Consider the following 56,252-nt stretch of genomic DNA (forward strand, 5'->3'; position numbering starts at 1 on the left):
TCTTCTCAGGCAACACGCAGGGCGTACCCTGGCAATGGCCCTTGCGCAGGCCCACGCGCTGAAACTCAGGCAACACGCAGGGCGTACCCTGGGCGGGCGATTGTGTGTATGGTTGTCTGGGGCGTTCCTGGCAGTCAGCCGGGCCAGGACGTTGTGCGGGGTAAAAAAGGGAGGAGGCCCAAGCGCCATAAAAAGATGAGCCGCCATGCCCACAGGGCAAACAAGCCTGCGGTCAGGGTACGGCCCCCGCCTCTTCTTGCCCCTGGCTCTGCTGTCTGTTTCCCTGAGCCGCGGCGCGTCAGCGCCGGGCCAGCAGGGCCATGAATTCCTGATTGCCCTTGGGGCCCTTGACGGCGGCGGGCAGCACGCCCCGGCAGTCCAGGCCCAGCTGGACGTCGGCAAACGTGAGAATTTTGTCCACGGCGCGCTGCCGGGCTGCCGGGTCGCGCACCACGCCCTTGACCGTCTCGCCGGGGCCCAGCTCAAACTGCGGCTTGATGAGCACGGCGGCCAGGCCGCCGGGTTTGAGCCAGGTCAGGCAAGGGGGCAGCACCAGGGTAAGGGAAATGAAAGAGACGTCCGCCACCGCCAGGTCCACAGTTTCAGGGATAAGGGAAGGCGGCGCGTGGCGCAGATTTACGCCCTCCAGGCTGACAACGCGGGGATCGGCGCGCAGCTTCTCGTGCAGCTGGTTCTTGCCCACGTCCACGGCATAAACCCGCGCGGCCCCGTGCTGCAGCAGGCAATCCGTAAAGCCGCCCGTGGAGGCCCCGGCGTCCAGGCAAACCATGCCGGTCACGTCCAGGCGGAAATGCTCCAGGATGGTCAGAAGTTTGTAGGCCCCACGGCTCACATAGCGTTCCGGCTCCAGCAGGGCGAAGGCCGTATCCGCGGGGTAAGGATGACCGGGCTTGGGCACCAGCAGGGGCGGCGCGCCCGGAGGCCCGCCGGCCAGGGCCACGCGGCCAGCCATGATCAGGCGGCGGGCTTGCTCCCGGCTTTCGGCCAGGCCCTGTTCGTAAGCCAGTTGGTCGGCGCGTTGGCGCAAGGTCTTGGGCATGGCGGCTGTATAGCGCCTTCGGGCGCGGCTGGCAATGTGCGGCACATTCTCCTTGCCAAGCCGCGCATGAGAGGCTATATATTTTTCCCTTGTGCGAGGCATGGCCTCGCAGGGCCACAACGCGCGGGCGTCCGGCCGGACTGCGCGCCGGATTATGCCGCGTTTATAAGGAAAGAATCATGAAAGAAAACATCCATCCCAAAGTGTACAAAGCCACCATCACCTGCGCCTGCGGGCATGAGGAGCAGGTGCTTTCCACCAAGGGCGAGCAGGTGCATGTGGAAGTCTGCTCCCACTGCCACCCCTTTTTCACCGGCAAGCAGCGCTTCCTGGATACTGCCGGCCGTATTGACCGCTTCCGTAAGAAGTACGCCAAGTTTGAGCAAAAGTAAGCGCATGCGGGGGCCTGGGCCGCGCCCCAACGGCGGCGCGCGCTCCCCGGAGTGCGGCGGGCGTGACGGGCGCGGCGGGATTGACCGGCGCGCCCGATTGCTGCGTCTGGCCGCAGCGGCGCTGCAGCTGGCCGCCGGCTGCCCCGTGGTGGGCGGCCAGGCGGTCATGGAAGGCGTTATGATGCGCAATGGTGCGGTGTACGGCCTGGCCGTGCGCCGCGCCGACGGCGTTATCTGCGCCCGCCGTTACCCCTGGTTCAGCCTGACTGAGGCCACCTGGCTCCGAAAGCCCTTTGTGCGCGGGTTTCCCGTGCTGGTGGAAACCCTGGTCAATGGGGTCAAGGCCCTCAACCGTTCGGTGGAGGCGGCCGCCCAGGGCGAGGGGGAGGAGCTTTCGGGCTGGCAGCTCACGCTGACGCTTGCGGCCGCTCTGCTCATGGCTGTGGGGTTGTTTGTACTGGCCCCGCACCTGCTTTCCGTGGGCATGCTCTGGCTGGGGCTGGGCGGCGATGTGGAAGGGCTCTCCTTCCATGTCTGGGACGGCTTTTTCAAGTGTTGCATTTTTGTGGCCTATATCCGGGCCATTGCCTGCGTGCCGGACATCCGGCGGGTGTTCCAGTACCACGGGGCCGAGCACAAGACTATCCACGCCTTTGAGGCCGGAGGGGACGTGGACGCCGCCGCAGCCGCCGGCATGAGCCGCCTGCACCCGCGCTGCGGCACCACGTTTCTGCTGTTTGTGATCTGCCTTTCCATCGTGCTGCACGCGGTGCTGGTGCCCTTGCTGCTGCACGTCTACACGCCGCAGAACGAGGCGGCTAAGCACGCTGTGACCATCGCCTTCAAGCTGCTGCTTATGGCGCCCATCAGCGCCTTGGCCTACGAGCTTATCCGCTACGCGGCCCGGCTGCGCCAGGGCTTTTGGGCCACGCTGCTGCGCGCGCCCGGCCTGGCCTTGCAGCGCCTGACCACCGACGAGCCGGATGCGGGGCAGCTGGAAGTGGCCGTGGTGGCCCTGCGCGAGGCCCTGGACCCGGAGGAGGGGCTGCGCGTGCGCGCTGTGCCCTACGCCACGGAATGACTATATCGGAGTTCCCATGTTTGCCAAGCTGGAAGGTCTGGAAAAAAAATATCTGGAGTTGGAGCACAGCCTGGCTCAGCCCGAGGTGTTCAACGATCAGGCGCACTACCGCAAGCTGGCCAAGGCCCATGCGGACCTGCGGCCCGTGGTGGAGCTTTTCCGCCAGTACCGCTCCCTTTCTCAGGAGCTGGAAGAGAATAAGCAGCTGCTCCACGACGACGATGCGGACATCCACCAGTTGGCCCTGGAAGAGGTCCACCGGCTGGAAGCCGCCCTGCCGGAGATTGAGCATAAGCTCAAGGTGCAGCTGCTGCCCACCGACCCCCTGGACGAAAAGAACACCATTCTGGAAATCCGCGCCGGCACCGGCGGGGAAGAGGCCGCCCTGTTTGCGGCGGATCTCCTTCGCATGTATTCCCGCTACGCCGAGCTCAAGGGCTGGAAGGTGGAAATCATGAGCGAATCCCCTTCCGAATCGGGCGGCTATAAGGAAATTATCTGCCTTATCACCGGTAGTAAGGTGTACAGCCGGCTCAAGTTTGAGGCCGGGGCCCACCGGGTGCAGCGGGTGCCCGCCACCGAGGCCCAGGGCCGCATCCACACCTCGGCGGCCACGGTGGCCGTCATGCCCGAAGCTGAAGAGGTGGATGTGGAAATCAAACCCGACGACCTGCGCATTGATATCTACCGCGCATCGGGCGCGGGCGGCCAGCACGTCAACAAGACGGAATCGGCCGTGCGCATCACCCACATCCCCACGGGCACCGTGGTCACCTGCCAGGACGAACGCTCCCAGCACAAGAATAAGGCCCGCGCCATGAAGGTGCTGGCCTCGCGCATCCTGGCCGCGGAGCGCGCCCGCCAGAGCTCGGAGCTTTCCGCCGACCGCAAGGCGCAGGTGGGCAGCGGCGACCGCTCGGAGCGCATCCGCACCTACAATTTCCCCCAGGGCCGCTGCACGGACCACCGCATCAACCTGACCCTCTATTCCCTGGACCGGATCATGGAAGGCGAGCTGGATCCCCTGGTGGAGGCCCTGGTCACCGCCGCCCAGGCCGACGCGCTCAAGGCCCAGGCCTCGGAATAGGCTTGGGGCTGCGGCAACGTTTTGGGGGCCGCCGCGTCTTCCATTGAGGAGGGCGCGGCGGCCTTTTTTGTTGCCGGGTGCCTTGTCACGGCAGGTTTCCGCGTCGGGGCGGGCCATGCTGCGGGGCGTGTGGCCGCGGCATCTTTGGCGGCCGCTACGAAGTGTGCAAAAAATTCTGGACGCTACCGCGTGCGACGCAGGTTTGCTCCGCCTTGCCAGATGCGGCGCAGGGGCGTAGGGTAGGGCCGTTTCTCAGGGCGGGGTGCAAGTCCCCACCGGCGGTGATGCGGCGGGCCTCGGCCTGGCCGTCAGCCCGCGAGCGCCCGTGACCGGGGTCAGCAGATTCGGTGCGAATCCGAAGCCGACGGTAACAGTCCGGATGGAAGAGAACGGCCTTTCGCCGCCGCGCACGGCGTGCAGGGGATTTTCCCTCTGCGGCTTTGCGGCGGCCCCGTCCACGCCCTGATGCACCCTCTCCCGGCGGTTTGCCGGCATACGGAGAACGGTTATGCATCAGTCCCCTTTGACTCTGGATTCTTTCGGCAATGCTGAGGAGCGGCTCGCCCGCGCCCTGGCCTCCCTGCGCGCCGGCGGCGGCGTGCTGGTGGTGGATGACGCGGACCGGGAAAATGAGGGCGACCTCATTTTTTCGGCCCGGCAGATCAGCGTGCCGCAGATGGCCATGCTCATCCGCCATTGCAGCGGCATCGTCTGCCTGCCCCTCACGGCGGAGCACGCCCGGCGGCTGGATTTGCCGCTCATGACCGCCCACAACACCAACACGCAGCAGACGGCCTTCACCGTCAGCATTGAGGCGGCGCAGGGGGTGACCACGGGCGTTTCCGCTGCGGACAGGGCCGCCACCGTGCGGGCTGCGTCCGCGCCCGGGGCCCGGCCGGAAGACCTGCGGCGGCCAGGGCATGTCTTTCCCCTGCTGGCGCGCCCCGGCGGCGTGCTGGAGCGCCGCGGCCACACCGAGGCCACCGTGGACCTCATGCGCCTGGCCGGGCTGGAGCCCTGCGGCGTGCTCTGCGAGCTGACCAACGACGACGGCAGCATGGCCCGGCTGCCCCAGGTGGCGGCCTTTGCCCAGGCCCACGGCATGCCCTTGTGCAGCGTGGAGGACATCGTGGCCTGGCGTTCCGCCGGGCGCGACCATCAGGCCGTGGCCGTATAGCTTCACACCCCTGGCGGCGGCCGGAAGCGTCGTCCGGCCGCCGCCAGGGGGCCTTTGCCGTGCCGATTCCACTGCAATCCTTTCGCCTGTGCGCAGGGCGCGAGGCCTGACGCCGCCGCACGGCGCGGCTTCCGTCTCCGTGGAACGCCTTCCCCCATCCTGACGTTTTCCCCTCCTTGGGCTCGCCCCGCTGCGGCCGCCCGGCCGCGCTCTGCGGGGCACGGGCCCGCCGCATGATCCCGATTTTCGCTTTTTTATGTGGGAAGAGGATAAATACAAAAATTTGAACAATTTTATATAATATATTCACATAGATATATATTGATTTTGAAAAGTATTTTCAATTTTATTGACACGCATCCTGCCCTGTGCCAAGATGCCTTCATTCACAAACCCCAGTGGAGGCACGGTATGGAAGAGCACGGCACGCCGGATTCCCCGGTTACGCACCGCTTTAGCCACGACAATCTGCACATCAGCCTTCAGGATCCCTTTGGGCCGTCCCAGGCGGATGCCGTTATCGCCTTGCTGTACGGCAATCAGCATGCTTGCAAACGCATTTTTATTGACGTGCGCCGGGTTTCCCGGCCGCACCCTACCGCTGTGGACGCCCTGAAAAATTCGTTGCTCCTGGGCGGATTGAGTACGGAGCAGATCATCTTTAAGGGCAAGACGGGGTTTGACCTGGCCGTCAACGGCAACCGGGTGCTCATTGAGGAGAAGCGCAGCCATGTGTGCAAAGGCAATTGCGCCAACTGCAAGTGCGGCGGCCATAAGCATGCCCACGCGCAGGCCAGGGAGCATTGAGCGCGGCGCAGCGCCTTTACGTTTGGTAACAAAAAAATATAAAAGTTGTTACGCAACCCCCGCGGCTGTTGGGGCGGTTTATCCGTAGCGGCCGCGAAAACCCATACCGGAGGAGCATTCATATGCACAGGAAAGAAAGGAACGTACTGCAACGCTTTAAAAAAGCCTGCATGGTGACCATGCTGGCCGCGGGCCTGCTGGTGGGCGCGGCCGGAGGGGCCAAGGCCATCGACTTCAAGGCTCAGGGCGAATGGCTGGTGGGCTTTGGCGTCGCCAACACCAGCCTGACCAAGAATACCACGGCTTCCGGCGCCTCCAAAACCAAGAGCAACACCAACGACGATTTCGGCGCTTCGCAGCGGGTGCGCCTGCAGTTGGACGCCGTGGCCTCCGAGGCGCTCTCTGGCACGGTCTTCTTTGAAATCGGCGATCAGACCTGGGGCAAAGCCGCAGAGGGCGGCGCGCTGGGCGCGGATGGCAAGATGGTGAAGGTGAAGAACGCCTACATCGACTGGCTGATCCCCAATACCGACGCCCGGGTGCGCATGGGCCTGCAGGCCACGGCCGTGCCCAACGCCGCCGGCGGCTCGGCCATTATGGACTGCGATTCCGCCGCCCTGGTGGTCAACTACAAGTTCAACGACAACGTGGGCCTCACGGCCATGTGGTCCCGCCCGGTCAACGACAACTTCAACGGCGATTTTGTCAGGAAGGGCGAAAACAATACGGAACGGAACAATTACCTGGATAACCTTGATCTCTTCATGCTCTCCGTGCCCCTGAGCTTTGACGGCGTGGAGGTGACCCCTTGGGCCATGTACGGCATGCGCGGCAAGAACGCCCTGCGCGGCCTGGCCGCTATGGATAAAGAAGAACCCTGGGAAACCAGCGACGGCAGCCTGGGCCTGACTCTGCCCGGCCTGACCCCCGGCTTCAACTATGCTAACAGCAATCCGCTGAATTCCTCCACCACCGGCAAGCAGTACGGCTCGCTGTTCTGGGCCGGTCTGCCCGTGGCCATCACCGCCTTTGATCCGCTGAACATCGAATTTGACGTCAACTACGGCTATGCCGAAGCCATGGGCCGCTACGACGTGCTGAAGCGCGGCACGGATATTGTGCGCGGCAGCACCGAGCGTCAGGGCTGGCTGGCCAAGGCCCTGGTGGAATACAAGATGGATTGGGCCACCCCCGGCATCTTCGGCTGGTACGCCAGCGGCGACGACGGCAATGTGAAGAACGGCTCCGAGCGCATGCCTTCCATCGCGGGCGCGGGCAACTTCACCTCCTTCGTGGGCGACGGCAACCTGGCTTGGGGCGCGGGCCCCGGCAATACCTGCGACTGGAGCATGAGCTACGCTGGCACCTGGGGCATCGGCGGGCAGCTGGCCGACATGAGCTTTGTGGAAAACCTCAAGCACACCTTCCGCGTGGCCTACTGGGGCGGCACCAACGCCCCCTCCATGGTCAAATATATGGAAAGCGCCTACGCCTGGCAGGAAGGTTTCGGCGGCGACGGCCCCTACCTGACCACCAACGACGGTCTGCTGGAATTCAACCTGGTCAACCAGTGGCAGATCTACGAAAACCTGGAAGCCAACCTGGAACTGGGGTATGTGGTCAACATGATCGACAGGGACACCTGGAAAAAGGACGGCTACAACGGCGGCCAGGGCAACGGCTCCTTCTCTAAGGAAGACGCCTGGAAGGCCCAGTTGGTCTTTGCCTACACCTTCTGATCCCGCATAAAGCCCACACCGCGCGCGTTCCCTTCCCGCGCGCTTACAACCGCCGCTTCTTCGGAAGCGGCGGTTTTTTGCACCACCCTGCCAGGGCATGTGGAAGAGGTCACCCACCTCTGCGCCAGCACCTCCACCAACTTGGAGGAATCGGTCCGGGCCGTGCAGCAGCTGGCGGAAATGGCCGGCAACCTCCACAATATCGTGCAGCAGCTCAAGCCGTAGCCCGTCTCCGGCGGAGCACAAAAAAGGGGGCCTTTCGGCCCCCTTTGTCATGCCGCGCGGGCCCCTCAGGCCAGGGGGCGCAGCGAAGTGGCGTAGATGCGGGCCACGCGCTCTCTGGAGGCCTTGACGGGCGCTACGGAAAGCAGCAGCCCCAGCGAGGGGGTTTGTTCCACCAGATCGCAGAAGCGGGGCACGTCCGCTTCCTGCACGCCTATGTCCTCCAGCTTCTGGGGCACGCCCACTTCGGCGAGCCAAGCTTCCACCGCGCGGGCGGCCTCGCGGGCCTCGGCGGGCACGCCTTTGAGGTTGGGGGCCAGCGGCTGCAGAATGTGGGCCAGCAGGCCGGGCCGGGCCGGATAGCACTCCTGGATTACGGCGGGCAGCAGCACGGCCAGGCCCAGGCCGTGGGCCAGCTGCGGGCAGACGGCGCTCAGCGGGTGTTCCAGCGCGTGGGTGAAGTGCAGAAGCCCGTTGTCAAAGGCCACGCCCGCCTGCAGGGCGGCAAAGCACAGCTCATAGCGCGCCCTGAGGTTGGCCGGATCTGCCAGGGCCTTGGGCAGCCAGGCATGGACCAGGCGGATGGTTTCCCGCGCCAGAAGGACGGCCAGGGGGTTTGAAACCGTGCTGGTGGCCGCCTCTATCACATGGTTGACGGCGTCGATGGAGACATAGCGGGTCTGGTCCGGGGCCAGGGCCGCCATGAGGGCCGGATCGTCAATGGCGTAGCGCGGATAGATGCAGTCATAGGCAATGGCGGGCTTATAGTTGAGCTTGGTTACCGTGGCCACGGCAAAGCGGTTGACCTCACTGCCCGTGCCGTGGGTCAGGTTAACGGCGACAATGGGCAGGGCCTTTTCAGGCGTAAAGCGGAAACAGTAAAGCTCCTCGGCGGTTTTATCCGGATAGGCCAGCATGATGGCGGCGCTCTTGGCGCAGTCTATGGGGCTGCCGCCGCCGATGGCCAGCACGGCCCCCACGCCCCGGGCGCGGCCCAGGGCCGCGGCCTCGTCCACGCTGTCGGTCGTGGGGTTGGGCGTCACCTTGTTGTACAGGGCCAGCGTCATGCCTTGGCGGGCGGCGGCCGCCTCCAGCTTGTCCCAGGCCCCCGTGGCCTTATAGGCGTGCCCGCCCGTGACGCAGAGCAACGCGCTGACGCCCTCCCGGCGGAGTTGAGCCAGGATGTCGTCCAGCTTGTCAATGGCCCCCACGCCCAGATATGCCGTCGTCTTGACGCGCAGCTCCCGTACCGCATTATAGTCGCAGGCTTCGTCCCACATGGTTGCCTCCTTTCGGGCATTGGCGCACCGGATGTGCCGCACCGCGCGGCTTGAGTATCCGATGAATTGATATTTTTTTCACAAGTAAAAAATACGCCTGCCGTAAAGGAGAGTAAAGGGGCGCGGTGGCGGCAAATGCGGCCGGAAGGGATGCTTTTTCTAAAAAATAAATTAAATTCAATAGATTGCTGTATAAATCAATTTGTTAAAAAAATTACAAGCCGACGCAGTGCAGAACTGCGCCGGGCGGCCTGGCGGCATTGCAGGCTTGTGCCCTGCCTTGAGCGCCGCGCGAGCAAGCGCCGTACGGCTTGCAGGCAAGGCCACAGTGCGCGGTTCTGCACTGCGCCTTTGAGGATGGGACTTCCCAAGGCTGCGGGCACTGGAAGTGGGCGGCAGGCCGTAAGGCCCGATATGCAGCGGACAGCAGGGGCGCAGGGCGCGCCGCTCAGCGGCGGGAGCCCAGAATGCCGCCCATGAGGCCGCGCAGGATTTTTCTGCCGATTTCCCGCCCGATGGTGGTGGAGATGGTGCGGGCCATGCGCAGGGAAAGATCGCTCACCACGTCGCCCAGGTCGGGGTTTTCTTTGGCCTCGCGCCGGGCCCGGCGTTCCGCTTCGCGCTGTTGTTTTTCGTCTTCCCTGGCCTGGCGGGCCGTTTCCTTGGCTTCCTGCGCCTGCTTTGCGGTTGCGTCCCGCTGCCGGAAGTGGGCTTCCAGCCGTTCGTAGGCCGATTCCCGATCCAGGGGGGCGTCGTAGCGCCCGGCCAGGCGCGAAGCCCGCAGCACGGCTTCCCGTTCCGCATCCGTAACAGGGCCAACCCGGCTTTCCGGCGGCAGGATGAGGGCTCGTTCCGTCACGCCGGGTTTGCCCTTGGCGTCCAGAAACGAGACCAGGGCTTCGCCCGTGCCCAGCTGGGGGATGACCGTTTCGGGGTCCAGGGCCGGGTTTTCCCGGAAGCTCCGGGCCGCGGCGCGCAAGACCTTCTGTTCCTGCGGGGTATAGGCGCGCAGGGCGTGCTGCACCCGGTTGCCCAGCTGGGCCAGCACTTCGCCCGGCACGTCCAGGGGGTTCTGGGTGCTGCAGTATACGCCCACGCCTTTGGAGCGGATGAGCCGCACCACCTGCGCCATCTTGTCCAGCAGCGCCTGGGGGGCGTCGTCAAACAGCAGGTGGGCTTCGTCAAACAGCAGAACCAGGCGCGGCCGTTCCGTATCGCCCACTTCGGGCAGTTGCTCAAAGAGCTCCGAAAGCAGCCAGAGCAGCACGGCGGCGTAGAGGCGCGGCCGCTGCATGAGTTCCCGCGCGTCCAGAATGTGGATTGTGCCGCGCCCCTGCAGATCCTGGAGCAGCAAATCTTCCAGGCGCAGGGAGGGCTCGCCGAAGAATTTGTCCCCGCCTTCCTCTTCCAGACGCAGCAGGCCGCGCTGGATGGCCCCGATGCTGGCCGCGCTCACGTTGCCGTAAACGTTGCGGAAGGAGGCGGCGTTTTCGCCCGCGTAGGCCACCATGCTGCGGAGGTCTTTGAAGTCCAGGAGCAGCAGGCCCTGGTCGTCGGCCATGCGGAAGATCAGGTGCAGGATGTCGGTCTGCACGGCGTTGCAGTCCAGCAGGCGGCTCAGCAACAGGGGGCCCATGGCGCTCACCGTGGCGCGCAGGGGGTGGCCGCGCTGCCCGGTCACATCCCAGAAGCAGACGGGGTAGGCCTGGTTGACGTAGCCTTTGTCCCGCAGGTGCAGATCCGCCACGCGCGCGGCAATGCCGCCCTTGGGCTGCCCGGCCTGGCTCAGGCCGCCCAGGTCGCCCTTGACGTCGGTCATGAACACGGGCGTGCCCAGAAGGCTGAAATTTTCGGCCAGGGTCTGGAGAGTGACGGTTTTGCCCGTGCCCGTGGCCCCGGTCACCAGGCCATGGCGGTTGCCCATGGCCGGCGTAAGGCAGATTTCCCGCCCCGCAGCCAGGGCCAGACACATTTTTTTGTCGCTGGTCAGCATGCCGTCCTCCCGTCAAGGCATAGGGTTGACGCCTTGTTGTAGCGGGAAAACGGCGCAAAGACAAAGGGGGCTTTGCGCCTGCGGCGTTGGGCTGGCCAGCCCGCTTACTGGGTTGCCCTGCAGATGGGCGGCTTATTTTTTATTTCGCCTGGGCCGTCTTCCAGCGTGGCGCTGCGCGGCCGCATCCCCTTATGCCGCGCGCACTTGCGGGGAAAGACAGACCCGAAGGGAGCTGCAGCATAACCTCGTTGCCTGCACCATATCCTCCATAGGGGAAAGACGCGCCCGAACGGCAGCGCATGCCAAGTATACGCAGGCATTGTCCGGGGTACGCCCGGCGCGTTTCCTGAGAGGCGAAAAGTTTTTCCGCTATTCCTCAGGCCGCATGACAACCTTGATGTCTGCGGGGCGGCCGAAGTAGGGCCAGGTGGTGACCAGCACGTCTACGCCCGTGGCGGCGCAGGCCGCGGCGTTTTCGCCGTTAATGCCGCCGGCGGCCAGGATGGTCGCGGCCGGGGCGGCGGCCCGCAGGGCGCGCACGGTTTCTTCCAGCGCGGGCAGCGGGAATTTTTCGCACTGGATCACGTCCGCGCCCGCCTGGGCCAGGAGCAGGGCTTCTGCGGGGCTGTCCACCTCCACGGCGATTTTGCGTTCCGGCGCTTGCCTGCGCAGTTCCTCCCAGCTGGCGGCCAGAGCCGCAATGCTGTTGTCCGCCAGAAAAGCCCGGTGCTGGGCAAAGATGAGGATGGAATCGGAGAGCCCCTGGCGGTGCACCGTGGCCCCGCCGCAGCAGGCGGCCTCCAGGCTGATGCGCTTGGCGCCGGGGAAATTTTTGCGGGTCACAGCCACCTGCACGCGCGGGTTGGCGGTTCGGGCGCGTTCCACCATCAGGGCAGTGCGCCCGGCAATGCCGCTCATATATTCCATCAGGGTCTGGCAGACCTTCCAGCAGCGGTGCAGGTCCGCTGCGGGGCCCCGGGCCGTGAGCACCACGTCCCCGCCGTGCGGGCGAGCGCCGTTGGCGGCTGCAGCCGTCACCGCAAGGCCCTGGTCCCGGAGCAGCCAGGCCGCTTCGTCCGCGCCGCTGAGCACGCAGTCTTCCTTGGGGGCAAAGGTCATGACCCCGCGCTGTGCGCCCAGGCCCAGCAGGTCTACGGTCAGGTCCAGACCGGGGCAGTCGTCGTTGAGCAGGGCGCGCAGCCAATAGGGATCGGGAGGCAGATACATGAGCAACTCCTTTGCAGCATAGGTGTGGCGTAAGAGCGGAAACAGCCTCCTGAGCCTGCCGCGGCGCAACCGCGATGACCCCGCGCCTTCACGGAGCAGTGCGCCCCCGCCCTGCTCCAAGCCCGATGTTTCCACCCTGCGGCGCACGTCGCCTGATCTTGGCGGCTGCCTTCGGGCAGCGCCGTCTGTTGGCCGTGGAGCGTGACGTCCGCATGTTCTTTTCCGTCAGCCTGCGCCTCTGGCGGGGGGGAGTCAAGCGCAGGGCCGGCCTGCGCGGCGGCTGCGCGGGGGCCGGTAACGCGGCGCGGTTCAGAACGCCCGGCGCTGGCACCAGTCCATGCCCAGGTAGAGCAGCAGGCTCATGGCGGCCAGCAAGGCGCAGAGCAGACCGGCGCGCTCAAATTCGCCGCTGGAGACGGCGTTGAACACTTCCAGGGACAAGGTATTGGTGCGGCCCGCAATGTTGCCGCCCAGCATGAGGCTCATGCCCACTTCGCCCAGAGCGCGGGTCAGGCCCAGCAGCAGGCCCGCGCCCAGCCCGTGCCGGATAAGGGGCACGGTGACGCGAAAAAAACAGGAAACCGGCCCGGCCCCGCAGACCCGGGCCGCCTGGCGCAGGCGGATAAGCTCCGGGTGGGCCAGGGCCGTCTGCACAGGCTTGACTGCCAGGGGCAGGCCCGCCAGCCAGGAGGCCAGAATGATGCCCCCTTCAGAGAACACCAAGCTCACGCCCAGGGCCTTCCACAGCAGCAGGCCCCCCCACCCGTTGCGGCCCAGAAACATGAGCAGCAGAAAGCCCATGGCCATGGGGGGAAAGACCAGGGGCAGGGTCACCAGAAAATTGACTGCCCGGCGCAGCACGGGCCTGCGGCTCTGCGCCAGGCTGGCCAGGGGGATGGCCGTAAGGCCGTGCAGCAGCAGGCAGGCCGTGCAGACGCGCAGCGTCAGGCACAGGGAAAAGCGGAGATCGGGCGCGCCGAGCAGCCGCCAGGCCTCGTTCACGGGCGCGCTTCAGGCCGCAGGCCGTGCTTGCGGCAGACGGCCAGGGCTTCCGGCGTGGCCAGAAAATCCATAAAGGCGCGCACGCCGGGGGCGTCTTCCTGGCCTTGCACTACGCCGGCCACCAGCAGAAGCGGCTCGTAATCCTTGCGGATCTCCATCCAGCCGCCGATCTTTTTGCCCTGCTTGCGCACAATGGCCTCATTGACGAAACCGGCATCCAGGTCGCCCGAAACCAGGTACGAAAAAACCTGCGGCACCGTGGAGAACATGGCAACCTTATCCTTAACCGCGGGCATGAGCCCGCTGCCCTTGAGGTAAGCCACGGCGGCCCGGCCATAGATGGCGGCCTTGGCGTCCGGGTGGCCGATTTTGGCAACTTGGGCCCCGCGCAGGTCCTGCGGGCTTTGCAGGGTTATGCCTTTGCGCCAGGCCAGCACCAGCACAGCTTCCCCCAGAGGCTGGAAGCGCGCGAAGCGCACGTCTGAAGCCTTCAGGCTGAGCTTATCTGAAATGACCACCGTGGCCCCACTGCCGGCTTTGACCTGCTCCAGCATCTGGCCGATGTTGCCGCTGTACATCTCCGTGGCTTTCTGGCCGGTTTTCTGGGCGTAGAGGGCGCAGAGCTCCTGCACCATGGTCTTGTAGCCCAGTCCCGTGGTTACGGAGGGGCCGGCCACGGCGGCCAGGGGCAGGGCCAGAATCAGCGTCAGCGTCAGGGCCGCCAGCAGACGGCCGTTAAGCCACGTGCGAGGTTGCATTGTTCTCTTCTCCTGTCAGGTAAAGGGTTTCCGTGGGCAGAAGGCCCAGCTGCCGCGCTTCGGCCAGGGTGGGGGCCACCGGGCCCTGCGCCGCCAGCCGGCCCGCCCGCAACAGCAGCATGGCGGAGCCCAGCGCCAGAGCTTCCCCCGGCGCGTGGGTAACATAGAGCACGGGCAGATCCCAGTGCTCCGGAATCCGCGCCAGATAGGCGAGCAGATCTCGCTTCAGGGCCATGTCCAGCGCGGCCAGGGGTTCGTCCATAAGCAGCAGACGCGGTCGGCAGAGCAAAGCCCGGCCCACGGCCACACGCTGGCGCTCCCCGCCCGAAAGCGTGCCAGGGGCGCGGTCCAGCAGCGGGCAGATGTCCAGCAGGCGCGCCACGCTCCCCAGATCCGGCGCGCTACGCGCGTGCGCCGCGTCCGGACGTCGGTAGCGCAGGCCGAAACAGAGGTTTTCCCGCACGCTCAAATGGGGGAAAAGACGGGCATCCTGAAAAACATAGCCCAGCCCGCGGGCCTCAGGCGGCAGATTGACCCTGGCCGCCGCGTCGAAAAACACCTTGCCGTCGCAGACGATGCGCCCGGCGTCCGGCGTCTCCAGCCCGGCGATGCAGTTGATAAGGGTGCTCTTGCCCGACCCCGAAGGTCCGAACACCACACAGACTCCACCGCGCGGCACACTGAAGCGCAGGCGCAGGACAAAATTTTCGCGCGCTTTGGCGATGTCCACTTCCAGCATGTCCGGCCCCCCGTGTGCGGCGCAAAAAGTACGTTCTTGGTAAAAGTACCCAGCGTGCCGGAGGGCTACAAGGCTTACCCGATTTTTATGTAAAGCGTGCTGAAAAAGGGAGGGGAAAAGGCGATTTGTTGGGGGGGATTTGCTGGGGGAAGGAAATTTTTGAGCGCTGCTGTCTTCGTCCGTAACTAGAGCATTTCAACTTTGAGATGCCCTAATGCACGGCAGGCAGGCCGGCGTTGCGTTCAATAAGCTGCACGGTGCGGGCCATCTGGCGGCCCAGGCCGCTTTCCTTGGAGAGCTCGCGTTCCACAGCGGTAATGCCCTTGATGACTGTGGAGTGGCGGCGGTTGAACCTTTCGCCGATCTGCTCCAGGGTCAGGGTGGTGTGCTTGCGGGCCAGGTAATAGATCAGGTTGCGGCCCTGCACGCATTCCTTGCGGCGAGAGCGGGAGGCCAGCTGGTGCTCATTGAGGCCGAAACTCTGGCAGACCAGGCGGAGAATGGTGGGGAAGTCCGGCTCGGCGCTTACGCTGGCGTACTGGCTGAGCACCTCCATGGCCAGGTCCACATTGAGCCCGCAGTTGAGCAGGCGCGCTTTGAAGATCAGGCTGTTGAGGCAGGATTCCAGCTGACGCACGTCGCCGCTGAGGCGGCTGGCCAGGAGCTGGCAAACGGGGTCGGGCAGCAGCACCTGAAAGCTGCGGGCCTTGCGTTCCAGAATGTGGCGACGCATTTCCTCTGTGGGGCGGCCCATATCGGTGAGGATGCCGGAACAGAAGTGGGACACCAGCTGGCTGTCCACATGCTGGAGCTCGCGCGGGGAAAAGGACGAGGTAAAAATGACGCGGCCGCCGCGGGCCTGCAGGTTCTTGACCACGGCCAGGGCCATGTCCTGCATCTTTTCTTTGCCCTGAAAAAAGTGCACGTCTTCCATCAGGAGCACGTCCAGATCGCGAAACCGGGACTTGAAGCCCTCCACGTCGTGGGATTTGAGGGAGCAGACAAAGCGGGTGGCAAATTCCTCGGCGGTGAGGTACCCCACGCGGGCTACGTCGCCCTGGTCTGCAATGGCCCGGCCCACGGCCTGGGCCAGGTGGGTTTTGCCCAGGCCGGAAGCGGAGCTGACAAAAAGGGTCTGCACGCAGCCGCCGCGCTGGCTCATATCCTGGGCGGCGGCCACGGCCATATGGTTGGGCGGGCCCACCACAAAATCCGCAAAGGAATAGCGCCACAAAAGGGGCGCGGGCCCGGCAACGTGCAGGGGCAAGGGCAGGGGGGCCTGCTCCGCCCGGCGCAACGGCCGCGCCGCGGCCGCGCCCGCAGCCGCCGCAACGGGAGCCGCGGCGCCCTGAACAGCCTCGGAGCGGGGCTTGCCCGCGCGGGGCCGTTCTGCCGCCGTCTGCACGCGCACCTTGACGGCGGCAGGGTTCAGCCCCAGCACAGGGGCCGCGGCCTGCTGCAGGGTGGGGAGCATCTTGTGCTCCAGCCAGTGGGCCACAAAGGCGCTGGGCGCAGTAAGCTGCAGGCAGTCCCCTGCCACAACGGCCCGGAGCGGGGCAATCCAGACTTTGAAAACGCCGGAATCCAGCATTTTCTTGAGATTTTCAGAAATTTCTGCCCAATGTTCTCGCATGCCGCCTTGTAGCCCAAAGAACAGGGCGGGGGCAAAGGGGGATTAGCTGGGGTTTACGGCAGTGAGGGGTTAGGCTTTCCCCAAAGGCCAATTTACATAACATTAAAATAATACTTACTATTTTTTGTTTAGCGAGCTTGCGGGCAGGGCCCGAAAAGCCTTAAGGGGCAAGGCTTTTGCCCGTTCCTGTCGTTCTGTGCACAGATAAGCGCCAAAGATATGCACAAGAACAAATCGTTTTTTTACAAAAATACTCATGAAAACGCCATTTTTTGTCTTGCAGCCGCCAAGGCGGCAGGCCGTAAGCCTCCACGGATGTCAAGGGGAGAAAACATTTTTGCGCGAGGTTTTTTGCAGCAAACAAGTGGAAAAAACTCTTTTTTTCAGGAACGTGGCTGCGGCGGAAGCCCTGTGGCGCGCCTCGCGGGGGGGCGAAAAAGGCCTGAGGATCTTCTCCCGCAGCCGAACCCTGACCGCAGGGTCCCGCAGCGCGCCCTGCCGGCGGCGCCAGCCGTACGCCGGAATAGGGTTTTTGAAGGGTGAGGGGGACTTTTGTTCACAACAGTCCCCCTCACTCCACAAGACCGCCCCTCCCCAACGCCAAAAACGCGCGCGGTCCGGGGTCTGGCCCCGAACCGCGCGCGTTGTGATCAAGCTGGTTATGCTTTTGCCTACCCGGGGGCTAGTCGTTGTGCAAGTCCACCAGGATGGGGTTTTCTTCCAGTTCTTCCAGGAACTTGTCCGGCCGTTCCTTTTGGTCGGGCACCACAATGTCGCCGTTGACGTACTGGCGGTAGCCGGTGCCGGCCGGGATAAGGCGGCCCACGATGACGTTTTCCTTCAGGCCGCGCAAATGGTCTTCCTTGCCGCGCAGGGCGGCCTCGGTGAGCACCTTGGTGGTCTCCTGGAAGGAGGCCGCCGAGATGAAGGAGGAGGTGGTCAGCGAGGCCTGGGTGATGCCCAGCACCAGGGGCTCGGCCATGGCCGGGGTGCGGCCTTCGGCCAGGGTACGCTGGTTTTCCTGCCTGAATTCGGCCTTGTCCACCTGCTCGCCCACCAGGAAGCTGGTGCCGCCGGAATCCAGGATGGTGACCTTTTTGAGCATCTGGCGCACGATGACTTCAATGTGTTTATCGTCGATGCCCACGCCCTGGAAGCGGTAGACTTCCTGGATTTCGTCCACCAGGTAGCGGGCCAGGTATTTTTCGCCGCGGGTGCGCAGGATGTCGTGCAGCTCGGGGTAGCCCTCGGTGAGGGGGTCGCCGGCTTCTACAAAGTCGCCGTCGGCGGCGGTGATGTGCTTGCCCTTGGGCACCAGGTATTCCTTGGCCTCGCCGATTTCCGGCGTGACCAGGAGTTTGCGTTTGCCCTTGGATTCGCCCTCGTAGGTGACGGTGCCGGAGATTTCCGAAACCACGGCCATGTCCTTGGGCTTGCGCACTTCAAAGAGCTCGGCCACGCGGGGCAGGCCGCCCACGATGTCTTTGGTCTTGGAGGTTTCGCGGGGTTTGCGGGCAATGATGTCGCCGGCCTGGATGGCCTCGCCGTCCTTGACCATGATGATGGAGCCCACGGGCAGGCTGTAGACCGCGGCGGCCGCGCCGTGGCTGCGTTTTTTGACGTTGCCGTTCTCATCGCAGACGGAGATGGAGGGGCGGAAGTTGGTGGTGCGGTATTCCATGATGGTCAGGCTGGCCTGACGGGTAATGTCGTCCACCTTTTCCTGCACGGTTTTGCCGTCCACAATGTCCGTAAAGCGGATGACGCCTTCTTCTTCGCACACAAAGGGTTCGTTGAAGGGGTCCCACTCGGCCAGGGTTGTGCCCTTGGTCACTTCCTGCCCGTCGTGCACCAGCAGGCGCGCGCCATTGGGCAGGATATACTTTTCGCGTTCGCGGCCCTGGGCGTCCACGATGGTCAGCTGGCCGCTCTTGCCCAGCACCAGGTCCACGCCGTCGCGGTTGGTGACGGCGCGCACGCGGCTGAGGATGACGCGGCCGGGGTTGAGGGCCTCAAACTTGTTTTTCTCAATGGTGCTTGAGGCCGTGCCGCCGATGTGGAAGGTGCGCATGGTGAGCTGAGTGCCAGGCTCGCCGATGGACTGGGCCGCGATGATGCCCACGGTTTCGCCCGTGTTGACCAGGTGGCCGCGGGCCAGGTCGCGCCCGTAGCACAGGGCGCAGATGCCGCGCTCGGCCTGGCAGGTGAGGGGCGAGCGCACGGTGATGGAGGCGATGCCCCTGGCCTTGAGGATGTCCGCTTCTTTTTCGTTGATCAGGGTGTTTTCGGGCAGCAGGATGACGTCCGGCTGTTCGGGATCGTACACGGGGTAGAGCAGCACGCGGCCCACGGCGCGCTCCCAGACCGGGGTCTTGATGTCGCCGCCGTCCTTGAGGTGGGTGAGCTCGATGCCGTCCACCGTGCCGCAGTCGTGTTCAGAGACGATGACGTCCTGCACCACGTCCACCAGGCGGCGGGTAAGGTAGCCGGAGTTGGCCGTTTTGAGGGCCGTATCCGCCAGGCCTTTGCGCGCGCCGTGGGTGGAGGTGAAGTACTGCAGCACCGAGAGCCCCTCGCGGAAGGAGGAGGTGATGGGCGTTTCAATGATTTCGCCCGAAGGTTTGGCCATAAGGCCGCGCATGCCGGCGAGCTGGCGCATCTGGTCCTGGTTGCCGCGCGCGCCGGAGTTGGACATCATGAAGATGGGGTTGAAGCTGGAGTTTTTCTCCTGCTTGCCGGTCTTGGGGTCCGTGAGGGTATCGTAGGAGATCTCCCTGATCATCTCGGTGGAGACGTCCTGGGTGGCCTTGGTCCACACGTCCACCACCTTGTTGTACTTTTCGGTACGGGTGATGATGCCGTCGCGGTACTGGTGCTCGATATCGTCCACTTCGGCCTGGGAGGCGGCGAGAATGTCCTTTTTCTTGACCGGGATGGTCAAGTCCTTGACGCCGATGGTGACGCCCGCGCGGGTGGCGAATTCGTAGCCCAGGTCTTTGATCCTGTCGCAAAGGATGACCGTGGCCTTGATGCCGCACTGGCGGTAGGCCTCGCCCACCAGGCGGGCGATGCTCTTCTTGGTGAGCACGCAGTTGACCAGGCTGAAGGAGAGGCCGGGGGAGAGGATGTCGCTCACCAGCACGCGGCCGGGGGTGGTGTCGTAGATCTTGCCGTCGGGCATGCGCACATGGATGCGGGCGTGCAGGGAAACCTGGCCCGCGTCGTAGGCGGATTCCACTTCCCACGGGGCGCAGAAGGTCATGCCTTCGCCTTTTTCAAAGCTGCGTTCCACGGTCATATAGTAGAGGCCCAGGACAATATCCTGCGAGGGCACGATAACCGGGCCGCCGTTGGCGGGCGAGAGGATGTTGTTGGTGCTCATCATAAGCACGCGGCATTCGATCTGCGCTTCCACCGAGAGGGGGATGTGCACGGCCATCTGGTCGCCGTCAAAGTCCGCATTGTAGGCGGAGCAGACCAGGGGGTGCAGGCGGATGGCCTTGCCTTCCACCAGCAGGGGCTCAAAGGCCTGGATGCCCAGACGGTGCAGGGTAGGCGCGCGGTTGAGCAGGATGGGGTATTCCCGCACCACTTCGGAGAGGATGTCCCAGACCACCAGCTCTTCGCGCTCCACCATCTTTTTGGCGCTTTTGATGGTGGAGGCGTGGCCGCGTTTTTCCAGCTCGGAATAAATGAAGGGCTTGAACAGCTCCAGGGCCATCTTTTTGGGCAGGCCGCACTGGTGCAGCTTGAGGTAGGGGCCCACGGTGATGACCGAACGGCCGGAATAGTCCACGCGCTTGCCCAGCAGGTTCTGGCGGAAGCGGCCTTGCTTGCCCTTGATCATGTCCGAGAGGGACTTGAGGGGCCGGCCGTTGGTGCCGGCGATGGCGCGGCCGCGGCGGCCGTTGTCGAACAAGGCGTCCACGGCCTCCTGGAGCATGCGCTTTTCGTTGCGGATGATGATTTCCGGCGCGCCCAGCTCCATGAGCCGCTTCAGGCGGTTATTGCGGTTGATGACCCGGCGGTAGAGATCGTTGAGGTCGGAGGTGGCGAAGCGGCCGCCGTCCAGCGGCACCAAGGGGCGCAGCTCCGGCGGGATCACGGGGATGACCTCCATGATCATCCACTCAGGCTTATTGCCCGATTCCAGGAAGGCCTCCACGATCTTGAGGCGCTTGATGATTTTTTTCTTCTTGGTCTGGCTCTTGGTGCCTTCGCCTTCCTCGCGCAGCTCCTGGCGCAGTTTTTCCAGGTCCAGCTCTTCCAGCAGGGAGCGCACGGCCTCGGCGCCCATGCCCACGGTCATGACTTCGTCGCTGCCGTAGTGGTCGATGATCTGGAGGTACTGGTCTTCGGAGATGACCTGGCGCTTCTGCAAATTGGTCTGGCCAGGGTCCAGCACGATGTAGGAATCGAAGTAGAGCACCTTTTCCAGGTCGGCCATGGTCATGTCCAGCAGGGTGCCGATCTTGGAAGGCAGGGTCTTGAGGAACCAGATGTGGGCCACGGGCGCGGCCAGCTCAATATGGCCCATGCGCTCGCGCCGCACCTTGGAGGCGATGACCTCCACGCCGCACTTTTCGCAGACAATGCCGCGGTGCTTCATGCGCTTGTATTTGCCGCAGTTGCACTCATAGTCCTTCACGGGGCCGAAGATTTTGGCGCAGAAAAGACCGTCGCGCTCCGGCTTGAAGGTGCGGTAGTTGATGGTTTCCGGTTTTTTCACTTCGCCGTAGGACCATTCGCGGATGGCCTCGGGCGAGGCAATGGAAATCTGGATGGCTTTCAGGTTGCGGATGTTGGTCACGCTGCTTGACGTGCCGCGGGCGGTGAAAAGATCGTCCAGGCTCATTCTATGTACCTTGCTTTGGTAAAAGCTCGTTGGAATCGTTGACGCTTTGCCGGGCCGGGCCTGCACCGGGGGCCGCCGCAGGGCGGCCCCCGGCAAATGCCTTAGCCCTCGGTTTCACGCTCCTGGAAAAACTCCTGGCGTCGGGGCTTTTTTTTGCCTTCTTCCTGGTGCAGGGTCACGTTAAGGCCAAGGCTCATCAGCTCTTTGACCAGCACGTTGAAGGATTCGGGCAGGCCGGCCTCCAGGAAGTTGTCGCCCTTGACGATCTTTTCGTACATCTTCACGCGGCCGGTCACGTCGTCGGACTTGACGGTGAGGAACTCCTGCAGGAGGTACGCCGCGCCGTAGGCTTCCAGGGCCCAGACTTCCATTTCGCCCAACCGCTGGCCGCCGAACTGCGCCTTGCCGCCCAGGGGCTGCTGGGTGACCAGGGAGTAGGGGCCCGTGGAGCGGGCGTGGATTTTTTCGTCCACCAGGTGGTGCAGTTTGAGCATGTACATGACGCCCGTGGTCACCCGGTTTTTAAAGGGCACGCCCGTGCGGCCGTCGTACAGGGTGGTCTTGCCGTCGTTGGCCATGCCCGCCTTGTCCATCCAGCCCCAGATTTCCTCTTCGGTGGCGCCGTCGAAGACCGGGGTTTTGGTGACAATGCCGTTGCGCAGTTTGCGCACCGAGGCGGTAAATTCCTCGTCGTCCATGCTGTCCACCAGGGCGTTGATCTCTTCAGAGGCGAAGACGTCTTTCACCTCGTTGCGCGCCACTTGCATGGCCGCGCCGGAATCCACCAGCTCGGCCAGCTGACGGCCCAGCTCCTTGGCGCCCCAGCCCAGGTGGGTTTCCATAATCTGCCCGATGTTCATACGGGAGGGCACGCCCAGGGGGTTGAGCACAATATCCACGGGGCGGCCGTCCGCAAAGAAGGGCATGTCCTCTTCCGGCAGGATGCAGGAAACCACGCCCTTGTTGCCGTGGCGGCCGGCCATCTTGTCGCCCACGGAGAGCTTGCGCTTGATGGCGATGTGGACCTTGACCATCTTGATGACGCCGGGGGGCAGGTCGTCGCCTTCGGTGACCTTTTCGCGCTTGGAATCGTAAACGGCCTTGAGGTATTCCACCTGCTGGTCGTAGGCTTTGAGCTGCTCGGCCACCTGGTCGTTCACTTCCTTGCTCTTGAAGAGACCGGCCAGCTTTTTGACCGGAATCTGGGCCAGGGCATCCTCGGTGAGGGCCGCGCCCGCCTCCAGCAGCACTTCGCCCTTCTTTTTGCCGGGCAGGGAGGCGGCGATCTGCTTGCCCAGCACATGCGGGGTCAGCAGGGCGCGGGTGCGCTCGCCAAGGGCGCGCATGTGGTCGGCTTCCTTCTGGTCCAGCACGCCCGTGTCGTGGGTCTCAATGGCCAGGGTGCGCTCGTCCTTTTCGCCCGAGCGGCGGTTGAAGACCTTGACGTCAATGATGGTGCCTTCCACCCCCGGAGGAACCTTGAGGGAGGTGTTTTTCACGTCCCTGGCCTTTTCGCCGAAGATGGCCCGCAGGAGTTTTTCTTCCGGCGTGAGCTGGGTTTCGCCCTTGGGGGTGATTTTGCCCACCAGGATATCGTCGGGCTTGACGGCCGCGCCGATGCGGATGATGCCGCTTTCGTCCAGGTTGCGCAGCATGTCTTCGCTGACGTTGGGAATATCGCGGGTGATTTCTTCCGGCCCCAGCTTGGTGTCGCGGGCCACCACCTCAAATTCCTCAATATGGATGGAGGTGAAGACGTCCTCCTTCACCGTGCGCTCGGAAATGAGGATGGAGTCTTCATAGTTGTAGCCGCACCAGGGCATGAAGGCCACCACCAGGTTTTTGCCCAGGGCCAGCTGGCCTTCGTCGATGCCGGGGCCGTCCGCCAGGATCTGCCCCTTTCTGACCTTCTGGCCGGGGTGGCAGGTGGGCTTCTGACCGAAGCAGGAGTTCTGGTTGGACTTGTGGAACTTGAGCAGATCATAGGCGCGCACGCCGCCCTGCTTGGGGTAGAGGGCACCCTCGTAGGCCACCACAATGCGGTCGGCGTCCGCGTACTGCACCACGCCGTCGGCCGGGGCCACTACGCAGGCGCCGGAGTCTCGGGCCACGTCCACTTCCATGCCCGTGCCCACCAGGGGCTTTTCCGAGCGCAGCAGGGGCACGGCCTGGCGCTGCATGTTGGAGCCCATGAGCGCGCGGTTGGCGTCGTCGTGCTCCAGGAAGGGGATGAGCGCTGCAGAGATGGAGACCATCTGGCTGGGCGAAATGTCCATGAGGGTCACTTCTTCGCGCGGGCGCATTTCCACCTCGCCCTTGACGCGCACGGTGACAAATTCGTCCAGCAGGTTCCCCTGGGCGTCCAGCCGGGCGTTGGCCTGGGCTACTACCTGGTCGCCTTCGCGGCTGGCGTCCAGGTGCACCACCTCGTCGGTGACGCGGCTTTCGCGCACCACCCGGTAAGGGGTCTCAATGAAGCCGAAGTCGTTCACCTTGGCAAAGGTGGTCAGGGAAACAATCAGGCCGATGTTGGGGCCTTCAGGCGTTTCAATGGGGCAGATGCGGCCGTAGTGGGAGGTGTGCACGTCCCGCACTTCAAAGCCCGCGCGCTCGCGGGTCAGACCGCCGGGGCCCAGGGCCGAGAGACGCCGCTTGTGCGTCACCTCGGAGAGGGAGTTGGTCTGATCCATGAACTGCGAGAGCTGCGAAGTGCCGAAAAACTCTTTGAGCACCGCCGCCACAGGCTTGGGATTGATGAGGTCGTGCGGCATGAGCGTGGAAATTTCCTGCAGGCTCATGCGCTCCTTAATGGCGCGTTCCATGCGCACCAGGCCGATGCGGTACTGGTTTTCCACCAGCTCGCCCACCAGGCGCACGCGGCGGTTGCCCAGGTGGTCGATGTCGTCGGCCGGGCCGTGGCTGTCCTTGAGCTGCACCAGCACTTTGATGGCGGTGAGGATGTCGTTGTCCGTAAGGGTGCGGGTGTCCGCGGGCTCATTCAGGCTCAGGCGCTGGTTGAGCTTGTAGCGGCCCACGGGCGAGAGGTCGTAGTAGTCCGCATTGCGGAACAGATTGTCGAAGAAGCTGGCCGCAATTTCAGCCGTGGGCGGGGAGGAGGGGCGCAACCGACGGTAGATCTCCTCCTGCGCGCGCTGCTGGTCGGGGATGCGGTCCAGGGCCAGGGTGTCGCGGATGGAGGAGGAGGCGTCCGTGCCCTTGGTGTGCAGCACGGCCAGGCGATGGATGCCCGCCTCGCGCAGACGATCCAGCAGGCCGGGGGTGATTTCGTCCGCCGCTTCGGCCAGCACTTCGCCGGTTTCGGGATTGGCCACGTCCTCAGCCAGGAACATGCCGTCCAGGGCGTCGGGGCGCACTTCAATGGCCTCAATGCCCGCCTCGCAGATCTGCCGCCAGCCGCGCTTGGTGATGGGCTTGCCGGCGCGCACGATGACGTTGCCGTCGGGCGCGGCAATGTCGGCGTAGGCGTTGTCTTTGCGGTAGAGATCCTTGCGCACTTCCCAGAACAGGGCGTTGCTCTGCTCCAGCCGGTAGTGCTCGGTGATGTAGAAGTACTCCAGGATGTCCCGCTTGCTCATGCCCATAGCCTTGAAGAGGATGGTGGCGGGCATTTTGCGGCGGCGGTCAATGCGGACGTAGAGGATGTCCTTGTGGTCAAAGTCGAAGTCCAGCCAGGAACCGCGCATGGGGATGACCCGGCAGGAATAGAGCACCTTGCGGCTGGTGTGGGTTTTGCCGCCGTCGTGCTCAAAAATGATGCCGGGGGAGCGCTGGAGCTGGTTGACGATGACCCGCTCCGTGCCGTTAATAATGAAGGTGCCTTTCTCGGTCATGAGGGGCAGGGTACCGAAGTAGATGTCCTGCTCCTTAATGTCCCGGATGGTGCGGTTGCCCGAGGCTTCGTCCGTATCGTAGACCACCAGGCGCACCTTGATGCGCATGGGGGCCTCGTAGGTCAGGCCCTTGGAGATGCACTCGGCCTGGTCGTACTTGGGTTCGCCCACCTCATAGCTGACAAATTCCAGGCTGGCGGTCTTATTGAAGTCTTCAATGGGGAAAACGGTGCGGAACACGCCTTCCAGGCCTTCGTCGGGCCTGCGGTCCTTTTCCGGCACGCCTTCCTGGAGAAATTTCTGGTATGAATCTATCTGCAGGTTGAGCAGATGGGGAATAGGGAGGGAAACCTTGATTTTGCCGAACTGTTTGGTGAGCTGGCCCATGGGTACCTCAAGTAGGTAGGCGGTTGCGCCCCGGCGTGCGCATCTGCGCTCATGGCGACGCCGGCGGGCAAAAAACGTGCGTTTACGACACCCTGAAAGCGTAAAGGCACGGCGTGGAAGGTGATTTGCACCGGCAGAGGCGAAAAAAACCCATCCCTGTCTGCGCAACAGGGTTTGGGTTTGGGCGTTCGCCTTAAAATATGTTCCGATGCAGCGTATTGTAAAGAATCAGAAACGAAGCCTCCCGCATCGTCATTGAAAGGGGATACATAATCGAAAAAATTACGCTTGGCAAGGTTTTTTTGCAAATATTTTTTTGCGCGTCCGGCAAACAAGGCTTCAGGCGGCCGCGCCCCCGCAACAAAAAGGGCGGAGCCGCGCGGCCCCGCCCCAAAGATTCCGGTTTGCGCGGAACCTACTTGATCTCCACAGTGGCGCCGGCCTCGGTAAGCTGCTTCTTGGCTTCCTCGGCTTCGTCCTTGGAGACGGCTTCCTTGAGGGTGGAGGGGCAGCCGTCCACCTTTTCCTTGGCTTCTTTGAGGCCCAGGCTGGTAAGGGCGCGCACCACTTTGATGACCGCGATCTTGTTGGCGCCGGCTTCCTTCAGCACCACGTCGAACTCGGTCTTTTCTTCGGCGGCCTCGGCAGCGCCGGCGGCCGGAGCGGCCATAACCATGGCGGCGGCGGGGGCGGCGGCGGAAACGCCGAACTTCTCTTCCAGCTCTTTAATGAATTCGGAAAGTTCAAGCACCGTCATGTTGGAGATGAATTCAACAACTTCTTCTTTGGTAATGGCCATGACATGTCTCCTGAATAAATTGGCTTGGCTGCGTTGCGGGGGCCTTAGGCGGCCTTGCCTTTCTGCTCTTCAATGCCCTTGAGGGCGTAGAGCAGGCCGCGCAGCAGGTTGGCAAACAGCGACACAAAATTGGTGGGTACGGCGTTCATGGTGCCGAGCAGCTGACCAAGAAGCTGTTCCCTACCGGGCAGCTTGGCCAGGGCGTCAATCTGGGCGGCGTCAAGCGCCTTGCCGTCCAGGCTGGCGCAACGCAGCTCAAAGAGCTTGCTCTGCTTGGCAAAATCGCTGAGCGCCTTGGCCACCGCCACCGGGTCGTCGTACCCAAAGGCCACGCCGCAGTTATCGTGGAACTTGTCCTTGATAGCGGCGTGCGTGCCGTCGGTCAGAGCAATACGGGCCAGCGTGTTTTTGACGACGTGGTATTCGCCGCCAGCCTTGCGCAGGCTGACACGCAGGTTCGTCAGCTCTTCCACCGACATGCCCTTGAAGTCCGTGAGCACCGCAAAGGAAGCCCTCTCGGCGCGAGCCTTGATGGCCTCAATAACGGCGGCTTTTTCAGACCTGTTCACGTGATACCTCTCACGTTGGGGTTGCCAGGTGGAATGCCGAGCCAAAGAAGAAGCGTCTGGGCAGGCAGATTAAGGGGTTGCCCCCGCCTACCGTCTTCGACTCGAAATCCCGTTCCTCAGACAGTGCGTCCCGCAAGACCGCGGACAAACCGCAGGGCCGGGGGCGCTCCTGAAGGTTTAGCCTTCAAGAAATTTTTTGACCTGGGCCATGTCCACCTTGAAGCCGGGGCCCATGGTGGTGGAAACGGCCATGGAAAGCATGTAGGAGCCCTTGGCGGCCGAAGGCTTGAGACGGTTGACGGTCTCAAGCAGGGCCTTGAGGTTGCCCAGAATTTTTTCAGGCCCGAAGGAAACCTTGCCCAGGGGCGCGTGCAGCACGCCGGCTTTGTCCACTTTAAAGTCCACGCGGCCGGCCTTGAGCTCATTGACGGCCTTGGTCACGTCAAAGGTGACCGAGCCGGTCTTGGCGTTGGGCATGAGCCCGCGCGGGCCCAGCACACGGCCGATCTGACCCACAAGGGCCATAACGTCGGGCGTGGCCACGGCGGCGTCAAAGTCGAGCCAGCCTTCCTTGACCTTGGCCACCAGGTCTTCCGCGCCAACCGCGTCCGCCCCGGCCTCGCGGGCCTCGGCCTGCTTCTCGCCCTTACAGAACACGGCCACGCGCACGGTCTTGCCCAGCCCGTGGGGCAGGGTGACGGCGCCGCGCACCATCTGGTCGGAGTATTTGGGGTCGACGCCCAGGCGGATGGCCACGTCCACAGTTTCGTCAAATTTGGCGAACGCGGCGGCCAGAGACTTGCTCACAGCGTCTTCAATGCTGAAACGCTCCTGAAGGCTGACGCCTTCAAGGGCTTTGCGAAATTTTTTGCCATGGTTGGGCATGGGATAATCCTTGTCGTTTGCATCTCCTGCCGGGGCCCGACTGCACGGGGCCGGCAGTACAATTGATTCCAACGAGGGCGGGCCGCAAACTTCCGACGTTCTTCGCCGGCGCGTCCGCCGCCACAAGGCCGTTGCGCCGCGCTGCAAAGGGGAAGCGCCGGCGGCGCTCCCGGCGGCACGCGAGCTTACTTGATGTCGATGCCCATGCTGCGAGCCGTGCCCGCAATGGACTTGACCGCAGACTCAAGGCTGGCGGCGTTGAGGTCCGGCAGCTTGACCTTGGCGATCTCTTCCACCTGCGCGTGGGTCAGGCTGCCCACCTTGTTGCGGTTGGGTTCGCCGGAGCCCTTCTCAATCTTGGCGGCCTTCATGATCAGCACGGAAGCCGGGGGCGTTTTGGTGACGAACGTGAAAGAGCGGTCAGCGTACACCGTGATGACCACAGGGATGATCATGCCCTTCTGGTCCTGGGTGCGGGCGTTGAACTCTTTGCAGAAGCCCATGATGTTCAGGCCGTGCTGGCCCAGGGCCGGACCCACCGGCGGCGAGGGATTGGCCGCGCCGGCGGGAATCTGCAATTTGATTTTGGCAACTTCTTTTTTGGCCATGTGCGTAATCCTTCATCGCTGCTGTGGCGCGGGCAGGCCCGCGCGGGCAGGTCATTAAAGAGCCGGGCGCGCGCAAGGGAAGCCTTGGCGGAACACCCGGGCAAAAGGGGCCGCGTTATCCTTTGGAAACCTGCACGAAATCCAGCTCCACCGGCGTTTGCCGGCCGAAGATGGATACAGAGACGCGCAGTTTCCCCTTGTCGTAATTCACGTCTTCCACCACGCCGTTAAAGCCGCCGAAGGGCCCTTCAATAACCCGCACTTCGTCGCCCCGGTCAAAATTGAACTTGGGCCGCGGGGTTTCCTTGCGGGTTTCCATCAGGGCCAGAATGCGCTCGGCCTCGGCATCGCGCATGGGGGTAGGACGGTTTTTGCCGCCCACAAAGCCGGTCACCTTGGAAATGGACTGCACCAGGTGCCAGGAAAGGTCGGTCATGACCATGCGCACCATGACGTAGCCGGGGTAGAACTTGCGCGTGGAGGTGCGCTGCTGCCCGCCCTTGGTGGGCTCAATAACCTTTTCGGTAGGCACCACCACCTCTTCAATCAGGCCCTGGTCCTGCCCCGTGCGGCGCAACTCGTTAATGGTCTTCTGCACGCGCTGCTCGAAGCCCGAGTAGGTGTGCACAATATACCAGCGAGCTTTTTTGGAAAGCTCGGAAGTTTCGTCGATAACGGGTTCTTTCATATCGGCCTTCAGGACAGTATGGTCTTGATGAGGGAGGAGAGACCAAGGTCCACCAGCCCCAGAATGACAGCCATCACGGCAACAAAGCCCAGCACGGCCAGGGTGGCCTTGCGCGTCTCTTGCAGCGTGGGCCAGGTGACCTTGCGCAGTTCGACCTTGGAGTCCTCCACATAGCGGGCAAAGCGGGCCACGGGATTGGGACCTTTGGCCGCCTTATCGTCAACGGCTTGAGCCTGTTTTTTTGCCATGGTGCGTCCGGGGATAAAAAATGGCAGGGCAGGAGGGATTCGAACCCCCAACTTGCGGTTTTGGAGACCGCCGCTCTAGCCGTTAGAGCTACTGCCCTGCGCGCCGTCCGGGGGGCTTGCCGCCCCCCGGCGGAAGAATGTTACCTGGTTTCGCGATGCACGGTGTGCTTCTTGTCCCAGGGGCAATATTTTTTCATTTCCAGCCGCCCGGTGGTGGTCTTCTTGTTCTTCCGGGTGCTGTAGTTGCGGCGCTTGCACTCAGTGCAGGCCAGGATGATGTTAACTCGCATGGCGTTACTCGATGATTTCGGTCACGACGCCCGAACCCACAGTGCGGCCGCCTTCACGGATGGCGAAGCGCAGGCCGGCTTCCATGGCGATGGGGGCGATGAGCTCCACGATGAACTGGGAGTTATCGCCGGGCATGACCATTTCCACGCCTTCAGGCAGATCGATGACGCCGGTGATGTCCGTGGTGCGGAAGTAGAACTGCGGACGGTAGCCAGTGAAGAAGGGGGTGTGACGGCCGCCTTCTTCCTTGGAGAGCACATACACCTCAGCCTTGAACTTCTTGTGCGGCGTGATGGTCTTGGGCGCGGCAAGCACCTGGCCACGTTCCACGTCGTCACGCTTGGTGCCGCGCAGAAGCACGCCGATGTTGTCGCCGGCCTGGCCCTGGTCAAGCAGCTTGCGGAACATTTCCACGCCCGTGCAGGTGGTCTTCTGGGTGGGCTTGATGCCCACGATTTCCACTTCGTCGCCCACCTTGATGACGCCGCGCTCCACACGACCGGTCACCACGGTGCCACGGCCGGAGATGGAAAACACGTCTTCAATGGGCATCAGGAAGGGCTTGTCGATATCGCGCACGGGCTCAGGAATGAAGTCGTCGCAGGCCTGGAGCAGGTCCAGGATGCACTTGGCTTCGGGGGCGTCGGCGCTGTCGGCTTCCAGAGCCTTGAGGGCGGAGCCGCGGATGACGGGCACGTCGTCGCCGGGGAAGTCGTAGGAAGAGAGCAGCTCGCGCACTTCCATTTCCACCAGCTCCAGCAGCTCTTCGTCGTCCACCAGGTCGCACTTGTTCAGAAAGACCACCAGCTGGGGCACGCCCACCTGACGGGCAAGCAGGATGTGCTCACGGGTCTGGGGCATGGGGCCGTCGGTGGCGGCCACCACCAGGATGCCGCCGTCCATCTGGGCGGCGCCGGTGATCATGTTCTTAATGTAGTCGGCGTGGCCGGGGCAGTCCACATGCGCGTAGTGGCGCTTGTCGGTTTCATACTCCACGTGGGCCGTGGAGATGGTGATGCCGCGTTCTTTTTCTTCGGGGGCCTTGTCGATTTCGTCATACGAAACGAAGTGGCCCTCGCCCTTGAGGCCGGCGATCTTGGTGATGGCGGCGGTGAGGGTGGTCTTGCCGTGGTCGATGTGGCCGATGGTGCCGATGTTTACATGGGGCTTTTTGCGCTGAAATTTTTCCTTGCCCATTGTACGTCTCCCTGGAGAAAAAAGTTTTGCGTTTTACCTGCGTTACACTGATAAATCCGGGTTCGCGCGTGCTGTAACGCCTGCTCCTCGCGTAACGGCTGCGGCAGGGGGCAAGGCCGTGAGGGCGGCCCGCTGTCCGCATTCAGTCCCTGGACACCAGGGAACGTGCATTGGCGGACAAGATGACTGAAGGGGGGCAGGACCGGCAGGAATGGAGCGGGAAACGGGATTCGAACCCGCAACCCTCAGCTTGGAAGGCTGATGCTCTAGCCGTTGAGCTATTCCCGCACGTTACCGTAGTACCCCGACAGGCTTCCTGTCTCCTACAGCCAAGGCAGTTTTTGTAACCACCCACCTACCGTCCCTCAGGGGAAGCGGAAAAGTGGTGGTGGAGGGGGGTGGATTTGAACCACCGAAGTCTTACGACGACAGATTTACAGTCTGTTCCCTTTGGCCACTCGGGAACCCCTCCACAGAGCTTGGCAAAGACCGGCGTTCCGATCTTTGTTCTGCTTTTTGTGGAGCTGGCGATGGGACTCGAACCCGCAACCTGCTGATTACAAATCAGCTGCTCTGCCAGTTGAGCTACGCCAGCGGCAACACTGCTTCTTAGCCATTTCCCCCCTGCTTGGCAAGCAAAAAATGCATTTTGCGGCAATTTTCTGTTTGCGGCGCACCGTGCCTGGGGGCGGCCCTCCGCGACGGACGCGGAAAAACGAGCGTTACCCTATGCCCTTTTGGCCGTAAGTGCAACGGTCCAGCCCGGCCAGATCCTGGCGCGTAGCCGGGGCGGCAAAGCCCGCTTCCCGCAGCAGGGCCTGCACGCAGGGCCCCTGGGCTGCCCCGTGCTCCAGCAGCACGAAGCCGCCTGGACGCAGGGCCCGGGCCGCGGCCAGGGCAACGGCCCGCAGGTGGGCCAGGCCGTTCTCCGGCGAAAAAAGGGCCGTGTGGGGCTCAAAACGCAGTACGGTCTGCATGACCTGGGGACGCTCCGCCGCGGCCACATACGGGGGATTGCTTACCACCAGGCCGCAGCTTTCGGGCTGCAGGGGCGCGGCGAACAGGTCAGCCCGCACGGGGCGCACCCGGTCCGCGAGCCCCAGGCGCAGGGCATTGGCCTGGGCCACGGCCAGAGCCGCCGCGCTCAGGTCCAGGGCCAGGCCCCGCCACAAGGGGCGGCTGTGGGCCAGGGTCAGGCCGATGCAGCCGCAGCCCGCGCCCAGGTCCGCAAAGCGGAGCGCCGTGTGCGGGTCGGGCAGGAGCTCCAGGGCCGCGTCCACCAGCAGCTCCGTTTCCGGCCGGGGGATGAGGGTTTGGGGCGCGACCAGGAAGTCCAGGCCGTAAAATTCTTTGTGTCCAGTGATATAGGCCAGGGGTTCGCCCGTGGCCCGACGGTCCATGAGGGCGTCCAGGACGGCCAGCTCGCCGGCGGTCAGTTCCCGCTGCGCCGCTAGCACGCACTCCAGGCGGCTGAGGCCCAGGGCTGCTTCGGCCAGGGCCTGCGCGCAAAGGCGGGGGCTGTCCGCCCCCGCCTTGTGCAATCGTCGGCCCGCCAGGACCAGGTAGTCGCCCAGGCGCACTAGGCCTCAGCGCCTTCCCGCCGCCGCGCCGCCGCGGCGGCTTTGGCCTTGGGGGCGCGGGCGGCCTTGGCCCCGCCGGTTTTGGCGTCGGGCGCGCCGCCGGTTATTTTGGCGTCCTCAAAGACCAGGGGCGGCAGCTCGTCGTAGTGGTGTACGGGGTGCACGCTGATGCGCCGGAGCAGGTCCTTGGGCACGTCTTCAAGATCCTTTACGTTCTGGTAAGGGATGACCACATGCTTGAGGCCGCGGGCCACGCCCGCCAGGATTTTTTCCTTGATGCCGCCCACAGGCAGCACCCGGCCCTGGAGGGTGATTTCGCCGGTCATGCAGAGGTCGGCGCGCACGCGGCGGCCGGTGAGGGCCGAGATGAGGGCCGTGGTCAGGGTGACGCCCGCCGAGGGGCCGTCCTTGGGCGTAGCGCCCGCGGGCACGTGCACATGGATATCGTGCTTGCTTACGAAGCCGGGGTCCACGCCCAGCTCGTCGGCCCGGCTGCGGATGTAGCTCAGGGCGGCCTGGGCGCTCTCCTTCATAACGTCGCCCAGTTGCCCTGTAAGAGTGAGGCCGCCCTTGCCCTTCATGACCGTGGCCTCTACGGTAAGCACCTCGCCGCCGGCCGGGGTCCAGGCCAGGCCCAGAGCCATGCCGGGCAGGAGGGTTTTTTCCTTTTCATCCTCTATGAAGCGCGGCGCGCCCAGGATTTTTTCCACGTCCGCCGCGCCCACTTTGAAGGGGCCTTTTTCGCCTTCTGCCTTGCGGCGGGCCAGCTTGCGGCAGATGGAGGAGAGCTCGCGCTCCAGATTGCGCAGCCCGGCCTCGCGGGTGTATTCGCGCACCACTTTGACCAGGGCCGCGTCGCTCAGGTTCACGTCGCCCGCTTCCAGGCCGTTTTCCTCAATTTTTTTGGGCAGCAGGTGCTTGCGGGCGATTTCGGTCTTTTCCTGCAAGGTGTAGCCGGGCAGGGAGATGACCTCCATACGGTCGCGCAGGGCCGCCGGGATGGTATCCAGGTGGTTGGCCGTGCAGATGAACATGACCTTGGAGAGATCAAAGGGCACGTTCAGGTAGTGGTCGCTGAAGGTGTAGTTCTGTTCCGGGTCCAGCACTTCCAGCAGGGCGGAAGAGGGGTCGCCCCGGAAATCTGTGCCCAGTTTGTCCACCTCGTCCAGGACCATGACGGGATTGCGCGTGCCGGCCTGCTTGAGGGCCTGGATGATGCGTCCGGGCATGGCTCCGACGTAGGTGCGCCGGTGCCCGCGGATTTCGGCCTCGTCGTGCATGCCGCCCAGGGAGAGCCGCTGGAATTTGCGGCCCAGAGCCCGCGCGATGGAGCGCCCCAGGGAGGTTTTGCCCACGCCGGGAGGGCCCGCAAAGCAGAGGATGGGGCCTTTGGACTGCGGGTTGAGCTTGCGCACGCTCAGAAACTCCAGGATGCGGTCCTTGACCTTGTCCAGACCGCAGTGGTCCGCGTCCAGGATTTCCTTGGCGTGGGCGATGTCCAGCCGGTCGCGGGAGAGCTTCTTCCACGGCAGATCCACCAGCCAGTCCAGATAGGTGCGCACCACATTGGCCTCGGAGGAGTCGGCGTGCATGCCGGAGAGGCGGCGCAGCTGCTTGTCCGCCTCTTTGCGGACGTCCTTGGGCAGGCCGGCCTTGTTCAGGGCCTTGCGCAGGTTTTCCAGGTCTTCTTCGCCCTCTTCGTCCTTGTCGCCCAACTCATTGCGGATGGCCTTGAGCTGCTCGCGCAGGAAGTAGTCCTTCTGCGCTTTGTCCATGCCTTCGCGGGCGGAACTCTGGATGCGGGCCTGCACGGTGGCCACCTCCACCTCGCGCTGGAGCTGGGTGTTGACCAGCATGAGGCGCTCTATGGGGTCTTCCGTTTCCAGAATGCGCTGGGCCTCGGCGGTTTTGAGGCGCATGTTGGCGGCGATGAGGTCCGCCAGGCGGCCGGGGTCGTCCACGCCCTGCAGCACGGCCAGCACGTCCGGCGAGGAAAGCCCGCGCAGGGTGAGCACCTTTTCGCTCTGCTCCCGCACGGAGCGCAGCAGGGCCTCCACCGTGGCGTCGGTAACGGCCGTGCGTTCGCTCATGGTGGCGATGCGGGCTTCCAGGTAGGGCTCCACCCGGCTGAAGGCCTCCACCCTGGCGCGGCTCACGCCCTGCACCAGGATTTTGACGCGCGAGTCGGGCATTTTGAGCATGCGCATGACCTGCACCACCGTGCCCACCTGGTAGAGGTCTTCAGGCCGGGGGTCTTCGGTGCCCTCTTCCTTCTGGGCGCAGACCAGCAGGTGGCGGCCGTTCTGCAGGGCCGCGTCCACAGCGCGCACGGATTTTTCCCGCCCGATGAACAGGGGCAGGATCATATAATTAAAGATGACCACATCGCGCACGGGCAGCACGGGCAGCACGTCGGGCACGGCCTGCGCGGCCGGGCCGCCTTCGTGCTCGTGCGTCTCGGGCGCAACGGCTTCACGTTCCGGCGTCGCGTCCGCGTCGGGCGTCTGGCCGGTGGGCGTCAAAGTGGTTTTTTCGTCAAAATCGCTCATGTATAACTCCCCGACTGCAAGCGTATCCGCTGCGATTGCGTGATGCTGTAGCAGTCTCCCTCAGTGACGATAACATGGTCCAGGAACCGCAGGCCCAGGCGCGGGGCAAGCCTTTGCAGTTCTTCCGTCAGCAGTTTGTCGGCCTGCGACGGCAGGGCGTGCCCGCCGGGATGGTTGTGGACCAGGATGATGCCGCTGGCCTTGCGGGTGAGGGCCGCCTCCAGCACGTCCCGCGGGTAGAGGGGCACCTCCGCCACGCCGCCGCGCCGCAGGCGCTCCCAGGCGATGAGGCCGTTGCGCTGGTCCACCAGGGCAATCCAGCACTCTTCGTGCGGGCAGCCGGCCAGTCGGGCCTGGGCCATCCCGGCCACGGCCTCCGGCGTGGCCAGCACCTCGCGCCGCCGCACCGGGGCTGCGGCGCTGCGGGCCCGCGTTTCGCGCAGCACCTGCCAGAAGGTCAGCAGGCCCGGCCCAAAGCCGGGCACGGCCAGCAGCTCGTCCGGCCGGGCGTCCAGCGCGCCCCGGATGCTGCCGAAGCGCTGCAGCAGCTCCTTGGCCAGGGGCTTGGTATCCTTGCGGGTCAGACCATAGCCCAGCAAAAGCTCCAGCACTTCGTAATCCGCCACCGCCGTGGCCTCGCGGGCCAGCCGTTCGCGCACTCTGGCGCGGTGACCAAGATACGCGGGGGGATTGGATGCCGGCTTTGCTGTCATAACATAAGCAGTTTTGCGAGGTGTGCAAGGGGCGCGCGGCGCAAAGACGCGCTGCGTCGGGGTCTCGTGTCGGTACGGCCGTTCAGCGGGGCGCGCCCGCCGGGGCCAGCAGGCCCGTGATGCGCGCGGCCAGAAAGTCCAGGCTTTGCTCCGGGCTGCGGCGGCCGCTTTTGACCTGCCATTCGGCGTCCACAATCTCGGCTAGGGCCGCGGCCAGGGTTTCCGCGCTCAGCCGCGCGGCCAGCGCGCGTTTGGCGGCGGCCTCCTTGGGGTAGAGGCGGATGTTTTCTCCGGCCTTGAGCTGCCAGAGCTGGCGCAGCTCCCTGTCCAGCAGGGCCAGGAAGGAGAAAAGCAGGCTCGCGCCGTCCTCGTTGCGGGCCAGCTCCTGCCAGAGAGGGGCAAGGTTGCCCGCCTCCATATGGCGGATGCAGGAAAAAATATTGCAGTCCGGGCTCCAGCCGCCTGTGGGGATCTGGCTCAGATCCACCTCCGGGGGCAAGGGCGCGCCCTGGGCCGTCAGCGAGGCCCGCAGCAGGAGGATTTTTTCCAGTTCGTTTTCCACGGCCCGGGCGTCGGGCGGCACGGAAGCGCAGAGCCGCTCCAGAGCGTCCGGGGCAAAGCGCAGGCCCAGGGCCTTGCCCCGCTGCACAAGGTGGCTTTTGAGGCTGTAAGGGGTGAGGCCCTCGTGCCGCCACAGCCAGTCCTGCGCCGCGGCAAATTTCAAGCAGTGCAGCTTGGCCAGGGCGGCGGGCAGTTTGGGCTGCCCTTTTTCCCAGGGGACTTCCAGGCATAAAAACGGCCAGCACTGCTCCGAGGGGCGGGCCAGGGCGCGTGAAAGTTTTTTCCACACCGCCACGGGCCAGAGCTGGGCCTGCCGCACCACCAGCGCGCGGGAGGTTCCCAGCAGGCCGGGCAGGGTCAGCTCCTCCCAGAAGGCGGCGGGCGGTTCTTCGTCGCCCCAGTAAACGCGGCGTTCCCATTGCCCCGCGCGGGGCGGATGGGCCGCCAGCAGGCGTTCCAGCCGGGCGCGCAGCAATTGGCCGTCCGGGCAGACAAGGATGGAAAAACCGGGGCGTGGGGTGCTCATACTGCCTTCAATAGGAGGAGTGTCATACGCAAAAAAGCCGCGGCAGGGGCGTAAAAACTGTCGCCGCCGTCCCTTTGTGCGGTGCTTCGCGGCAGTATAGGGCGAAACGGCCGTATGGGGAAGGGCTCTTGCCTGGGCTTGGTCGGCCCCCGGCGGCGCTGGGCGCGTCGTTGCAGGGTCGTTTTGCCCCGCAGGTAATATAAAAGCCGCAACGACGCAGCGTTGCGGCTTTCAGGGGCCGGACACCCGGCAGCGGCTGTTACCGCTGCTTCCTTTCGGACCTGACGGGGTTGGCAGTGCTGCCGCCGCCCGGCCTGGCCCTGCTTTAGCCGGTAAGGGGCTGTCTGTCAATGCCCGGCAGCCAGGGATATCCGCGTTGTCGCCGCGTCGCTTCCGGCTGCGGGCGCGCTTTGCGGGCCGAAAAGGGCCGCGGCGTTGGTCAGCAGGCGGTCCATGGCCGCATCGTTGAGGCCGGATTTTTGTTGCAGCCGGCGACGTTCGTCCAGGGGATCGTAGAGGGGCCAGTCCGTGCCGAAAAGGATCCGCTCCGGCGGGAAGGCGGCCAGCAGGCGCCGCAGCAGAAGCGGCGTGGCAAAGGGCGAAGTGCTGGAGGTATCCAGCCAGAGGTTCTCGCGCCGCCGACTGCCCAGCACCTTGAGGGAGTGGGCCCACATGCGGTAGCCGCCGAAGTGCGCGGCAATGACGCGCAGCCCGGGAAAGGCGTCCAGAATGGCGGCCAGTTTGTAAGGGCAGGAGGGCGCGCGCTCCGGGCGCATGGCGTCGCCGATGTGGATTTCAAAAATGAAATTCTTCTGGGCCGCTTCAAAGATGGGCCGCAGGCGCGGGTCGTCCAGGCGGAAGCCCTGAAAGTCCGGATGCAGCTTAAGGCCCCGGATGCCCGCGGCCTTAAGGCGATCCAGCTCTTTTTCCCACGGCGCGTAGCCGGGGTGCAGGGTGCCGAAGGCCAGAACTCTGTCCGGATGGGCGCGCTGCAGGGCCAGGGCGTAGTTGTTGGCCGGAATGACCTGGGCCGGCGCCGTGGCCGCGCAGAGCACCACGCATTTGTCCACCCCGGCGGCGGTCTGTCGGGCCAGCAGGTGGTCGATGGTGCCGTCCCCCGCGCAGGTGAGCTTGTAGTAGGCGTTGAGGTGGTCCACGGCCTTGCGCGCTATTTTGGGGTGGAAGGCGTGGGTATGGATGTCTATGTGCACGGCTATTTGACCCCGTTGACCACGTTGATGGGCGTACCGGCCTGCCAGCGGCGGATGTTTTCCGCCGTAAGGTCGATGATGTTCTGACGGGCGCGGGTGGTGGCCCAGGCAATGTGCGGCGTGATCAGCGTATTGGGCGCGGTGAGCAGGGGGTTGTCCGCCTTGGGGGGCTCGGTGGAGAGCACGTCCGTGCCCAGGCCGCGCAGCTGGCCGCTTTTGAGGGCGGCGGCCGCGGCGGCCTCGTCCACCAGGGGGCCGCGGGCCGTGTTCAGCAGAAAGCTCCCCTTGGGCATGAGGGCCAGAGTTTTGGCGTTGATGATGTGGCGCGTGCTTTCGGTAAGGGGGCAGTGCAGGGAAACCACGTTGGCGGCGGCCAGCAGATGCTCCAGCGAAGCAAAGGCGAAGGGGCTGTAGGCGGGCGGATCCTTAGGCGTGCGACAGTAGGCCAGCACGCTCATGCCGAAGGCGTGGGCCAGCTCGCCCATGCGGCGGCCGATGGAGCCGAAGCCGATGAGGCCCATGGTCAGCCCCTCCAGACAGACGGGCGGGATTTTCCAGTAGCACCAGCTGCGGCACTTGAGCCAGTCGCCTTTTTTGACGCTTGCGGTGTGCAGGCTGGTGTGACGGCAGAGCTCCAGCAGCAGCGCCATGGCGTGCTGGGCCACGTCGCTCACGCCGTAGGCCACCACGTTGCACACGGGCACGCCGCGATCGGCCAGGGCGGCAATATCCACAGTATTATAACCCGTGGCCAGCACGCCCACCATGCGCACGTCGGGGATTTTGTCCACATCGTCGCGGCGGAGGGGCGTTTTGTTGGTCAGAAGCACGTCCGCGCCTTTGGCGCGTTCCGCCAGCTTTTCCGGCGGGGTTTCGTCATAAATGGTCACCTCGCCGAGCGAGGTGACGGGGCCCCAGTCCACGTCGCCGGGGTTGAGCACAGCGCCGTCCAGGATGGTGATTTTCATAGGTCTACCCTCGGTTTGCCTGGGCAGTGTAGCGCGGCCCTGCACGGCTCGCAACCTGAAGAAAAAAGGCGCATGCCGCGGCCGTCTGCCCGTGCGGCGCGGGGCTAGCCGCCGGGAGCGAGAAAATACTGCCAGAACAAAGAGACCAGCAGCAGGCTGAGCGAAACCACCAGAAAACGGCGCACGGCGCCGGGCCCCACCCGGATGGCCATACGGCTGCCCAGCCAGTTGCCCAGGCAGCAGGCTGCGGCCATGGGCAGCGCCAGCTTCCAGAGCACCACGCCGCTCAGGATGAAAACCAGAGCTCCGCCCAGGTTGGAGGCCAGGTTGAGCACCTTGGCCGTGGCCGAAGCCTGCATGAGGCCCATGCGCAGCACCCAGTGGAAGGCCAGGATGAGAAAACTGCCGGTGCCGGGGCCAAAGAAGCCGTCATACGCGCCCAGCAGCAGGCAGACCAAGGCAATGGGCAGCCAGAAGCGCGGGCCCTGCAAGGGCAGGGGCGGCAGGCTGCGGTCTTTTTTGGGCAGCAGGGTGGCGCAGAGGCCCACGGGCAGGAGGGCCACCAGGATTTTGCCCAGCAGGGCGGCGTCCAGCAGCAGGGTGAGGCGGGAGCCCGCCCAGGAGCCCAGCAGAGAAAAACCCAGGCCCGCCAGGGCTACGCGCCAGAGCACCAGGCGGCTGCGGGCGAAGTTGCCCAGGGCCACGCCGGTGCCCAGGCAGGCGCTGACCTTGTTGGCCCCCAGGGCCATGTGCGGGGGCACGCCGGTGAGCAGCAGCATGGGCATGGTCACCAGCCCGCCGCCGCCGGCAATGGCGTCGATAAAGCCGCCGCCCAGGGCCGCGGCCATGCCCGCCAGAAGGACGGGCAGCGTCAGTTCCCACATGGGATTACCACTTTTTAAAGATGACCCAGGCCGCCACTACAATGAGGGCGAAGCCCAGCACATGGTTCCAGCGCAGGGGTTCGTGCAGCCAGAGGACGGAAAAGGCCATGAATACGCTGAGCGAGATGACCTCCTGCACGGTTTTGAGCTCCGCTGCGGAAAAATAGCCGTAGCCGATGCGGTTGGCCGGCACCTGGAGGGTATACTCGAAGAAAGCGAGGCCCCAGCTGGTGAGGATGACCAGGGGCAGGGCCGCGCCCTTATAGCGCAGGTGCCCGTACCAGGCGAAGGTCATGAAGACGTTGGAGCAGAGCAAAAGCCCTACGGTAACAACGGGAACAGGCAGCTGCATGGCGACATCCGGAGGCTGCAATGGCGCGCGGAAGGTTGGCAGGGCGGCGCGGGGCGCGCGGCGCGTTGCCCTGCGGGGCGCGCTAACGGAACAGCTGGCTCTATAGCCGTTGGGGCGGAGCGCGTCAACGGGGAAAGGGCCTGCCGCGCAACCCCCAAAAAAAATCCCTGAAGGAACTTCAGGGATGGTGCACGGCGCGGCCCCTCCTGCGGAAGGATTTTCCGGCCCCGACGTCCACCGGGACCGGAAAATCGTATGGGGAGGGGAGGTTGTGCGGCGCAGCAGCTAGGCGGCCATGGTGTCGAACAGTTCCTTGGCGCTGGCGTTGCCTGGGTTGACGCCCAGCACGGTTTCCAGGTGCTGGCGGGCTTCGTCGCTGCGGCCCAGGTAGATAAGGCAGCCGGCCAGGGTAACGCGCACGGCTTCGGCCTCCACGCCGGTCTGCAGGGTGTCTTCCAGGTAGGGCAGGGCTTCTTCCACCCGGCCCAGCTGGTAGGCCTCGCGCACCAGGCAGTTGAGGGCCACCATGTTTTCGGCCGATTTGTGCAGGGCGCGGGCGAAATGGTCAAAGGCCTCTTCGTGCTTGCCCTGCTCCATGAGCACCAGGCCGATGCCGCAGAGGGCTTTGTCCGTTTCTTCCACGGTGGCGGCCTTCTGGTAGAGGACGAGGGCCTTGTCCAGCTCTGAGCGCTGCACGGCCACAGTGGCCAGGCCCATGTAGGGGGCGGCGCTCTGCGCGCCGCTGTTGGCGGCCTTGCGGTAGTATTCCTCGGCCTTGTCAAAATCGCCCATAAACAGGTAGCACTCGCCCAGTTCCTTGTTGATCTCGTAATCCAGCTGATTGCTCATGGTTTCCTCCCCAGCTCAGGCTGTTGTGTTCAGAACGCTCATTACGCTCATGGCGTGCTCTGGAGAATGCAGACTGCGTGCCAGAATAAAAAAATAATTGTAACTCAATGCGTTAGTTGTGAGCCCCTGCGGGAGGACGGGCCGCGTGGCGAGCAAAGGCCGCTTTGGCGCGCCAAAACCCTGGCGCGGACGGGCAAGTTTTGCCGGGGAGGGGCGGCGGGGTGCGCCCGCTGACCGGGGCGGCTCGGCTGATGTGGTCAGGCCAGGGCTTCCAGGCCGAAAAAGCGACGGGCGTTCTGGCCGCAGCGCTGCCAGAGCAGGGCCGGATCTTCGCCGCGCGCGGCGGCCAGGGCCTGGGCCGTGAAGACCGTGAAGGCCGGTTCGTTGCGCTGGCCGCGCCAGGGGTGGGGGGAGAGGTAAGGGGCGTCCGTCTCCAGCAGCAGGCGGTCGGCGGGGATCAGGGGCACGGCCTGGCGCAGCGCCTCATTGGCTTTGTAGGTGACGGGGCCGGGCACGGAAATGTGCCAGCCGTTGCGCACCAGGCGGCGGGCCAGATCCGGCCCTTTGCCGAAGCAGTGCCAGAGCAGAGGGTAGCCCGCAAAGCCGCGCGCCTCCAGCAGGGCCAGGGCTTCTTCCTCGGCGTCGCGGCAGTGGATGACCACCGGCAGGGCGCAGGCGCGGGCCAGGTCCAGTTGGTCGGCAAAGGCCTGAAACTGGATTTCGCGCGGGCAGTCCTGCCAGTGGAAGTCCAGGCCGATTTCGCCCACGGCCCGCAGGCGGGGCTCGGCGGCAAAGGCGGCGCGCATGGCCGCAAGGCAGGCCGGGGTGCAGTTTTGCCCTTCGCAGGGGTGGACGCCCAGGACAAAAAAGACCTCTGGATGGGCGTCGAACAGGCCGCGCCGGGCGGCAAAGGTTTCCGGCCCCTGAAAAATGTTGCCCACCTGGCTGAGGCCCACGGCCCTGGCGCGTTCCAGCACGGCTTCGCGGTCCTGGTCAAATTCTTCGCCGTCCAGATGGGCGTGGCTGTCCACGCCGCCGGGGGGCAGGGCCAGAGTCAGGGGATCCACACGGGTGACGGATTTTTTGGACATGGCTACCTCGCAACCGGGCTTTTTACCAACGCCCCGGCCGCAAGGCAAGGCCGCCGCCCCACGTCCTCTCGTGGCTGTGCCCCAAGGCCGCTGCCGTTTGAGGGGGCCGGGGGCGAGCGTCGTCTTCCGGGGCGTCAGGGCTGCGGTGTCGTTTCCCGCGGTTCTGTCTGCGGTTCTTTGCGGTTGCGTTTGTCGGCGTACATGCGGGCGTCGGCGCGGGTGAGGGTGGCGTGCAGGTCCGCGTCCTGGTCAGGGTCAAAGGCGGCCATGCCCCAGGCGAAGCTCAGGGGAAAGCCGGCGATGCTGACGTGCCGCGCCTTGACCTCCATGTCCAGGACGGCCTGGGCCACGCCTTCGGCGGTCATGCCGCGCAGCACGGCGACAAATTCGTCGCCGCCGATGCGGTAGGTTTGCCCTGTCCCCTGAAACTGCCGCACCAGCAGCCCGGCCAGGGTGCGGATGGCGGCGTCGCCCGCCGCGTGACCGCGCTGGTCGTTAATGGTTTTGAGCAGGTTGAGGTCGCAGTTCAGGAGGATGAGGCCTTTGGCCTCGCCCTGCGGATGCAGGCGGCGCATATCCAGCTCAAAGGCGTTGCGGTTGTTCACGCCGGTAAGCAGGTCCGTGTAGGCCAGGCGGCGATAAAGGGGTACGGCCAGCCGTCGCAGCAGCCAGGCCGTAATGGCGGCAATGCCCAGGGCGATGCAGCCCGTGGTCAGGAGGCTGTAGGAAAAGGAGCGGCGCATGCCCGTGGCGAAGCCGTCCAGATCGTATTCAATGACCAGCGCGCCGGGCGCGCCCCGGTCGCCGGGCACGGGCGCGCAGGCGGGGATGATTTTGCCCCAGGGGGTTTCCAGCACCTTGCCTTCGCGGACGGGATGGCCCTCCAGGCAGCGCTGCACCATGGGAAGAACCTCTGGCTCCAGCAATTCGCCGGGATGGCGGAAATCGTCGGCCTCGGGCGGCAGCCCGTCCACCACATAGATGACCCGGCCTTCCGCGTCGCGGCTGGCCGTGTACAGATGGCGCACGGCCGTGAGGTGGCGGGTGTTGGCGAGCATGCGGTGCGTGTTGCGGTAAAGGGGGCCGGATTCATCCGCGCGGCTGCGGATTTCGGTAAGGCTTGCGGGGGGAATGCGCGGGCGCAGCAGGCTGAAGATGGCCTCCGAGCGGTTGACCAGGGTAGCGGTCATGACCCTGGTGAGGGTGCGTTGAAAAATGTAGTGCGTGCTCAAGCCGGTGGCCAGGATGGCCGCCAGAACCACAAGCAGGATGCGGCGTTCCGTGCTGGAAAGAGAAGAGGAGGCGCTGTGCTGCATACGCGGTCCGGCAGGGCAGGTCTGAGCCGTCCTGGCGGACGGTATATTCGCATAGTCTATCGCCCAGGGGCAGGGAAGACAAGGGGGAACCGCCGTCCGCGCGTTTGGGATGGGGACGGATTCAGGCCAGGTGGCAACGCACGCGCCAGCCAGGGGCCAGGGCTTTCCACTCCGGGGGGCATTCCCGGCACAGGGGGCGGGCCTTGGGGCAGCGGGGGTGGAAAGGGCAGCCCGGAGGGGGATTGAGGGGACTTGGCAGTTCGCCTTCCAGGGGGCGGCCGCCCTTGCCGGGCATGGCCTCCGCCAGGGCGCGGCTGTAAGGGTGGGCCGCCCCCTTCAGGAGCGCGCTGGTGGGGGCTTCCTCCACCACCCGGCCTAGGTACATGACGGCCACCCGGGGGCAGAGAAAGTCCACCACGGCCAGATCGTGCGAGATGAAGAGGTAGGCGGGGCCAAAGCGTTCCCGCACGTCGCAGAGCAGGTTGAGCACCTGCGCCTGCACTGAGGCGTCCAGGGCGGAGACGGGCTCGTCGCAGACCACGACCTGCGGCTCTGTGGCCAGGGCCCTGGCCACAGCCACGCGCTGGCGTTGCCCGCCGGAAAACTGGTGCGGGTAGCGGCTGCCCGCATTTTCCAGCCCCACGGTGGCCAGCAGGGATGCGGCCCTGGCCTCCCGCTCCCTTCGGGGCACGCCCTGGGCGGCCAGAGGTTCCGCCACGGAGGCCAGCACCGTGAGCCGGGGGTTCAGGGAGGAGAAAGGGTCCTGAAACACCATCTGGATGCGCCCGGCGGCCCAGCTGGACGCGCCCGCCGGGGGCAGGGGCCGTTCCTCCAGCAGCACCTGGCCCGCCGTGGGGCGCAGCAGGCCGCAGGCCAGCCGCCCCAGCGTGGATTTGCCGCAGCCCGATTCGCCTACCAGCCCCAGGCTTTCCCCAGGGGCCAGGTTCAGGTCCACGCCGTCCACGGCCAGCAGGCTGCCCTGCGCGCCCCAGAGCCCGCGGCGGACGGCAAAGCGGCGGGTCACGCCCTCCAGGCGCAGCAGGGGGGCTTGGGCCGCGGCGGCCTTCACGCCAGCTTCTCCGCCACGCCGGCTTCGTCAAAGGTGGCCATATCGTTGAAAACGGCGGCAGCGCAGCGCAGCAGGTTGTAAGCCACGGCCCCGCCCGTGCCCTCGCCCAGGCGCATCTCCAGGCGCAGCAGGGGCGCGGGCAGCAGATCCGCCAGGCCGGCCGTCATGGCGGCGTGGCCCGGCTCGGCCGAAACGTGGGTGAGGAAGACCGCCGGGGCGGCCTCCGGCGCAATGCGCAGGGCCGCCAGGCAGGCCGCCGTGCAGATAAAGCCGTCTACCAGCACGGGCAGGCGTTCCCCTGCCGCGCCCAGCAGCAGCCCGGCCATGAGGGTCAGTTCAAAGCCGCCCAGGGCCGCCAGCGCGTCCACGGCGTCGCCTTCGCGCAGCAGGGCCGCGTTGGCCGCCAGGGCCTCGTGCAGCACGGCCGCCTTATGGCGCACCATGGCGGGGTCGGCCCCGGCCCCTGGTCCGGCCATGGCCTCCGGCGGCAGGCGGAGCAGGGCGCAGCCCAGGGCCGCGCCCGCCGTGGAATTGGCAATGCCCATTTCGCCCAGGCCCAGACAGCGGTAGCCGCGGCGGGCCAGCTCCCGCGCCAGGGCCGCGCCCTGGCGCAGGCCTTCCAGGCAGGTTTCCCGGCTCATGGCCGGGCCCCGGCTCATGTCCGCCGTGCCGTCGCCCAGGCGGCGGTCCAGCAGCATGGGGTGCGGCGCAAAGGGGCCGCCGGCGCAACCGGCGTCCACCACAAAAAGGTCCATGCCGCCGGTTTTGCACAGGGCGTTGACGGCCGCGCCGCCGCGCAGGAAATTGCGGACCATCTGGCGGGTCACGTCCTGGGGAAAGGGCGAGACCTGCCGGGCCGCCACGCCGTGGTCTCCGGCCACGGTGAGCATGACCGCCGGGGCCGCGCTCAAGGGGCGGCGGCCCTGCAAGGCGTACAGGCGGCGGGCCAGTTCTTCCAGGCGGCCCAGGCTGCCCTGGGGTTTGGTGAGGGAGTCCAGGCGGGCCTGGGCTTCGCGGGTGCGGCTTTCCAGAGTCTGTGGCTCCTCGGCGGGCAGATGCAGGCCGGGGGCGATGGCGTCAAGTGTTGTTGTCATGGGCTTTTCTGTAGCCTGTCGGCGCGGAGGGCGCAAGGGGCGACGGCCAGGGGCGGGCGGATCCGCACCGCACGGCCGGCGGCGCTCGCGCAGGGCGGCGGCCTGCGCTCTGCACAAGGCGCGGCAACGCTCCCGGCGCGGGGTTTTCGGCAACCCGGCGTGCGGGCCGGTCTGCAAAGCTGTGGGGGGAGTTCGTCGCGGCTTCCCCCTTTACGCGGGCGTGCGGCGTGCTTATGTACAAAAAGCACTCCATGCCACTCCGTTAAGGATAGAGCGACCATGTCCCGAACCTGCGCATTTCTGCCTTCCTCTCCCGCCGTCCCGGGCCGCCATGCCGCGCGCTGCCGGGGCGGCCTGCGGCTACGGCTTTTGCTGACGGCCTTGTTCTGCTTTCTGGCGGCCTGGCCCGCCGCGGCCGCGCCGGCGCCCGGCAGCCCCCGCTTCACGCCGGTGGTGCGGGTGGTGCAGGCCGTGGCCCCGGCCGTGGTCAACATCACCAGCACCCATGTGGTGGAGGGGCGGCGTTTTTCGCCTTTGGAACAGTTTTTCGGCTTTGGCATCCCCGGGCTGCCCGGTTTTGAGGAATTCGGCGGCGCGCCCCGGCGGCAGAAGCGGGTGAGCCTTGGTTCCGGCGTTATTGTGGACGGGGCCAGGGGCCTGGTGCTGACCAACGCCCACGTTATCGCCGGCGGGGACGAGATCATGGTCCACCTGCTGGACGGGCGGGAGTTTGCCGCCAAGGTGCGGGGAGCGGATTCCGATTTTGACATCGCCGTGCTGGAGCTGCGCGGCGCGCGCGATCTGCCCGCCGTGCGTCTGGGTGATTCCGACGACATCCTGCCCGGCGAAACGGTGGTGGCCATCGGCAACCCCTTTGGCTTCAACCACACGGTGACCACGGGCGTGGTTTCGGCCCTGGGGCGCACCATTCGCAGCAAAAACGGGGCCTTTACGGACCTGATCCAGACGGACGCGGCCATCAATCCCGGCAACAGCGGCGGCCCCCTGCTCAACCTGGACGGCGTGCTTATCGGCATCAACACGGCGGTAGACGCCAGGGCCGAGGGCATTGGCTTTGCCATCCCCAGCAATAAGGCCCGGCGGGTTATGGCCGATTTGCTGGGTCGGGGCCGGGTGGCCCCGCTCTGGCTGGGGCTGGATCTGCAGGATGTGGACAGCCGCGCGGCCATGGCCCTGGGGCTGCGCGAGGCCAGCGGCGTGCTGGTGACTCGCGTTTTTCCCGACACGCCCGCGGCCGGAGCGGGCCTGACGGCCGGGGACATTCTGGAGAGCGTTAACGGCGCGCCCGTGCGCGACAGGCGCGATTATGCGGATATTCTGCGCAACCAGACGGCGGGCACGCCCCTGCGGCTGCACCTGCGGCGCGACGGCGCGCCCCTTGAGCGCAGCGTGGCCCCTGCACCCTTTACCGACGCCGCGGCCCGCGAACTTATGGAACGGCGCTGGGGCTTTGACGCCGCCCAGAGCGGGCGGCAGGTGCGGGTGAGCCGGGTGCGGCAGGACGGACCGGCCGCCTTTTTGCGCCAGGGCGACGTGATTACGGCCGTGGGCGCGGCCGCCGTACACAGCCTGGAGGATCTTCTGCAGGCCTTTCGACGGGAACGTCTGGCCGGTCAGGTGCTCTTGCAGGTGGCGCGGGGGGGCAAAGGCTACTACGCGCGCCTGACGCCGTAACCGGGCCGGGCGGCCGGAATTTTTCTGTGCGGCGCGCGGCGGAACCCCCTATGGGGCCCTGCGCCCCCCATGAAAAAAGCGTGATTTTTCCACAGGGAAAAGCGTTTGAAATTTCAGAATGTTTTAGCCCCTTCATCAGCCGGGGGGATGGTCCTTCCGGCCAAAAAGCCTTGGCGCGCGCTGGGTTGCGGGCGGTCAGGGCTCGGCACTTGACAGGGTGGGGGGCTAAAGCTATCCATTGCACAAGCGGATTTTGGCCGCTGTACTACATGGGCAGAACTACTGCCAATCCGGGAGGACACCATGGGTTACAATGTGAATGTTGATGCTGAAAAGTGCGTGGGCTGTGGCGAATGTGTGGACGTTTGCCCCGTGGAAGTTTACGAGATCAAGGACGGCAAGTCCGAACCCGTGAACGCCGAAGAATGCCTGGGCTGTGAATCCTGTGTGGAAGTGTGCGAGGCCAGCGCCATCACCGTTGAGGAAAACTAGAATCCGACTGCGGTGGAATCGGCGGTCGCGCCTGTGGGCGCGCCCGTCCGCGGCACGGGGCGCAGTCCCTCGCCGATCCATTTGTTGAAGTGCCGCCCGGCGCGCGCGTCTGGCGGCATTTCCCTACTTTTGCCACAGGAACGTCATGATCCCAGATCTGAGCGCCATATTTGCCCGCTATGAGGCCCTGCGCCAGGAGGCCGACGGCCTCTTTGGCCGGGTGCGCGACCAGTACCCCCAATGCGTCGCCTGTAAAGAGGGCTGCAGCGATTGCTGTTACGCCCTGTTCGACCTCTCTCTGGTGGAGGCCATGTACGTCAACCGGGCCTTTGCGGCGCACTTTCCCCATGGCCCGGAGCGTTCGGCTGTGCTGGAGCGCGCCGCCGTGGCGGACCGCCAGGCTACGCGCCTTAAGCGCGACCTTTACCGGGCGGAAAAAGACGGCGAGGATCCCGGCCGCATCATGGAGCGCGCCGCCCACCTCAAGCTGCGCTGCCCCTTGCTGGGCGAGGATGAGCGCTGCCTGCTCTACGCGGCCCGGCCCATTACCTGCCGGGTTTACGGCGTGCCCACGGCCATCGCCGGTCAGGGGCATGTGTGCGGTTTTTCGGCCTTTGCCGCGGGCAAGGCCTATCCCACCATTCATATGGACAAAATCCAGCAAAGGCTGGAAGACCTGAGCCTGGACCTGGCCCGCGCAGTGCAGACCCGCTTTACCGAGCTGCACGAGGTTTATGTGCCCCTGTCCATGGCGCTGCTCACCCGCTACGACGAGGCCTACCTGGGCATTGGCCCGGCAAAGCCGGAGCAGGAGTGAGCGCGGCCCCGGCGCGGGCCTGACACAAGGAGTCGGCATGTTCGGCAATATTCCCGCAACGGTTTTTCGTGACGGCACGCCGCAGCGGCTTACGCCTGAAGAAGAAGCCCTTAAGCGCGAAATTTACGAAAAAATGCAGCCGCGCCGGCGCAAATTTGTGGACCGCATCGGCTACGACAACTGGGATCCTTTCCAGAAACCCAACGATCCCCTGGACCTGCGGACCGACGTGACCCGCCGGACCACCCAGCAACTGGTCAGCGAGTTTCTGCGCTATGCCTCCAGCAAGGGGACAGTGGGCAAGGACTACGCCAAAGGCGCCACGGAATGCGCCCTGGGCGTCATCAACAAGGACGACAAGTACCTGGGCATCTTTGAATTCTGCCTGTGGTACCATGATCTTCTGCAAAAAGAGGGGCACAGGCTATGAAAGCGCGTTACGACGACCTGGACGAATACATTGCGGACCTCAAGGCGGAAATCGCCCAGAATGAGCAGTGCGCCACCCACTACTACAATCTGGGACTGGCTTTGCTTACCAAGCGCGACTTCGTAGCCGCCGAGGAGGCCCTCCTCAACGCCGTGCGCAACTCGCCCCATCTGGCCGAAGCCTATGTGCAGCTGGGCGGCATTTGCCTGGAACGCGGCGACCTGGACGGCTGCCTGCGTTACAACGAAGAGGCCGCCAATTGCCGGGCCAAATTCCCCGTGCCCTGGAGCAACATCGCCTTTGTCCACCTGCAGCGCGGCGAACCGGACAAGGCCGTCACGGCGCTGAAAAAGGCCCTCAAGTGGGATCCGGATTTTGTTCAGGCCCAGAACGCCCTGGCCACCGCCTATTACATGCAGGGCGAGGTCCAGGCCGCCGAGGAGCAGTGCCGCAAAATCCTCGCAACCCACCCCGGCTTCGCCCCGGCCTGGAACAACCTGGCCCTGGCCCTCTTTGACCAGAACGACGCCCCTGCCGCCGCAGACGCCGCGCGCAAGGCTGTTGAGCTCGGTTTTGACGTGCCCCAGGGCTTCCGCGAGGAGCTGCGCGCCGCCGGGCAGGAAGTGTAGACGTAGGCGGCGGGTGCGGGAAGGGAGGCATATGGCCCTCTCCTTCAAAAAAACTTTTTTCTGCGCAGGGTGGCAAGCGTACCCTGCATGCCACTGCAAAGGCGCGGCCGGGAGGGATCCCGACCGCGCCTCTGGCATTTTTGGTGCGTGCGTCCGGCCGTGCCGCCGCCGGAGCGCCGGGGCGGGGCGTTACTCTTTTTCCATTTCGCGGCCGCGCTGGTCCGCAGCCAGGACGGCTTCCACCAGAAGGCCGGCAAGCCCTGCCTGGTCCAGAACGTTGACGCCGGCAATGGTCAGCCCCGCCGGGGAGCAGACTTCGTCGCGGAGCCGGATGAGGTGCTTGGGGCTTTTTTCGGCCATAAGGGCGGAGCCGGAAAAGAGAGCCACCACCATTTGCCGGGCCTCAGCGTGCTGCAGGCCCAGGGTGACGCCCGCCTGAACAAGCCCCTGCATCATGCCGAAGACATAGGCCGGGCCTGCGCCGATGAGGGCGGAAAAAGCGGTGAATCTGGCCTCCGGCAGGGTAACGCACAGACCCAGGCCGCCGAAGACCTGGAGCAGCAGATCCCGGACGTCGGGGCTGAGGGCGGGATCCTCAAAGCAGAAGGCGAACACGCCCTTGCCCACCAGGGCCGGCGTGTTGGGCATGCAGCGCACCACGGGGCAGCGGCCCTCCACGGCGGCGGTCAGCTTGGCCATGTTCACGCCCGCCGCTACGGAGACCAGCACCTTGTGGGGGGTGAGGGCCGGGCGCAGTTCTTCCAGCACGGCCGCCGCCTGGTACGGCTTGACGGCCAGCACGATGACGTCGGCCGCAGCGGCCACGGCCCGGGCGTCCGGCAGGGCGCGCACGCCCAGCGCTTCCAGGGGGCGCAGCTTTTCCCTGCTGCGGTTGCAGCCGCAGAGGTCATACGCCTTATGCCGGGCCAGGCCCGCCAGAATGGCCCCGCCCATATTGCCGCAACCCACACACCCCACGCTGATGCTCATGGTTTTTACTCCACAATTTCTAGTCCGTTAAAGAAATAGCCCAGCTCAAAAGCCGCGGTTTCGGGCGCGTCCGAGCCGTGCACGGCATTGGCCTCAAGGCTTTGGCCGTATTTGCTGCGCAGGGTGCCGGGCGCGGCCTTGGTCGGGTCCGTAGCGCCCATCAGGGCCCGCCAGCGGGCGATGGCGTCCTCGCCGCGCAGGGCTGCGCAGACCACCGGGCCTGAAGACATGTAGTCGGTCAGGCTGTCAAAAAAAGGCCGCTCGCGGTGCACGGCATAGAATTCGGCGGCCTGAAGTTTGGAAAGCCGCAGGCGCTTGAGGCCCACAATGCGCAGGCCCGCGGCTTCCATGGCGGCCAGGATCTCGCCGCAAAGGTTGCGGGCCACGGCGTCGGGCTTGACAATGGCAAAGGTGGTTTGTTGCATGGGTCACTCCTTGTTGGGGTGGATGGGGGGATGGGCGTAGTGCTGCCGCGCCCAGTGCCAGACAAGCCGCCGCAGGGGCACCAGGGCCACGCCGCCGGCGTCCGGCCAGGCGCGCAGGGCGGCCAGCGTTGCGCCATAGGGGTGGCCAATGGCCACGGCCCAGCCTTGCCGCCGCGCCGTACGGGCCGCCGCGTCCAGCGCCTGCAGCACGGCCCGCGTCTCCCGGCGCGTGTCCAGAAAAACGTCCCGCGCGACGGCGATCAGGCCCGCCTCCCGCGCGGCGGCGGCCAGCCGGGCCTGCGGACGGGTAACGCTGTCCAGCACCAGGTAGCCCCGGCCAGCCAGAAGGGCGCAAAGGCGGCGGCAGGCATCCGCATTGCCGGTAAAGGCCGAGCCCATGTGGTTGTTCAGGCCGATGGCCGTAGGCAGGCTCTGGAGGTCTTCTTCCAGGGTCAGGGAAAGGTGGTGGGCATCCATGTGGGTCAGCAGAGCCCCGCGCCCAGGGTCGGGCCGCCTGCCGTCCGGGCGGGGCAGGGCCTCCATAGGCAGGTGGACAAGGCTGTCCATGCGGCGCTCTTCAGCCAGGCGCGCGGTTTCCGCGGCCAGGGGCGCGTGGGGCCAGATGGCCAGGGTCACGGGAAAGGGCAGGGCCGCCAGGGCCTGGGCCGCTTCCAGGCTTTGGCCCATATCATCCATGACCACCGCCATGGCCGGCAGGGCCGGGGGCTGGGCCAGATCCATAAGGACGCCTTCGCGGCCAGGGAAATGAAAACTGTGGCTTGCCCGGCCGTTGACGCGGATTTCCAGTACGCCCGCGCGGCTCCAGACCACGTCCGGCACGCCGGCAGCGGGGGAAGCGGGCCAGGCCGTGGCCCGCACGGCCGCCAGCAACGCGAGCCCCAGACGGAGCGGCGCGCAGGGGCCGGTGACGGTGTAACGGCGTGGGGTAATGTCTTCCCGCAGGGGGAGGTCCGCCGGGGCGTCCTTGGGGGGCACAAGGGTGCGCTGCCAGCGCGCCCGCGGCAGAGCCAGGGGCAGGGTTTGCGCCACCAGGGCGTCCAGGCGGCCCATGGTGTCTGCCCTGGGCACGGTTGTGGGCAGAGGGGCAGGCCCCAGGAAGGGGGCGGCGTCCTGCGGCGGCCCCGACGGCGGCGGGGTGAAGAAAATCCAGACCAGCAGGAAGCACCCTGTCAGCCAGGCAAGCCCGCCCAGAAGCAGACGTGTGGAGGCCGCAAGGCCCGTGGCCGACAGCGCCGGGCCGAGACGATGGGCGGCCCGGCGAACGGGCTGCTGGCCGGGCCGGGCCGCCCCCCGGCAGATCCGGGCGTTGCGGGGAGCGGGGGAATCGTGCTGCCGCATGCCCTCTACCCTAGTTGCGCAGCTCCCGCATTCTGGGCAGGCCTTTGACCAGCTGCAGGCCCATGCGCAGCTGGTTGTCGCGGGCCATCTGCTCTTGCACGTCGCCCTTGCTGTCTTTGGCCTTGGCCGGTTTCTTGGCCTTGCCGTTCTCCAGGTGCCGGTTGAGGTCCTGCTCGCGCAGGAGGAAGCGGGCGTCCTTATCCTCGGCGCGGGGCTGCTCAAAGGGGATTTCCAGATCCGGCACAATGCCCTCGGCCTGGATGGAGCTGCCGTTGGGCGTGTAGTAGAGGGCCACGGTGAGCTTGAGGCCGGAGCCGTCGGCCAGGGGGATGATGTTCTGCACCGAGCCCTTGCCGAAGGAGCGTTCGCCCACGATGAGGGCGCGCTTCTGGTCGCGCAGCGCGCCGGCCACGATTTCCGAGGCCGAGGCGGAACCCGCGTTGATCAGCACCACCATTGGCACCCGCACGTCGCTGCTTTGCTTCTTTGCCGTGTAGACGCGCTCGGTATTCTCGCGGCGGCCCTTGATGGAGACGATGGTGCCCCCTTCAAGGAAAGCGTCGCTGACGTTGACGGCCTGGTCCAGCAGGCCGCCGGGATTGTTGCGCAGGTCCAGGACAATGCCTTTGAGGCCGCCCTGGGGTTTGCTTTCTTTTTCCGCGGCCTTGAGGGCCTCATGGAGCTCCTCGGTGGTGCGCTCGGAAAAGCGGGTGAGGCGCAGCCAGTAGTAGCCGTCCTCCAGTTTTTTGGATTTGACGCTGATGAGGGGGATGGCGTCGCGCACGATATGCACGGTCTGGGGAGATTTGGCGTCACTGTGCAGGATGGTGAGCTCCACTTCCGAACCTTTGGGGCCGCGGATGCGGGAGACCACTTCCTGCAAGGAAAGCTCCTGAGTGGCCTGGCCGTTGATGGAAAGGATCACGTCGCCGGACTGCAGCCCGGCGCGGAAGGCAGGGGTATCCTCAATGGGCGTGACCACGGTCACCTGGCCGTTTTCCATAGAGATTTCAATGCCCACGCCGAAAAATTCGCCGGAGGTGGTCTCCTGCATTTCTTTGTATTCATCGGCGCTCAGGAAGGTGGAGTGGGGGTCAAGCCCCTGCAGCATGCCTTTGACGGCGCCGTTGATGAGATCCGCCTGGGTGACGTCGCGTACATAATAGCGCTCCACCAGGTCGAGCACCTGGCTGAAGCGTTTGAGGGCCTCGTATTTGTTGGGGGCCTCTTTGGGCGGTTCCTTTTTGTCGGCACCCAGCGCGGGGCCGTGCAGAACGGTCAGTCCAAGGCACAACACAAGGCAGAAACGGGAAAAAACGCGCATGACCATGCTTACCCCACACGATGGGAATTTGACGCCGTGCCCCGTGGATAACGATGCGGGCGTACATCGGCGGATACTGACCCTTTTCAGCGCAAATTGCAACGGCGCGGGCACCACGGGGCCCATGCCCGCGCGGCTTTTGGACCGCCGGCTGACGCATTGCGCGCGCAAGGGCGCGGCAGCTGTCGGGATTATTGCGCAAGGCCGGTTCAGCGGACGACGTAGCGCGGGCTCATGGCCCGCAGCAGGTTGTCGAACAGGCCGTCCAGCCCGCTGACGAATACGGCCACATGCTCGGCCAGCACTACCAGCAACAGCCCGGTAAAGAAAAAGCCCACCCCGATCTTGATGGGAAAGCCGAATTCCATGATGTGGATCTGCGGCGAGGTGCGCGAAACCAGCCCCAGGGAGACCTCCACCAGAAAAAGGGCAACCATGACCGGGGCCGCAATCTGCAGCGCCAGCACAAACATCTGCCCGGCCAGATGAAGAATCTGGTCCAGCACCACAGAACCCAGCAAGAGCCCCCCCGGCGGCACCAGCTTGAACGAGGCCGCAAAGCCCCGCAGCATGTAGAGGTGCCCGTTGAGGGCCAGAAAGGTCAGGGCCGTGACCATCCAGAGAAAAAAGGCCGTGATGCCCGTCTGGTTGCCGGTAAGGGGGTCGGCGAAGTTGATCATGGTGAAGCCCATCTGGAAGCCCAGCAGCTCCCCGCCGGCCTGCACGCCCATAAACAGAAAATTGACGGCCATACCCAGCACCATGCCCAGCACCACCTCGCCCAGGAGCATGAGGACCAGGTCGAAGGGGTGCTGCGGCAGGGGGGCCTGCACCGCTAGGCCAGGCCAGATTCCCAAGGAAAGCACAATGGTTATGGCGGCCTTGACCTGCACCGGGATGTTGTTGGTGGAAAAAATGGGCAGCATGAAGACCACGATGCTCACCCGCATGATGGTGAGCAGCAGGCTGAGCATGTCCGCCGGGTTGTAGTTGAAAACATCCATGCCGTAACTTCTGCAAAAAGGCTGCCAAAAAGGGCGTCAGCCCTGGGACGGCATAAAAAAAGCCGCCCTCCCGAGGGGGGGCGGCCGTACTGCCGAAGCAGGCGCGAACTAGTGGGCGATCACGCGGAAGTCGTCGCGGCGGTTCTTGGACCACGCGGCTTCGTTGTTGCCCTGAACGGCCGGGTTTTCCTTGCCGTAGCTGATCATCTCAAGCTGGCTGGGGTTCACGCCCAGCATGACCATGTACTCGTAGGCGGCGCGGGCGCGGCGTTCGCCAAGGGCGAGGTTGTACTCCTGGGTGCCGCGTTCGTCGCAGTTGCCTTCGATGCGCACGCGGATGGAGGAGTATTTCTTGAGCAGGTCGGCCTTGGCCTTGAGCATGTCTTTGTATTCGGCTTTGATGTCGAACTTGTCAAAGTCAAAGTACACGCGGGCGTCGGTGATCTGCTGGATGGCGGCGCGCATTTCAGGGGTCATGCCGTCATCGTAGCCGGGTTCGCTGGTGGTTTTCTTCGCGCAGCCGAAACCGGCGGCAAGGGCCATGACCAGAGCGAGAATAAGAGCGTAGCGTTTCATTGTGTCCTCCTGAACAGCTCATTCTCCGAAAAATATGTTACCTTTCCTTTCTTCACACACACGAGGCCGTTTTGCCCTCGCATATAAGATGGTATCTGCAGTGAGAGTTTTGTCAAGAAGCGTGAGGCCTCTTTCGGCGCACTTTGTAAAATATTTTTTACCCGGTCGCAAAAAACCGCGCGGATCAAGGCGTTGCGGCCGGGTTTTTTCCGTCTACTTTCCGGCCCCCGGCATGCCCCAGCGCGGGAAGGAGGCGGGGCCGCCGCCCGTGGGCACGCGCTTGGCGTCGCCGCCGTGCCTGGTGGTGAGGTAAATGCCGCGGCCGCCGCCCCTGGTGGAGGCAAAGGCGATGAAGTAGCTGTCCGCGCAGAAGGAGGGCTGCTCGTCGCTGCCGGGGCCGAAGGTGATCTGCCGTTCCATGCCCGTGAGCATATCCTGCACGAAGATGCGGTGGCCGAAGTCCGTCATGCGGCTGTAGACCACCAGGGTGCCGTCGGGCGAGAGGTTGGCCTCGGTATTGTAGGTGCCGTTCATGCTCACGCGGGTGGTGCTGCCGGAGCTGAGGTCTTTGAGGAAGATCTGCGGCCCGCCCAGCCGGGAGGAGGTAAAGGCCATCTTGGTGCCGGTTTTGTCAAAAGTGGGCGACACATTGATGGAGTTGCCCTGTTCCAGCACCCGTTCCTTCTGGAAAACGTGGTTCAGCTGAAAAATGACCGGATACTTGCCGTTGGAAAGGGCCACGGCCACCTTGTTATCAGGCATGAAGGCGGGGCCGATGACCACGTTGCCGGGAAAGCGGATGCGCTGCACCTTGCCGGTGGAGCGGTCCCACACGCCCAGGGCGTGGGATTTCTGGTCAATGTGGGTAAAGACCACAAAGCGGCCGTCGGGCGACCAGGCCGGGGACATGGATTCGCCGGGCAGGTTGGTGATCTGCCGCAGATCCCGGCCCGTGGGCTTGACCAGCCAGACGTTGGCGCTGAGTTTGCCGGTCTTTTTCACAAAGGCGAGGGTGGAGCGGAAAAAGGAGCCGTTGCCCGTCAGGGCCTCCAGCAGGTCGGCGCAGAAGCGGTCGGCCACTTCCGGCAGGTCGCGGGAGGAAACCTTGGGGTACTCCTTGCCGAAGAGCCGCCCCCCCGTATTGGTTTCAAAGGCGCGGATCTGCACCGGCCT

At 65.1% G+C, this 56,252-nt stretch carries 51 protein-coding genes, 4 tRNA genes, 1 other RNA gene and 1 riboswitch (1 of these 57 cut by a window edge); of the genes, 12 read left to right on the forward strand and 44 right to left on the reverse strand.

Features of this window, described 5'->3' with window-relative positions; translation table 11 throughout:
* Nucleotides 1-298: 298 nt before the first annotated feature.
* Nucleotides 299-1,060, reverse strand: a complete 762-nt coding sequence (locus BLS55_RS00940; protein ID WP_092152537.1) for a TlyA family RNA methyltransferase — start codon at nt 1,058-1,060, stop codon at nt 299-301.
* A gap of 179 nt (nt 1,061-1,239) precedes the next feature.
* Between BLS55_RS00940 and rpmE the strand changes: the two genes are divergently transcribed.
* From rpmE to BLS55_RS12215, 7 genes are all read left to right on the forward strand, one after another.
* Nucleotides 1,240-1,452 carry a 50S ribosomal protein L31 gene (gene rpmE / locus BLS55_RS00945; protein ID WP_092152453.1) on the forward strand — a complete coding sequence of 71 codons (213 nt, stop codon included), beginning with the start codon at nt 1,240-1,242 and terminating at the stop codon, nt 1,450-1,452.
* A gap of 166 nt (nt 1,453-1,618) precedes the next feature.
* Complete coding sequence (locus tag BLS55_RS00950; RefSeq protein WP_092152538.1) at nt 1,619-2,533, forward strand: DUF1385 domain-containing protein; 915 nt, start codon at nt 1,619-1,621, stop codon at nt 2,531-2,533.
* A 16-nt stretch (nt 2,534-2,549) separates the two neighbouring features.
* Complete coding sequence (gene prfA, locus BLS55_RS00955) at nt 2,550-3,620, forward strand: peptide chain release factor 1 (protein ID WP_092152454.1); 1,071 nt, start codon at nt 2,550-2,552, stop codon at nt 3,618-3,620.
* 244 nt (nt 3,621-3,864) lie between these two features.
* A riboswitch (FMN riboswitch) is annotated at nt 3,865-4,015 on the forward strand.
* A gap of 113 nt (nt 4,016-4,128) precedes the next feature.
* Complete coding sequence (gene ribB / locus BLS55_RS00960) at nt 4,129-4,797, forward strand: 3,4-dihydroxy-2-butanone-4-phosphate synthase (protein ID WP_092152455.1); 669 nt, start codon at nt 4,129-4,131, stop codon at nt 4,795-4,797.
* A 411-nt stretch (nt 4,798-5,208) separates the two neighbouring features.
* A complete protein-coding gene (locus BLS55_RS00965; RefSeq protein WP_092152456.1) occupies nt 5,209-5,604 on the forward strand; it encodes a squalene cyclase in 396 nt (131 codons plus the stop codon).
* A 122-nt stretch (nt 5,605-5,726) separates the two neighbouring features.
* Complete coding sequence (locus tag BLS55_RS00970) at nt 5,727-7,343, forward strand: outer membrane homotrimeric porin (RefSeq protein WP_092152457.1); 1,617 nt, start codon at nt 5,727-5,729, stop codon at nt 7,341-7,343.
* 99 nt (nt 7,344-7,442) lie between these two features.
* Complete coding sequence (locus BLS55_RS12215) at nt 7,443-7,568, forward strand: hypothetical protein (protein ID WP_257243078.1); 126 nt, start codon at nt 7,443-7,445, stop codon at nt 7,566-7,568.
* 65 nt (nt 7,569-7,633) lie between these two features.
* Here BLS55_RS12215 and BLS55_RS00975 read toward each other — a convergent pair whose 3' ends face one another.
* The 36 genes from BLS55_RS00975 to cobT form a co-directional block, all read right to left on the reverse strand.
* Complete coding sequence (locus BLS55_RS00975) at nt 7,634-8,845, reverse strand: iron-containing alcohol dehydrogenase (RefSeq protein ID WP_092152458.1); 1,212 nt, start codon at nt 8,843-8,845, stop codon at nt 7,634-7,636.
* A gap of 448 nt (nt 8,846-9,293) precedes the next feature.
* Nucleotides 9,294-10,838: a helicase HerA-like domain-containing protein gene (locus BLS55_RS00980; protein WP_092152459.1), complete on the reverse strand. Its 1,545-nt coding sequence runs from the start codon at nt 10,836-10,838 to the stop codon at nt 9,294-9,296.
* A 369-nt stretch (nt 10,839-11,207) separates the two neighbouring features.
* Entirely contained in the window at nt 11,208-12,065 is an 858-nt protein-coding gene (gene modD, locus BLS55_RS00985; protein WP_092152460.1) for a ModD protein, read from the reverse strand.
* A 309-nt stretch (nt 12,066-12,374) separates the two neighbouring features.
* Nucleotides 12,375-13,067, reverse strand: coding sequence for a molybdate ABC transporter permease subunit (locus tag BLS55_RS00990; protein ID WP_257243079.1), 693 nt, complete (start codon nt 13,065-13,067; stop codon nt 12,375-12,377).
* The gene (modA, locus tag BLS55_RS00995) at nt 13,064-13,825 is read right to left on the reverse strand and encodes a molybdate ABC transporter substrate-binding protein (protein WP_092152461.1); all 762 of its coding nucleotides are present in this window, start codon (nt 13,823-13,825) and stop codon (nt 13,064-13,066) included. The genes BLS55_RS00990 and modA overlap by 4 nt, the downstream gene beginning before the upstream one ends.
* On the reverse strand, nt 13,803-14,564 hold the full coding sequence (locus tag BLS55_RS01000; RefSeq protein WP_092152462.1) for a molybdenum ABC transporter ATP-binding protein: 762 nt from the start codon (nt 14,562-14,564) through the stop codon (nt 13,803-13,805). Before BLS55_RS01000 ends, modA begins: the two co-directional genes overlap by 23 nt.
* 211 nt (nt 14,565-14,775) lie before the next feature.
* Complete coding sequence (locus BLS55_RS01005; protein WP_143339490.1) at nt 14,776-16,197, reverse strand: DnaA ATPase domain-containing protein; 1,422 nt, start codon at nt 16,195-16,197, stop codon at nt 14,776-14,778.
* Between the two features lie 117 nt (nt 16,198-16,314).
* Complete coding sequence (locus tag BLS55_RS12025; protein ID WP_180365356.1) at nt 16,315-16,455, reverse strand: hypothetical protein; 141 nt, start codon at nt 16,453-16,455, stop codon at nt 16,315-16,317.
* 424 nt (nt 16,456-16,879) lie between these two features.
* Nucleotides 16,880-21,052 carry a DNA-directed RNA polymerase subunit beta' gene (rpoC, locus tag BLS55_RS01010; protein ID WP_092152463.1) on the reverse strand — a complete coding sequence of 1,391 codons (4,173 nt, stop codon included), beginning with the start codon at nt 21,050-21,052 and terminating at the stop codon, nt 16,880-16,882.
* A gap of 101 nt (nt 21,053-21,153) precedes the next feature.
* Complete coding sequence (rpoB, locus tag BLS55_RS01015) at nt 21,154-25,290, reverse strand: DNA-directed RNA polymerase subunit beta (RefSeq protein ID WP_092152464.1); 4,137 nt, start codon at nt 25,288-25,290, stop codon at nt 21,154-21,156.
* 415 nt (nt 25,291-25,705) lie between these two features.
* Complete coding sequence (rplL, locus tag BLS55_RS01020) at nt 25,706-26,089, reverse strand: 50S ribosomal protein L7/L12 (protein ID WP_092152465.1); 384 nt, start codon at nt 26,087-26,089, stop codon at nt 25,706-25,708.
* Between the two features lie 44 nt (nt 26,090-26,133).
* The gene (rplJ, locus tag BLS55_RS01025) at nt 26,134-26,658 is read right to left on the reverse strand and encodes a 50S ribosomal protein L10 (RefSeq protein ID WP_092152466.1); all 525 of its coding nucleotides are present in this window, start codon (nt 26,656-26,658) and stop codon (nt 26,134-26,136) included.
* A 177-nt stretch (nt 26,659-26,835) separates the two neighbouring features.
* Entirely contained in the window at nt 26,836-27,543 is a 708-nt protein-coding gene (rplA, locus tag BLS55_RS01030) for a 50S ribosomal protein L1 (protein WP_092152467.1), read from the reverse strand.
* A gap of 185 nt (nt 27,544-27,728) precedes the next feature.
* Nucleotides 27,729-28,151 carry a 50S ribosomal protein L11 gene (gene rplK / locus BLS55_RS01035; protein WP_092152468.1) on the reverse strand — a complete coding sequence of 141 codons (423 nt, stop codon included), beginning with the start codon at nt 28,149-28,151 and terminating at the stop codon, nt 27,729-27,731.
* A gap of 115 nt (nt 28,152-28,266) precedes the next feature.
* The gene (gene nusG / locus BLS55_RS01040) at nt 28,267-28,839 is read right to left on the reverse strand and encodes a transcription termination/antitermination protein NusG (protein ID WP_092152469.1); all 573 of its coding nucleotides are present in this window, start codon (nt 28,837-28,839) and stop codon (nt 28,267-28,269) included.
* 8 nt (nt 28,840-28,847) lie between these two features.
* Nucleotides 28,848-29,087: a preprotein translocase subunit SecE gene (gene secE, locus BLS55_RS01045; protein WP_092152470.1), complete on the reverse strand. Its 240-nt coding sequence runs from the start codon at nt 29,085-29,087 to the stop codon at nt 28,848-28,850.
* Nucleotides 29,088-29,108: 21 nt separating this feature from the next.
* Nucleotides 29,109-29,185: transfer RNA gene (locus tag BLS55_RS01050), tRNA-Trp, on the reverse strand.
* Between the two features lie 42 nt (nt 29,186-29,227).
* The gene (gene rpmG / locus BLS55_RS01055) at nt 29,228-29,377 is read right to left on the reverse strand and encodes a 50S ribosomal protein L33 (protein WP_092152471.1); all 150 of its coding nucleotides are present in this window, start codon (nt 29,375-29,377) and stop codon (nt 29,228-29,230) included.
* 4 nt (nt 29,378-29,381) lie between these two features.
* Nucleotides 29,382-30,575: an elongation factor Tu gene (tuf, locus tag BLS55_RS01060; protein WP_092152472.1), complete on the reverse strand. Its 1,194-nt coding sequence runs from the start codon at nt 30,573-30,575 to the stop codon at nt 29,382-29,384.
* Between the two features lie 212 nt (nt 30,576-30,787).
* Nucleotides 30,788-30,863: transfer RNA gene (locus BLS55_RS01065), tRNA-Gly, on the reverse strand.
* A gap of 98 nt (nt 30,864-30,961) precedes the next feature.
* Nucleotides 30,962-31,047 (reverse strand) — tRNA-Tyr (locus tag BLS55_RS01070).
* A gap of 47 nt (nt 31,048-31,094) precedes the next feature.
* Nucleotides 31,095-31,170 (reverse strand) — tRNA-Thr (locus BLS55_RS01075).
* Between the two features lie 127 nt (nt 31,171-31,297).
* A complete protein-coding gene (prmC, locus tag BLS55_RS01080) occupies nt 31,298-32,155 on the reverse strand; it encodes a peptide chain release factor N(5)-glutamine methyltransferase (RefSeq protein ID WP_092152473.1) in 858 nt (285 codons plus the stop codon).
* Nucleotides 32,155-34,704, reverse strand: coding sequence for an endopeptidase La (gene lon / locus BLS55_RS01085; RefSeq protein WP_092152474.1), 2,550 nt, complete (start codon nt 34,702-34,704; stop codon nt 32,155-32,157). Before lon ends, prmC begins: the two co-directional genes overlap by 1 nt.
* Nucleotides 34,701-35,417 carry a JAB domain-containing protein gene (locus tag BLS55_RS01090; protein WP_092152475.1) on the reverse strand — a complete coding sequence of 239 codons (717 nt, stop codon included), beginning with the start codon at nt 35,415-35,417 and terminating at the stop codon, nt 34,701-34,703. Before BLS55_RS01090 ends, lon begins: the two co-directional genes overlap by 4 nt.
* Before the next feature lie 82 nt (nt 35,418-35,499).
* Nucleotides 35,500-36,504 carry a DNA polymerase III subunit delta gene (locus tag BLS55_RS01095; RefSeq protein WP_092152476.1) on the reverse strand — a complete coding sequence of 335 codons (1,005 nt, stop codon included), beginning with the start codon at nt 36,502-36,504 and terminating at the stop codon, nt 35,500-35,502.
* A gap of 231 nt (nt 36,505-36,735) precedes the next feature.
* Nucleotides 36,736-36,821, reverse strand: an RNA gene (gene ffs / locus BLS55_RS01100) — signal recognition particle sRNA small type.
* 30 nt (nt 36,822-36,851) lie between these two features.
* Nucleotides 36,852-37,715 (reverse strand): amidohydrolase family protein, encoded by an 864-nt coding sequence (locus BLS55_RS01105; RefSeq protein ID WP_092152477.1) that lies wholly within the window; start codon nt 37,713-37,715, stop codon nt 36,852-36,854.
* Between the two features lie 2 nt (nt 37,716-37,717).
* A complete protein-coding gene (locus BLS55_RS01110; protein ID WP_092152478.1) occupies nt 37,718-38,683 on the reverse strand; it encodes a D-2-hydroxyacid dehydrogenase in 966 nt (321 codons plus the stop codon).
* A 104-nt stretch (nt 38,684-38,787) separates the two neighbouring features.
* Nucleotides 38,788-39,567 (reverse strand): sulfite exporter TauE/SafE family protein, encoded by a 780-nt coding sequence (locus BLS55_RS01115; RefSeq protein WP_092152479.1) that lies wholly within the window; start codon nt 39,565-39,567, stop codon nt 38,788-38,790.
* 4 nt (nt 39,568-39,571) lie between these two features.
* Entirely contained in the window at nt 39,572-39,919 is a 348-nt protein-coding gene (locus BLS55_RS01120; RefSeq protein WP_092152480.1) for a DMT family protein, read from the reverse strand.
* 285 nt (nt 39,920-40,204) lie between these two features.
* Entirely contained in the window at nt 40,205-40,768 is a 564-nt protein-coding gene (locus tag BLS55_RS01125; RefSeq protein ID WP_092152481.1) for a tetratricopeptide repeat protein, read from the reverse strand.
* Nucleotides 40,769-41,025: 257 nt separating this feature from the next.
* Entirely contained in the window at nt 41,026-41,859 is an 834-nt protein-coding gene (locus BLS55_RS01130) for a TatD family hydrolase (protein ID WP_092152482.1), read from the reverse strand.
* Nucleotides 41,860-41,993: 134 nt separating this feature from the next.
* A complete protein-coding gene (locus BLS55_RS01135; RefSeq protein WP_092152483.1) occupies nt 41,994-43,175 on the reverse strand; it encodes a sensor domain-containing diguanylate cyclase in 1,182 nt (393 codons plus the stop codon).
* A gap of 121 nt (nt 43,176-43,296) precedes the next feature.
* The gene (locus tag BLS55_RS01140; protein WP_092152484.1) at nt 43,297-44,244 is read right to left on the reverse strand and encodes an ABC transporter ATP-binding protein; all 948 of its coding nucleotides are present in this window, start codon (nt 44,242-44,244) and stop codon (nt 43,297-43,299) included.
* Nucleotides 44,241-45,338, reverse strand: coding sequence for a nicotinate-nucleotide--dimethylbenzimidazole phosphoribosyltransferase (cobT, locus tag BLS55_RS01145; protein WP_092152485.1), 1,098 nt, complete (start codon nt 45,336-45,338; stop codon nt 44,241-44,243). Before cobT ends, BLS55_RS01140 begins: the two co-directional genes overlap by 4 nt.
* A 279-nt stretch (nt 45,339-45,617) precedes the next feature.
* On the opposite strand from cobT, the gene BLS55_RS01150 reads away from it, so the two are divergent.
* The 5 genes from BLS55_RS01150 (at nt 45,618) to BLS55_RS01170 (ending at nt 49,401) form a co-directional block, all read left to right on the forward strand.
* Nucleotides 45,618-47,033: a trypsin-like peptidase domain-containing protein gene (locus BLS55_RS01150; protein WP_092152486.1), complete on the forward strand. Its 1,416-nt coding sequence runs from the start codon at nt 45,618-45,620 to the stop codon at nt 47,031-47,033.
* 303 nt (nt 47,034-47,336) lie between these two features.
* A complete protein-coding gene (locus BLS55_RS01155) occupies nt 47,337-47,525 on the forward strand; it encodes a ferredoxin (protein ID WP_092152487.1) in 189 nt (62 codons plus the stop codon).
* Between the two features lie 145 nt (nt 47,526-47,670).
* Entirely contained in the window at nt 47,671-48,342 is a 672-nt protein-coding gene (locus BLS55_RS01160; protein WP_092152488.1) for a YkgJ family cysteine cluster protein, read from the forward strand.
* A gap of 37 nt (nt 48,343-48,379) precedes the next feature.
* Nucleotides 48,380-48,772, forward strand: coding sequence for a hypothetical protein (locus BLS55_RS01165; RefSeq protein ID WP_092152489.1), 393 nt, complete (start codon nt 48,380-48,382; stop codon nt 48,770-48,772).
* Entirely contained in the window at nt 48,769-49,401 is a 633-nt protein-coding gene (locus BLS55_RS01170) for a tetratricopeptide repeat protein (RefSeq protein ID WP_092152490.1), read from the forward strand. Before BLS55_RS01165 ends, BLS55_RS01170 begins: the two co-directional genes overlap by 4 nt.
* Nucleotides 49,402-49,590: 189 nt before the next feature.
* Here BLS55_RS01170 and proC read toward each other — a convergent pair whose 3' ends face one another.
* From proC to BLS55_RS01205, 7 genes are all read right to left on the reverse strand, one after another.
* Nucleotides 49,591-50,391 (reverse strand): pyrroline-5-carboxylate reductase, encoded by an 801-nt coding sequence (proC, locus tag BLS55_RS01175; protein ID WP_092152491.1) that lies wholly within the window; start codon nt 50,389-50,391, stop codon nt 49,591-49,593.
* 5 nt (nt 50,392-50,396) lie between these two features.
* Nucleotides 50,397-50,816 (reverse strand): nucleoside-diphosphate kinase, encoded by a 420-nt coding sequence (ndk, locus tag BLS55_RS01180; protein WP_092152492.1) that lies wholly within the window; start codon nt 50,814-50,816, stop codon nt 50,397-50,399.
* 3 nt (nt 50,817-50,819) lie between these two features.
* Entirely contained in the window at nt 50,820-52,175 is a 1,356-nt protein-coding gene (locus tag BLS55_RS01185; RefSeq protein WP_092152493.1) for a divergent polysaccharide deacetylase family protein, read from the reverse strand.
* A gap of 10 nt (nt 52,176-52,185) precedes the next feature.
* The gene (locus BLS55_RS01190) at nt 52,186-53,499 is read right to left on the reverse strand and encodes a S41 family peptidase (RefSeq protein ID WP_092152540.1); all 1,314 of its coding nucleotides are present in this window, start codon (nt 53,497-53,499) and stop codon (nt 52,186-52,188) included.
* 209 nt (nt 53,500-53,708) lie between these two features.
* Nucleotides 53,709-54,503, reverse strand: a complete 795-nt coding sequence (fliR, locus tag BLS55_RS01195) for a flagellar biosynthetic protein FliR (RefSeq protein ID WP_092152494.1) — start codon at nt 54,501-54,503, stop codon at nt 53,709-53,711.
* Nucleotides 54,504-54,611: 108 nt separating this feature from the next.
* On the reverse strand, nt 54,612-55,079 hold the full coding sequence (pal, locus tag BLS55_RS01200; RefSeq protein WP_092152495.1) for a peptidoglycan-associated lipoprotein Pal: 468 nt from the start codon (nt 55,077-55,079) through the stop codon (nt 54,612-54,614).
* A 213-nt stretch (nt 55,080-55,292) separates the two neighbouring features.
* Nucleotides 55,293-56,252, reverse strand: partial view of a PD40 domain-containing protein gene (locus BLS55_RS01205; RefSeq protein ID WP_092152496.1) — the 3' portion only. The gene runs 357 nt beyond the window's last position; the window shows 960 of its 1,317 coding nt (coding positions 358-1,317); its start codon lies off the right edge, out of view; the stop codon is at nt 55,293-55,295.

The sequence above is a fragment of the Desulfovibrio legallii genome (genome assembly GCF_900102485.1).
GTDB lineage: Bacteria > Desulfobacterota > Desulfovibrionia > Desulfovibrionales > Desulfovibrionaceae > Desulfovibrio > Desulfovibrio legallii_A.

Excerpts from the sequence above, each read along its gene's own strand:
- BLS55_RS00940 (WP_092152537.1), bottom strand. The coding sequence starts at position 1,060 with ATGCCCAAGACCTTGCGCCAACGCGCCGACCAACTGGCTTACGAACAG.
- rpmE (WP_092152453.1), top strand. The coding sequence starts at position 1,240 with ATGAAAGAAAACATCCATCCCAAAGTGTACAAAGCCACCATCACCTGC.
- BLS55_RS00950 (WP_092152538.1), top strand. The coding sequence starts at position 1,619 with ATGGAAGGCGTTATGATGCGCAATGGTGCGGTGTACGGCCTGGCCGTG.
- prfA (WP_092152454.1), top strand. The coding sequence starts at position 2,550 with ATGTTTGCCAAGCTGGAAGGTCTGGAAAAAAAATATCTGGAGTTGGAG.
- ribB (WP_092152455.1), top strand. The coding sequence starts at position 4,129 with ATGCATCAGTCCCCTTTGACTCTGGATTCTTTCGGCAATGCTGAGGAG.
- BLS55_RS00965 (WP_092152456.1), top strand. The coding sequence starts at position 5,209 with ATGGAAGAGCACGGCACGCCGGATTCCCCGGTTACGCACCGCTTTAGC.
- BLS55_RS00970 (WP_092152457.1), top strand. The coding sequence starts at position 5,727 with ATGCACAGGAAAGAAAGGAACGTACTGCAACGCTTTAAAAAAGCCTGC.
- BLS55_RS00975 (WP_092152458.1), bottom strand. The coding sequence starts at position 8,845 with ATGTGGGACGAAGCCTGCGACTATAATGCGGTACGGGAGCTGCGCGTC.
- BLS55_RS00980 (WP_092152459.1), bottom strand. The coding sequence starts at position 10,838 with ATGCTGACCAGCGACAAAAAAATGTGTCTGGCCCTGGCTGCGGGGCGG.
- modD (WP_092152460.1), bottom strand. The coding sequence starts at position 12,065 with ATGTATCTGCCTCCCGATCCCTATTGGCTGCGCGCCCTGCTCAACGAC.
- modA (WP_092152461.1), bottom strand. The coding sequence starts at position 13,825 with ATGCAACCTCGCACGTGGCTTAACGGCCGTCTGCTGGCGGCCCTGACG.
- BLS55_RS01000 (WP_092152462.1), bottom strand. The coding sequence starts at position 14,564 with ATGCTGGAAGTGGACATCGCCAAAGCGCGCGAAAATTTTGTCCTGCGC.
- BLS55_RS01005 (WP_143339490.1), bottom strand. The coding sequence starts at position 16,197 with ATGCGAGAACATTGGGCAGAAATTTCTGAAAATCTCAAGAAAATGCTG.
- BLS55_RS12025 (WP_180365356.1), bottom strand. The coding sequence starts at position 16,455 with ATGAGTATTTTTGTAAAAAAACGATTTGTTCTTGTGCATATCTTTGGC.
- rpoC (WP_092152463.1), bottom strand. The coding sequence starts at position 21,052 with ATGAGCCTGGACGATCTTTTCACCGCCCGCGGCACGTCAAGCAGCGTG.
- rpoB (WP_092152464.1), bottom strand. The coding sequence starts at position 25,290 with ATGGGCCAGCTCACCAAACAGTTCGGCAAAATCAAGGTTTCCCTCCCT.
- rplL (WP_092152465.1), bottom strand. The coding sequence starts at position 26,089 with ATGGCCATTACCAAAGAAGAAGTTGTTGAATTCATCTCCAACATGACG.
- rplA (WP_092152467.1), bottom strand. The coding sequence starts at position 27,543 with ATGCCCAACCATGGCAAAAAATTTCGCAAAGCCCTTGAAGGCGTCAGC.
- rplK (WP_092152468.1), bottom strand. The coding sequence starts at position 28,151 with ATGGCCAAAAAAGAAGTTGCCAAAATCAAATTGCAGATTCCCGCCGGC.
- nusG (WP_092152469.1), bottom strand. The coding sequence starts at position 28,839 with ATGAAAGAACCCGTTATCGACGAAACTTCCGAGCTTTCCAAAAAAGCT.
- secE (WP_092152470.1), bottom strand. The coding sequence starts at position 29,087 with ATGGCAAAAAAACAGGCTCAAGCCGTTGACGATAAGGCGGCCAAAGGT.
- rpmG (WP_092152471.1), bottom strand. The coding sequence starts at position 29,377 with ATGCGAGTTAACATCATCCTGGCCTGCACTGAGTGCAAGCGCCGCAAC.
- tuf (WP_092152472.1), bottom strand. The coding sequence starts at position 30,575 with ATGGGCAAGGAAAAATTTCAGCGCAAAAAGCCCCATGTAAACATCGGC.
- lon (WP_092152474.1), bottom strand. The coding sequence starts at position 34,704 with ATGAGCGATTTTGACGAAAAAACCACTTTGACGCCCACCGGCCAGACG.
- BLS55_RS01090 (WP_092152475.1), bottom strand. The coding sequence starts at position 35,417 with ATGACAGCAAAGCCGGCATCCAATCCCCCCGCGTATCTTGGTCACCGC.
- BLS55_RS01095 (WP_092152476.1), bottom strand. The coding sequence starts at position 36,504 with ATGAGCACCCCACGCCCCGGTTTTTCCATCCTTGTCTGCCCGGACGGC.
- BLS55_RS01110 (WP_092152478.1), bottom strand. The coding sequence starts at position 38,683 with ATGAAAATCACCATCCTGGACGGCGCTGTGCTCAACCCCGGCGACGTG.
- BLS55_RS01115 (WP_092152479.1), bottom strand. The coding sequence starts at position 39,567 with ATGTGGGAACTGACGCTGCCCGTCCTTCTGGCGGGCATGGCCGCGGCC.
- BLS55_RS01120 (WP_092152480.1), bottom strand. The coding sequence starts at position 39,919 with ATGCAGCTGCCTGTTCCCGTTGTTACCGTAGGGCTTTTGCTCTGCTCC.
- BLS55_RS01125 (WP_092152481.1), bottom strand. The coding sequence starts at position 40,768 with ATGAGCAATCAGCTGGATTACGAGATCAACAAGGAACTGGGCGAGTGC.
- BLS55_RS01130 (WP_092152482.1), bottom strand. The coding sequence starts at position 41,859 with ATGTCCAAAAAATCCGTCACCCGTGTGGATCCCCTGACTCTGGCCCTG.
- BLS55_RS01135 (WP_092152483.1), bottom strand. The coding sequence starts at position 43,175 with ATGCAGCACAGCGCCTCCTCTTCTCTTTCCAGCACGGAACGCCGCATC.
- cobT (WP_092152485.1), bottom strand. The coding sequence starts at position 45,338 with ATGACAACAACACTTGACGCCATCGCCCCCGGCCTGCATCTGCCCGCC.
- BLS55_RS01150 (WP_092152486.1), top strand. The coding sequence starts at position 45,618 with ATGTCCCGAACCTGCGCATTTCTGCCTTCCTCTCCCGCCGTCCCGGGC.
- BLS55_RS01155 (WP_092152487.1), top strand. The coding sequence starts at position 47,337 with ATGGGTTACAATGTGAATGTTGATGCTGAAAAGTGCGTGGGCTGTGGC.
- BLS55_RS01160 (WP_092152488.1), top strand. The coding sequence starts at position 47,671 with ATGATCCCAGATCTGAGCGCCATATTTGCCCGCTATGAGGCCCTGCGC.
- BLS55_RS01165 (WP_092152489.1), top strand. The coding sequence starts at position 48,380 with ATGTTCGGCAATATTCCCGCAACGGTTTTTCGTGACGGCACGCCGCAG.
- BLS55_RS01170 (WP_092152490.1), top strand. The coding sequence starts at position 48,769 with ATGAAAGCGCGTTACGACGACCTGGACGAATACATTGCGGACCTCAAG.
- proC (WP_092152491.1), bottom strand. The coding sequence starts at position 50,391 with ATGAGCATCAGCGTGGGGTGTGTGGGTTGCGGCAATATGGGCGGGGCC.
- ndk (WP_092152492.1), bottom strand. The coding sequence starts at position 50,816 with ATGCAACAAACCACCTTTGCCATTGTCAAGCCCGACGCCGTGGCCCGC.
- BLS55_RS01185 (WP_092152493.1), bottom strand. The coding sequence starts at position 52,175 with ATGCGGCAGCACGATTCCCCCGCTCCCCGCAACGCCCGGATCTGCCGG.
- BLS55_RS01190 (WP_092152540.1), bottom strand. The coding sequence starts at position 53,499 with ATGCGCGTTTTTTCCCGTTTCTGCCTTGTGTTGTGCCTTGGACTGACC.
- fliR (WP_092152494.1), bottom strand. The coding sequence starts at position 54,503 with ATGGATGTTTTCAACTACAACCCGGCGGACATGCTCAGCCTGCTGCTC.
- pal (WP_092152495.1), bottom strand. The coding sequence starts at position 55,079 with ATGAAACGCTACGCTCTTATTCTCGCTCTGGTCATGGCCCTTGCCGCC.